The following is a 57,671-nucleotide window of genomic DNA, read 5'->3' as shown; positions in this document are numbered from 1 at the left end:
CAACTTCAATGTATTAGACCCGTATATTGTTCGACCGGTCGCTGTCGCCTGGCGTGATTATGTTCCGCAACCGGCGCGTAACGGTTTGAGCAACTTTACTGGCAACCTTGAAGAACCTGCGGTGATGGTTAACTACTTCTTGCAGGGCGACCCTTATCAGGGGATGGTCCACTTTACCCGCTTTTTCCTGAACACCATTTTGGGGATGGGCGGCTTTATTGATGTTGCAGGGATGGCGAACCCGAAACTGCAACGGACTGAACCTCACCGCTTCGGTAGTACGCTTGGTCATTATGGTGTGGGTTATGGGCCATACGTTCAGTTACCGTTCTACGGTAGCTTCACGCTGCGTGATGACGGTGGTGATATGGCGGATGGTCTTTACCCGGTTCTTTCCTGGCTGACCTGGCCGATGTCTGTGGGTAAATGGACGCTTGAAGGGATCGAAACCCGCGCACAGCTGCTGGATTCCGATGGTCTGCTGCGTCAGTCGTCCGATCCTTATATTATGGTGCGCGAAGCGTACTTCCAGCGTCATGATTTCATCGCTAATGGCGGCGAACTCAAACCGCAGGAAAATCCGAACGCGCAAGCGATTCAGGATGATTTAAAAGATATCGATTCTGAATAAGAAACAAATAAAAAAGGTGAGTCACAAAACTCACCTTTTTTGTTGTTATCCCTCAATTACCCCAAGTAAAAGAAGATAAACCGACAATGACCTGAACATAATTATGTAAAAATACTGATGTTCGTCACTGACTATTTCCGATATTCAGGCGTTGAAAAATCAAAAAAACTGGACAATTTTAATTATCATCAAAATTAACACCCAATGCAGATAGTTGATTAATTTCATTTTGATATTTAGCCTGGCGATTTTGAAGCCTTTTTTCAACTTTATCTTCGATTTCCTTAAAGTGGTCATATTTATTTTGAGAACGGTCAACTTCGTTATCGACTAAAGTAGAAATTATTTCTTTTACATTATCGCGTCTAAATTTTGCATCGTCTACTTGAAAATTATATCTTATTGCTCGACCTAAACGTTTAAAAACTTCGTTTGGCTCTCTCAGTCTTTCCCCGTTGAGCTCGTTTACAACCTGATGATCGGAACCTGTTGCAAATGATTCTGCCATGATAGCTTTACTGCTTTCAAACCACGCTGAAGCATTCCTGGCTTTTTCACTACAATATTGGGTGAGACTATCACCATTAATACGAATTCCTCTTTGAATGTGGTAGTCGTCCTGATCATAGTAACCGAGAGATAAGTAATCATTTCCGTTTTTATTTTTAATTACAATAGCGAGAGAATCGCCTTTTTTATCTTTACCGTACCAGGTAAATAAGTCCGTTGGTTCGCTTTTCCCATTCTCATCAAATTCCGTTATCGTATGTCTGAGTTTTTGTGATATCTTATCGAAGATAAAACCAGGATCTCCATCATATATTTCTTTTAATGCGCTGAAGATCATTTCCTTGTTATTGATATCATGAGTATTCTCTACTACATTTTCATGGATGATGGTTTGGCCGACTTTTTTGTTTTCATCGTTCGTAGGTGATTTTATTGGTTCTTGATTATAGATACCACTAGTAATATCGGCTGTATCATTGGAGTCAATAGCACCCTTATTACCACTAACAACGATACTACCATCAGTAAAGTCAGCATTATTTATATCATCATGAGTCTTCTCAACTATGTTGTCATTAATGATAGCACGGACGAGTTCTTTGTCTTTATAGCTCGCAAGTAATTTTATTGTTTCTTGGTTATCGATACCAATAGTAATGTGGTCTGTATCATTGGAGCCAATATCAATATAAGTAACTGAGGAATTATTAATATTAAATCTATCAGGATTGTCGTTTCCTCGTATGGCGTTTTTTATAAGCGCAAGTAGATGTTTAACACAGGTGCTTATTCCTTGCTTACCATTAAAAAGGTTTTTGAGCTCTTGTACTAATCTATTAACTTCATCATTGTTATTTTCATTGATGGATTCTGTGTAAGCTGCGCTGGTATTGTTGATTGAAATAGATGGTAGCATGATTTTATTCCATGTTGATTGATTTGTTACAAATATATATTACCTAATAAAATAGACTATCAAAAAACGCTCATTTATTTAGACCCTATCTTTAATTTGAGTGTATGAGCGCACAATAGCCAGGGTGGTTTGAGTATCCTGGAAATTCAGAAAAGTAAACTCTTTGAGAAAGACGAGCAGAACGCCTGAAAATATGCCTTTCCCTTCAGGTTTGTCTGTGGATACCACTTAATGATTTGAAAGGGCAAGCTACCATCAGGCTGTTTGCAAAACTCAGGAGGCAAGCAATGAGGAAACAACTTTCGTTGAAGTGTGGGAGTTAAAGTCACCTGCATAGCAGGTGACTTTATCCAGGCGAACGCGTTATCAGAACGCGTAGTTAAAGTTAGTACCGAACAGCCAGGCTTTACCTTCAGACTCGAACTGGTATGGGCCTTCGTTAATTTTCACGCTCTGACCGTGCATATAAGAAACACCAACATCGACTGAAGCATCTTTATTAAATGCGTAAGTCGTACCTGCACTCAGCCAGAAACGGTCCTGGTCCGGAATGGAGATAGAACGATTCTGTGCCGGAACTGGGCTGTCATCAAAGGCGATACCGGTACGGAAGGTCCAGTTATCATCGTAGTAATAAGTGGTACCCAACGCGATGCGGTAAGCATCTTTAAAGCCTTCATGTTTCTGGAACAGCGTGTCGCCACTCGTTGAGGTTGCTTTTAGCTGCTGGAACTGACTCCAACTGGTGTAAGCCAGGCTATAGTGAATTGCCCACTGCGGATCAACACGGTTATAACCCGACACTTCCCACATTTCAGGCAGGTTCAGCGTCAGATAACCCGATTGCGTTGCGCCACCTGTCGCGGTAGGTATTGGTAAACCGTAGTTATTAAACGCACGATTAAGATCGCTGCTGTAGTTACCTTTGAAGTCAATTTTCACTTCAGAACGGTAGGTCAGTGCATAGCGGTTATTTTTATCCAGTTCATACAGGATACCGGCGTTCCAGCCAAAGCCCCACTGGTTACCGTTCAGATGAGCGATTTTGGTATTACTGTCGATACCGTTGGCGGTAGCTGCCAACGCTTGCCCTTGAGGAGTCTGCCCGGCAGGAGATTGCATGATCTGACCGGCAACCAGCTGCCCCAGATCGCCTGCGAAACGTTCAATCTTCGCGCGAGCGTAGACGGCGTTGAAACCAAGACCAAAGCTCCATGCATTATTTAAGCGATACGCACCGCTTAAGTTCAGGTTCATGGTTTCAAGGTCGGTTGTACCCCCGACAGAGCCGCCTGCATAAGTATCGTTAAACTCTGTTGCCAGGCCATAGTTAGAGGTAATAGAAGCGCCCCAACCAAATTGGTCGTTAATCGGTGCAACAAAGTGCATGTTCGGAACCCATGCCGTAGGCGCGATGTTATCGGCTTTCAGGCTACGACCAGATGGAGACGTTCCGCTGATATTTACATCCGGGTCAATATAAACCGCACCCGCAGAAAATGTCGGGCGGTCAAACATGGTAATCAATGCGGGGTTACGGCTAACGTTACCTGCATCATCGGCAATTGCACCTTCCCCTGAATAAGCCCGGCCCAGGCCAGAGGAAGAAAATTCGTTTAACTGAAAGCCTGCCGACCAGGCCTGGGTGGAGATAAGTGCCACTGCGACTGCGAGAGCAGACTTTGTAAACAGGGTTTTCTGGCTCATGACCATAACCTCAATGATTTATTTTTATACAAACTATGTTACGTGCTGTAACAGGAGCGCGAAGTGTAGGGTCTGAGGTACATCTTAGAAATCAGACCAGTGGCGAGAGTATAGGTCGGACCAGCTGGAATGTTGCAAGTATGTTTCTATCTTTTTTCAAATATGATCTAAGAAACGCGATCCAGCTGGCAAAATTTGGAGGTGGCGCACTCATGGATTCGGGTGAATTTTGTTTTAGATCATTTTTAAGTGTGATTTCGGTCACTTATCCGATTTTGCAGAATTAACAACTGGAGCAGCACTTTCCGGAAGCGTAAAATATCCACAACGTTTATCTGGCACCTTGGGTGCACATACAGAGGAAATCAACGATGAGTAAATGTAGTGCTGATGAAACCCCGGTTTGCTGCTGTATGGATGTTGGCACCATTATGGACAACTCCGACTGCACCGCGTCTTACAGCCGCGTGTTTGCAAACCGCGCAGAAGCAGAACAAACGCTGGCGGCGCTGACTGAAAAAGCCCGTAGCGTGGAATCCGAACCGTGCAAAATCACCCCGACTTTCACTGAAGAGTCTGACGGTGTGCGCCTGGATATCGATTTCACTTTTGCCTGCGAAGCTGAAATGCTGATCTTCCAGCTGGGTCTGCGTTAATTCCTCTCGGGTACGTACGCCCCTGTCAGTTGTTGGCGGGGGCGTTTTATTTTCTCTTCTACTTTTCTCTCTGTGTCATAGCTCCCACTTTCCTTTTTCTCCGCTTGGCTAAATGTAAAAAAATGGTTAAGACTATGATCAGGTCAGACCACTTTATATCTTTTTTTACAGGGGAGTGTTATGGGTCAGGTTTTACCGCTGGTTACCCGCCAGGGCGATCGTATCGCCATTGTTAGCGGTTTACGTACGCCTTTTGCCCGCCAGGCGACGGCTTTTCATGGCATTCCCGCGGTTGATTTAGGGAAGATGGTGGTAGGCGAATTGCTGGCACGCAGCGAGATCCCCGCCGAAGTGATTGAACAACTGGTCTTTGGTCAGGTCGTACAAATGCCGGAAGCCCCCAACATTGCGCGTGAAATTGTTCTCGGCACCGGAATGAATGTGCATACCGATGCTTACAGCGTCAGCCGCGCTTGCGCTACCAGTTTCCAGGCGATTGCAAACGTCGCAGAAAGCCTGATGGCGGGAACTATTCGCGCGGGGATTGCCGGTGGGGCCGATTCCTCTTCCGTATTGCCAATTGGCGTCAGTAAAAAACTGGCGCGCGTGCTGGTTGATGTCAACAAAGCTCGAACCATGAGCCAGCGCCTGAAACTCTTCTCTCGCCTGCGTTTGCGCGACTTAATGCCGGTGCCTCCGGCAGTGGCGGAATACTCTACTGGCTTGCGGATGGGCGACACCGCTGAACAAATGGCGAAAACCTACGGTATTACTCGCGAACAGCAAGATGCATTAGCGCACCGTTCGCATCAGCGAGCCGCTCAGGCGTGGTCAGATGGTAAACTCAAAGAAGAGGTGATGACTGCCTTTATCCCTCCTTATAAACAACCGCTTGCCGAAGACAACAATATTCGCGGTAATTCCTCGCTTGCTGATTACGCAAAGTTGCGTCCGGCGTTTGATCGTAAACACGGGACGGTAACGGCGGCAAACAGTACGCCGCTGACCGATGGCGCGGCAGCGGTGATCCTGATGACTGAATCCCGGGCGAAAGAATTAGGGCTGGTACCGCTGGGGTATCTGCGCAGTTACGCATTTACTGCGATAGATGTCTGGCAGGACATGTTGCTCGGTCCGGCCTGGTCAACGCCGCTGGCGCTGGAACGTGCCGGTTTGACAATGAGCGATCTGACATTGATCGATATGCACGAAGCCTTTGCAGCTCAGACACTGGCGAATATTCAGTTGCTGGGTAGCGAACGTTTTGCTCGTGATGTACTGGGGCGTGCACATGCCACTGGCGAAGTGGACGATAGCAAATTTAACGTGCTTGGCGGTTCGATTGCTTACGGGCATCCCTTCGCGGCGACCGGCGCGCGGATGATTACCCAGACATTGCATGAACTTCGGCGTCGCGGCGGTGGATTTGGATTAGTGACCGCCTGTGCTGCGGGTGGGCTTGGCGCGGCAATGGTTGTGGAGGCGGAATAATGGAAATGGCATCAGCGTTTACCCTTAATGTCCGTCTGGACAACATTGCTGTTATCACCATCGACGTACCGGGTGAGAAAATGAATACCCTGAAGGCGGAGTTTGCCTCGCAGGTGCGCGCCATTATTAAGCAACTCCGTGAAAACAAAGAGTTGAGAGGCGTGGTGTTTGTCTCCGCTAAACCGGACAACTTCATTGCTGGCGCAGACATCAACATGATCGGCAACTGCAAAACGGCGCAAGAAGCGGAAGCACTGGCGCGGCAGGGTCAACAGTTAATGGCGGAGATTCATGCTTTGCCCGTTCCGGTTATCGCGGCTATTCATGGCGCTTGCCTGGGCGGTGGGCTGGAGTTGGCGCTGGCGTGCCACGGTCGCATGTGTACTGACGATCCTAAAACGGTGCTCGGTTTGCCTGAAGTACAACTTGGATTATTACCCGGTTCAGGCGGCACCCAGCGTTTACCGCGCCTGATAGGTGTCAGCACAGCATTGGAGATGATCCTCACTGGAAAACAACTTCGGGCGAAACAGGCATTAAAGCTGGGGCTGGTGGATGACGTCGTTCCGCAATCCATTTTACTGGAAGCCGCTGTTGAGCTGGCAAAGCAGGATCGCCCATCTTCCCGCCCTCTACCTGTACGCGAGCGTATTCTGGCGGGGCCGTTAGGTCGTGCGCTGCTGTTCAAAATGGTCGGCAAGAAAACAGAACACAAAACTCAAGGCAATTATCCGGCGACAGAACGCATCCTGGAGGTTGTCGAAACGGGATTAGCGCAGGGCACCAGTAGCGGCTATGACGCTGAAGCCCGTGCTTTTGGCGAACTGGCGATGACGCCGCAATCGCAGGCGCTGCGTAGTATCTTTTTTGCCAGTACGGAAGTGAAGAAAGATCCTGGCAGTGATGCGCCGCCTGCGCCATTAAACAGCGTGGGAATTTTAGGTGGTGGCTTGATGGGCGGCGGTATTGCTTACGTCACTGCTTGTAAAGCGGGGCTTCCGGTCAGAATTAAAGATATCAACCCGCAGGGCATAAATCATGCGCTGAAGTACAGTTGGGATCAGCTGGAGGGCAAAGTTCGCCGTCGTCATCTCAAAGCCAGCGAACGTGACAGACAGCTGGCATTAATCTCCGGAACGACGGACTATCGCGGCTTTGCCCATCGCGATCTGATTATTGAAGCGGTGTTTGAAAATCTCGAATTAAAACAACAAATGGTGGCGGAAGTTGAGCAAAATTGCGCCGCTCATACCATCTTTGCTTCGAATACGTCATCTTTACCGATTGGTGATATCGCCGCTCACGCTACGCGACCTGAGCAAGTTATTGGCCTGCATTTCTTCAGTCCGGTGGAAAAAATGCCGCTGGTGGAGATTATTCCTCATGCGGGGACATCGGCGCAAACCATCGCTACCACAGTAAAACTGGCGAAAAAACAGGGTAAAACGCCCATTGTCGTGCGTGACAAAGCCGGGTTTTACGTCAATCGCATTTTAGCGCCTTACATTAATGAAGCTATCCGCATGTTGACCGAAGGTGAACGGGTAGAGCACATTGATGCCGCGCTGGTGAAATTTGGTTTTCCGGTAGGCCCAATCCAACTTTTGGATGAGGTAGGAATCGACACCGGGACTAAAATTATTCCTGTACTGGAAGCCGCTTATGGAGAACGTTTTAGCGCGCCTGCAAATGTTGTTTCTTCAATTTTGAACGACGATCGCAAAGGCAGAAAAAATGGCCGGGGTTTCTATCTTTATGGTCAGAAAGGGCGTAAAAGCAAAAAACAGGTCGATCCCGCCATTTACCCGCTGATTGGCACACAAGGGCAGGGGCGACTCTCCGCACCGCAGGTAGCTGAACGGTGTGTGATGTTGATGCTGAATGAAGCAGTACGTTGTCTGGACGAGCAGGTTATCCGTAGCGTGCGTGACGGAGATATTGGCGCGGTATTTGGCATTGGTTTTCCGCCATTTCTCGGTGGTCCGTTCCGCTACATCGATTCTCTCGGTGCGGGTGAAGTGGTTGCAATAATGCAACGACTGGCCACGCAGTATGGTTCCCGTTTTACCCCTTGCGAGCGTTTAGTCGAGATGAGCAAGCGTGGGGAAAGTTTTTGGAAAACAACTGCAACTGACCTGCAATAAGAAGGTCAAAGCTATATGAATCCGCGCTGAATGGCGGAGTGTTGCTCAAAATGTAAACGCATATTGACTATACTTACGCCATTGAGGTAAAAAACAGCGTTTCATTCGGTGAATGGATAAGGCACAATGCCGGCCACCGTTTTCTTTCTCTGGTTTCAGATGAAAGAAAACGGGCGAATCTGGTTAACAAAAGCGGTGCAATATGCAAGTTTTTATCATGCGTCACGGCGACGCAGCCCTCGATGCCGCCAGTGATTCGGTTCGTCCTCTGACTACTAACGGTTGTGACGAATCTCGCCTGATGGCGAACTGGCTGAAAGGTCAAAAAGTGGAAATCGAACGCGTTCTGGTGAGCCCGTTCCTGCGAGCCGAGCAAACACTGGAAGAAGTAGGGGATTGTCTGAACCTGCCTTCCAGTGCAGAAGTTCTGCCGGAGTTAACGCCCTGCGGCGATGTTGGTCTGGTCAGTGCCTATTTACAGGCGTTGACCAATGAAGGTGTTGCTTCGGTACTGGTGATCTCCCACTTACCCTTAGTCGGGTATCTGGTTGCTGAGTTATGTCCGGGCGAAACGCCGCCTATGTTTACCACCTCGGCCATTGCCAGCGTAACGCTTGATGAAAGCGGAAACGGCACATTCAACTGGCAGATGAGCCCGTGTAATCTGAAGATGGCAAAAGCGATTTAATACGCATGCACAAGGCCCGCTGGTGTAATCTATCGGGCCTTTATTTTTTTCTGGCAATGTTGAATTTATGCAATCTTATTGTACTAACAATGATCCGCTTGTGATCGAATGGTCTTTATTTTATACGGCATGACGCTTTTATTTGTAAAAATTTACATATTGAAAGAGAATTTACTTTTATTCATAAATTATTTTTCTGGAAGCATTTTTAGGTAAATAATGACTAAAGTGAAAAATATTATTGGGTCTTGATTTTATATTAATTATAGTGTTTTAATATTATATCGTTGCGAAATTAATATCACAAGATAGTCATCGCCATGTGATTGTTTTTGACTTTAATTTATTCACTGGATTTTTGCATTTGCCGTTTTTTTGAACTTATTCTTCATTATTGAGATGAAAAGTTTCAGTAATTATTATCCCCGCCTATTAATTAAGTTTTTCTAACTTTGAATGTTAGAAAATCTAAATTGCATCAGTCATATTAAAATATCAACATGTTCGGCGCGCCAAAGAATATTATATCAAGGAACCTGTTTTTTCAGGAGCTGACAATCTGTTCATTGGCTGCTTAAAAGTCGCTGTAAAAATTGAAGAAGCTCTGTGTCAATATTTCAGTTGGCTTATATTCTAATTATTTATGATTTAAGGACAAATAATGAGTAAGTTTGTAAAAGCAGCAGTTGCCACGGCAATGCTCATGGGGGCGCTGACTTCAGCATCAGTCGTTGCCGCAGGGAACAACGGTACAGTGAGATTTTACGGCACAATTGAAGACTCCCCGTGCTCAATTGTTCCTGACGATCATAAACTGGAAGTGGATATGGGCAGCATCGGTACGGGTTCTTTAACCGGCGGCAAAACAACCACACCAAAAGATTTCCAGATTCGTTTACAGGACTGTAATTTCAATACAGAAACGACAATGGCTACCACATTCACCGGTAATCCGTACTCCACTAACGCAGATAACTATTCTCTGTCTAACATGGATAATGGAACTGAAATTCCAAACGTTAGCCTGGTTATCGGTGACCAGCACGGTACAGGTTATGCACTGGGAGCAGAGATTAAGCAACCTATCGTGAAGGACAGTTCAACGGGAAAAGGCAAGCCTAAACAAACTCTGAACTTTAAAGCATGGTTAGTGGGTGAAACGGATGCTGTAACACCAACACCGGCACCGTTTGAAACGCTGACGACGTTCCAGATCACGTATCTCTAATGTATTTCCCCCATAGCTGCAAAGTTATGGGGTTTATAACTACCAAATAACTAAATTATAAAAAATCATGGATGGATACGCCGATGCCAGAACATTCTTTTCTCCGTTTACGGGGGCTTTCGTGGTGGATTGCTCTGGCAATTTCTGGAAGTCCATTTAATGCCCTGGCAGACGATACCATTCAGTTTGATGGCCGATTTCTTGATTTAAAAGGCAATACCAAAATTGATTTGGGCCGTTTTTCGCAAAAAGGCTATGTAGAACCGGGAAAATATAACTTACGCGTTCATGTAAATAATCAGCCGTTACCTGACGACTACGATATCTACTGGTACGCAACTGAAAACGATCCGAATAAATCATATGCCTGCTTATCGCCAGAGCTGGTTGCCCAGTTTGGTCTGAAGGAAGATATTGCGAAGAATTTGCAATGGATCCGCGATGGTCAGTGTCTGAATACGGCACTTTTAGCAGGTACAGAAATTAGCGGCGATTTAGGCCAGTCTGCACTCCTTGTTTCTGTACCGCAGGCTTATCTGGAATATACCGACAGCGAGTGGGACCCGCCTTCGCGCTGGGATGACGGTATCCCTGGGCTTATTGCCGATTACAGTATCAACGCGCAAACCCGACATGAAAATGGGGGTGATGACACTAACGACATCAGCGGTAATGGTACGGTCGGCGTTAACGTTGGGCCGTGGCGCTTACGAGCTGACTGGCAGAGCGATTATCAGCATACCCGCAGTAACGATGACGGCGACACTGACGATAGCGGTACGCAAAAAAACTGGGAGTGGAGTCGTTACTACGCCTGGCGCGCCTTGCCGTCATTAAAAGCCAAACTTTCGCTGGGCGAAGATTATCTCAACTCCGATATTTTTGATGGCTTCAGTTACATTGGCGGCAGCATCAGTACCGATGATCAAATGTTACCGCCAAACCTGCGCGGCTACGCCCCCGATATTTCAGGTGTTGCACACACTACCGCTAAAGTGACTGTAACCCAAATGGGCCGTGTCATTTACGAAACCCAGGTGCCCGCAGGGCCATTCCGCATTCAGGATATTGGCGATTCCGTCTCTGGCACGCTGCATGTCCGCATTGAAGAACAAAACGGCCAGGTACAAGAATACGACGTCAGCACGGCGTCCATGCCGTTCCTGACTCGCCCCGGCCAGGTGCGTTATAAAGTGACAATGGGGCGTCCACAAAACTGGGACCATCAGGTTGCAGGTAGCTTCTTCTCGGGCGGCGAGGCATCGTGGGGGATTGCCAATGGCTGGTCGCTCTACGGCGGTGCGTTAGCCGATGAAAACTACCAGTCGGCGGCGCTGGGCCTCGGTCGTGACCTGGCGCTGCTAGGCGCGTTAGCGTTTGATGTCACTCACTCTCGTGTTCAACTCGACGATAACAGCGTGTATGGCAACAAAACGCTGGACGGCAACTCTTATCGCGTCAGCTATGCCAAAGATTTTGATGAACTCAACAGTCGGGTGACGTTTGCTGGATACCGCTTCTCTGAAAAAAACTACATGACCATGAGCGAGTATCTGGATGCGAACGACGACGACCGGGCGCGCACCGGTAACGACAAAGAGATGTATACGGTCACCTATAACCAGAACTTCACGGATGCGCGCGTTTCGGTCTATCTCAACTATTCCCACCATACCTACTGGGATCGCCAGGATCAGACCAACTACAACATGATGCTTTCTCATTATTTCAATTTAGGAAGCCTTCGCAACTTGAGCGTTTCTCTGACCGGTTATCGCTACGAATACGATAAAAGTGCTGACAAGGGGGTTTATCTGTCCTTAAGTTTGCCGTGGGGCGACAACAGCACCATCAGTTACAACGGCAACTATGGCAGCGGTGCCGACAGCAATCAGGTGAGCCTGTACCACCGCATTGATGACGCCAGCCACTACACGGTAAGCGCCGGAACCAGCGAAAACCACAGCAGCGTGGATGGCTACTACAGCCACGATGGTACTCTGGCAAAAGTTGATCTCAGTGCCAACTACCATGAAGGGCAATACACCTCAGCAGGGATCTCTTTACAGGGCGGGGCAACGTTGACTGCTCACGGCGGGGCGCTGCATCGTACACAAAACATGGGCGGTACACGTCTGTTAATCGACGCTGATGGCGTTGCTAATGTGCCGGTTGAAGGTAATGGTTCCGCCGTTTATACCAACATGTTCGGCAAAGCGGTGGTGGCAGATGTTAATGATTACTACCGCAACCAGGCTTATATCGATTTGAACAAACTGCCGGAAAACGCCGAAGCCACGAAATCAGTGGTTCAGGCAACGCTGACGGAAGGCGCTATTGGCTACCGTAAATTTGCGGTGATCAGTGGTGAGAAGGCGATGGCAGTGCTGCGCTTGCAGGATGGCAGCCATCCGCCATTTGGGGCGGAAGTGAAAAACGATAATCAACAACAAGTTGGATTGGTTGATGACGAAGGTAATGTTTATCTGGCAGGCGTTAAACCGGGTGAACATATGACCGTTTTCTGGGAGGGTGAATCTCACTGCGATATCAGCCTGCCAGACCCGTTACCGAATGACCTGTTCAATGGCTTGTTGTTGCCATGCCAGCAAAAGGGGGGAAGTTCTCCCGTCATACCGCATGATATTCAACCCGTCATTCAGGAGCAGACACAACAGGTGACACCAATGGAACCGCCGATGTCTGTTTCATCGAACCAATAACGTGATTAAGGAATGATCCATGACTAAATATCTCTCTGCCAAAACATTGACAACGGTACTGTCGTTACTGGCAGCAACGGTAAGTTTTTCTACCCAGGCGTCAGTAACGCCCGATCGTACTCGCCTGATTTTTAATGAAAGCGATAAATCTATCAGCGTGACGCTGCGTAATAACGACCCCAAACTGCCTTATCTGGCGCAAAGCTGGATTGAAGATGAAAAGGGCGTCAAGATCAGCTCGCCGCTGGCGGTATTGCCGCCTGTACAGCGCATTGAAGCAATGATGAATGGCCAGGTTAAAATTCAGGGCCTGCCGGATATTCATAAATTACCTGCCGATCGGGAATCGATGTTCTATTTCAACGTGCGCGAAATTCCGCCGAAATCGAACAAATCCAACACGCTACAAATCGCTCTTCAGACGCGTATCAAACTTTTCTGGCGACCGAAAGCTCTGGAAAAAAACACCACGCAAAACCCATGGCAGCATAAAGTGACCTTAACCCGCAACGGTCAGGAATTTACTGTCAATAACCCGACGCCGTATTACGTCATTTTCAGTAATGCCAGCGCACAGAAAAATGGCAATCCGGCAGCCGGTTTCTCGCCAATAGTGATGTCGCCGAAAACCTCTGCACCGCTGAATGTGAAGATGGGTAGCGTGCCGGTACTGACCTATGTCAACGACTATGGCGCTCGGATGCCGCTCTTTTTCACCTGCAACGGTAACAGTTGCCAGGTTGATGAAGAGCAGAGCCGCAAAGGCTAATGACGGGAGAGCCAGTATGAAAGGATCTTGTTCTGTCTGGGCGGTAACTGGGTTACTGATATGTTGTGTTGGTAGCGGCTTTGCAGTTGCAGCGAGTAAGTCAGTAAGTATGAATTTACGGGTGCTTGTTGATGCCCCTCCTCCTTGTACGGTAAATGGTGCGGCAGTTGAGTTTGGTAATGTATTCATTAATAAGATCGATGGGGTGAGTTATAACCGTCCCATTGACTACTCGCTTGTTTGCAACAATTTGGCAATGGATGACTTGCGTTTACAGATGCAGGCGACAACGGTCGTGATTAACGGTGAAACAGTTATCAGCACAGGTATTCCAGGGTTTGGTATTCGGGTTCAAAAAAGTAGTGATCACTCAATACTCGACTTAACGTCTGGTTCATGGTTGCCGTTTAATTTTTCCTCGGGCATCCCTGCACTTGAAGCCGTGCCGGTGAAACAGAGTGGTACAACCTTAGCGGCAGCGGAATTTAACGCCAGCGCCACAATTGTGGTGGATTATCAATGAAACGGATCTCACTTCTTGTGCTGTGGGGCTTTTGCTCGATGGCACTCTCAAATGTCTCTTTTCACGGCTATTTAGTGCAGCCGCCTAACTGCACTATTAGCAACGCTCAAACCATTGAAATCACCTTTCAGGATGTGTTTGTTGATGACATTAATGGCAGTAATTATGAGCAAACGGTGCCGTATTCCATTACCTGTGATACGGCGGTTCGCGACCCATCAATGGAAATGACCTTGAGCTGGAGTGGCACACAAAGCGATTTTGATGATGCCGCAGTAAGCAGCAATATCACTGGATTAGGTATTCAGCTTAAACAGGCTGGGCAGCGTTTTAGGATCAATACGCCACTCGTGGTGAATGAAACCGATTTACCGGTGTTAACGGCTGTGCCAGTAAAAAAGAGTGGTGTTGATCTGCCTGAGGCGGACTTTGAAGCCTGGGCCACGTTACAGGTGGATTATCAATGAAGAAAAAGTGTGCGTTGATTTTTATCAATAGCCTGCTGTTGCTGAACAGCGGCACCACAACAGCGGTAGATAATCTGCACTTTACCGGCAATTTAATCAGTAAATCGTGTACACCAGTGATCAACGGTAGCCAGTTGGCAGAGGTACATTTTCCTGCCATTGCCGCCAGCGATTTAATGAACATTGGGCAGTCAGAGCGAGTGCCGTTGGTCATTCAATTGAAGGATTGTCAAAGTTCTACATCGCTGAGTGTCAGAGTCACGTTAACGGGAACAGAAGATAGTGAACTGCCCGGATTTCTGGCTTTTGACGCCTCGTCTTCTGCGTCCGGCGCTGGGATTGGAATTGAAACAGCGGCAGGTATACCAGTGCCAGTCAACAATACAACAGGCGTCACGCTCCCGCTGAATCAGGGAAATAACAGCCTAAATTTTAATGCCTGGTTACAGGCGAAGAGCGGGCGAAATGTAACGTCCGGTGACTTTAACGCCACTGTGACGGCAACCTTTGAGTATTTATAACATGAAAAAATGGACCCTATTTTTCGCGAGCCTGATGCTGCTTGTCCTGAATGTTGTCGGCACACCCAGGAGCTATGCTGGGGATAAACTTATGAGTTCAAGTTTCGACAGTGTGAGAATTTATTATGCGATGGACACGATAACAGGGATAGCTTCGTCTATTGTTCTCAATGTTACGGTGGTAACACCAGGGGAGGTTGCATATGGAAAATATAGTTTTCTTGCGCGTAAGGGGGATACGCTTCCGCGTATTTCCTGGACGGGGTCGGGTCCGGCACCAACTCTGGTTATAACGGATTATGATACGATTAATAATTCACATTGCCCCGGTATTGATACGGATATTTTCCGTTGTGCATATATGACCTTAAAGATCACCGTTGCATCTGATAATTATGGTTGCCCGTGGATCGCGTCCTTTTATTCATATACAAACTTATCTGGATTTGGAAGCTACACGAGCCCGACTGTGCATAACTCAATATGCCCAACGATACCGGTCGCCTCCTATGATATCTCCTGGAGTGAAAATTATGTCAGTCATAATAAAGCGCTACAGCTACAGTCCACGGGGTCGACAATTACCACTACGCTTTCGACCTACCTGATGGAAAACGGCAAACTCTGTGACGGCAGCGTTTTTGATAGTAGAGGTGCATACTGCCGTGCGGTATCAGAACTGTTAACCTTTACCTCTTATGGCTGCGACAAATCAACGGTAACGGTGACCCCCACACGTCATCCGGTAACCGATAAAGAGTTACATGATATCGTGGTGAAGGTGAATACCAGCAGTCGGCAACCGATTGATTCTACGTGTCGTTTTCAGTATGTATTGAATGAGTTGTAGCTCGTCGTTGTGCACTGATGCCTGATGTGACGCCGACGCGTCTTATCAGGCCTACGAAATGAATCACAATTTATTGAATTATCATATTTTTATCGGCCGGATAAGGCATTCACGCCGCATCCGGCATTCGATGCCAGCATTCACGGTAATTCCGGCGGCAACCACTCATCCACTTCAATCAACACCAGCAATGCCGCATCACCACCGTACTCTTTTGGTGCCTGGTGAAATGCCATCACATGCGGATGTTGCGCCAGCCACAGCGGCGTTTGCTGCTTCAAAATATGCTTCCCATGACCATGCATCACGCAGGCACAAAACACATGTTCGCGGCGACAGGCGGCAATCAATGCGCCTAACTCCTGCTTGGCTTGCAGCTGCGTCAAACCGTGCAAATCCAAAAACAGCTCCGGTGAATAATCGCCACGGCGTAACTTCTTCGCCTCAAAATGGCTGACATCCGGGCGAACATATTTCACCGGACCTTCGGTATTCAATAACGGCTGAAATTCATCGGAAAAATAATGGCTGGCATCGGCCTGCTCCTGAATCAACCGTTTCACCGGCACTTCGCTGATTTTCTTACGCTGCGGTCGGTGGACAATCGTGTCCTGCTTAATCTTGCGAGTCCCCGCCATCAACTGTCGAAACAGCGCCTGGTCCTCCTCGCTAAGTGTTGTTTTCTTTTTCATTTATCTGTCTCTATTTCTAATTTTCCTACAGTTTACCCGACTCGTAGCGCAATCGATCGTTTTAAACGTATTTTTCCGCACTCACCGCGCGTGAATGCTGATTTATCGTCATCTTCATGGCAAACTAGCCGCCGAAATTATTGCGATCATGCCCTGGAGGAATACGTGGATAAAATTTTCGTTGATGAAGCAGTAAATGAGCTGCAAACCATTCAGGACATGTTGCGCTGGTCGGTGAGCCGCTTCAGCGCGGCGAATATCTGGTACGGCCACGGCACTGACAACCCGTGGGATGAAGCCGTGCAACTGGTGTTGCCTTCACTCTACCTGCCGCTGGATATCCCGGAAGATATGCGCACCGCGCGTCTGACCTCCAGCGAAAAACACCGTATTGTTGAGCGCGTGATCCGCCGCGTCAATGAACGCATTCCGGTGGCTTACCTGACTAACAAAGCGTGGTTCTGCGGTCATGAATTTTACGTCGATGAACGCGTGCTGGTGCCGCGCTCGCCGATTGGTGAACTGATCAACAATAAATTTGCCGGACTTATCAGCAAGCAACCGCAGCATATTTTAGATATGTGTACCGGTAGCGGCTGCATCGCCATTGCCTGTGCTTATGCCTTCCCGGATGCGGAAGTTGACGCGGTGGATATCTCTCCCGACGCGCTGGCGGTTGCTGAACAGAACATCGAAGAACACGGTCTGATCCACAACGTCATCCCGATTCGCTCCGATCTGTTCCGTGATTTGCCGAAAGTACAGTACGACCTGATCGTCACTAACCCGCCGTACGTCGATGCGGAAGATATGTCCGACCTGCCAAATGAATACCGCCACGAGCCGGAACTGGGCCTGGCATCTGGCACCGACGGCCTGAAACTGACGCGTCGCATTCTCGGTAACGCGGCAGATTACCTCGCTGATGATGGCGTGCTGATTTGTGAAGTCGGCAACAGCATGGTACATCTTATGGAACAATATCCGGATGTTCCGTTCACCTGGCTGGAGTTTGATAACGGCGGCGATGGTGTGTTTATGCTCACCAAAGAGCAGCTGCTGGCGGCCCGTGAACATTTCGCGATTTATAAAGATTAAGTAAACACGCAAACACAACAATAACGGAGCCGTGATGGCTGGAAACACAATTGGACAACTCTTTCGCGTAACCACCTTCGGCGAATCGCACGGGCTGGCGCTCGGCTGCATCGTCGATGGTGTTCCGCCAGGCATTCCGCTGACGGAAGCGGACCTGCAACATGACCTTGATCGTCGTCGCCCTGGGACATCGCGCTATACCACCCAGCGCCGCGAGCCGGATCAGGTCAAAATACTCTCCGGTGTTTTTGAAGGTGTTACTACTGGCACCAGCATTGGCTTGTTGATCGAAAATACCGACCAGCGTTCTCAGGATTACAGCGCCATTAAAGACGTTTTCCGTCCAGGCCATGCCGATTACACCTACGAACAAAAATACGGTCTGCGCGATTATCGCGGCGGCGGGCGCTCTTCCGCCCGCGAAACCGCCATGCGCGTGGCGGCAGGGGCGATTGCAAAAAAATATCTCGCCGAGAAATTTGGCATTGAGATTCGCGGCTGCCTGACCCAGATGGGTGACATTCCGCTGGAAATCAAAGACTGGTCGCAGGTCGAGCAAAATCCGTTTTTCTGCCCGGACCCGGACAAAATCGACGCGTTAGATGAACTGATGCGCGCGCTGAAAAAAGAGGGCGACTCCATCGGCGCGAAAGTCACCGTTGTTGCCAGTGGCGTCCCCGCCGGACTTGGCGAGCCGGTCTTTGACCGCCTGGATGCCGACATCGCCCATGCGCTGATGAGCATCAACGCGGTGAAAGGCGTAGAAATTGGTGATGGTTTTGACGTGGTGGCGCTGCGTGGCAGCCAGAACCGCGACGAAATCACCAAAGACGGTTTCCAGAGCAACCATGCGGGCGGCATTCTTGGCGGTATCAGCAGCGGGCAGCAAATCATTGCCCATATGGCGCTGAAGCCAACCTCCAGCATTACCGTGCCAGGGCGTACCATTAACCGCTTTGGCGAAGAAGTTGAGATGATCACCAAAGGCCGTCACGATCCTTGTGTCGGGATCCGTGCGGTGCCGATCGCAGAAGCGATGCTGGCGATCGTTTTAATGGATCACCTGTTACGGCAGCGGGCGCAAAATGCCGATGTGAAGACTGATATTCCACGCTGGTAAAAAATGAACAAAACCGCGATTGCGCTGCTGGCCCTGCTTGCCAGTAGCGCCAGCCTGGCAGCGACGCCGTGGCAAAAAATAACCCAACCTGTGCCGGGTAGCGCACAATCGATAGGCAGTTTTTCTAATGGCTGTATCGTCGGCGCTGACACGCTGCCGATACAGTCCGAACATTATCAGGTCATGCGTACCGATCAGCGTCGCTATTTCGGACACCCGGATCTGGTGATGTTTATCCAGCGTCTGAGTAGCCAGGTGAGCAATCTGAGCTTGGGCACGGTGCTGATTGGCGATATGGGGATGCCTGCTGGTGGTCGTTTCAACGGCGGTCACGCCAGCCACCAGACCGGACTGGATGTGGACATCTTCCTGCAACTGCCAAAAACACGCTGGACCTCCGCGCAGCTCTTGCGCCCGCAAGCGTTAGATTTAGTTTCCCGCGACGGTAAACACGTTGTTCCGACGCTGTGGAAGCCAGAAATTTTCAGCTTGATCAAACTCGCCGCCCAGGACAAAGACGTCACGCGCATTTTTGTTAATCCGGCGATTAAACAACAACTTTGCCTTGATGCGGGCACCGATCGCGACTGGTTGCGCAAAGTGCGACCCTGGTTCCAGCATCGCGCGCATATGCATGTACGATTACGTTGTCCTGCCGATAGTCTGGAGTGTGAAGATCAACCTTTACCGCCACCAGGCGATGGTTGCGGGGCAGAACTGCAAAGCTGGTTTGAACCTCCAAAACCGGGAACAACAAAGCCTGAGAAGAAGACACCGCCTCCGTTGCCGCCTTCCTGCCAGGCGCTACTGGATGAGCACGTGATCTAATGGAAACGTTTAATAGCCTGTTTATGGTTTCCCCGCTGTTGCTGGGAGTTCTCTTTTTTGTCGCCATGCTGGCGGGATTTATCGACTCGATTGCCGGTGGCGGTGGGTTACTCACCATTCCGGCATTGATGGCGGCGGGGATGTCTCCCGCTAACGCGCTGGCAACCAATAAACTGCAAGCCTGCGGTGGCTCTATTTCCGCCACTATCTACTTTATTCGCCGCAAAGTGGTTAGTTTAAGCGATCAGAAACTCAATATCGCCATGACCTTTGTCGGCTCAATGAGCGGCGCATTGCTGGTGCAGTATGTTCAGGCTGATGTCTTACGGCAGATTTTGCCCATTCTGGTGATTTGTATCGGCCTCTATTTCTTGCTGATGCCAAAGCTGGGTGAAGAAGATCGCCAGCGCCGGATGTACGGTTTACCCTTCGCGTTAATTGCCGGTGGCTGCGTCGGTTTTTATGACGGCTTCTTTGGTCCGGCAGCGGGATCGTTTTACGCGCTGGCCTTTGTTACGCTGTGCGGATTCAACCTCGCCAAAGCCACGGCTCACGCCAAATTACTCAACGCAACGTCAAATATCGGCGGTTTACTGCTGTTTATTCTCGGTGGCAAAGTGATTTGGGCGACAGGATTCGTGATGCTGGTGGGGCAGTTCCTCGGCGCGCGCATGGGTTCACGACTGGTGTTGAGCAAAGGACAAAAGCTGATCCGCCCGATGATTGTTATTGTCTCAGCGGTGATGAGTGCCAAATTACTTTACGATAGCCACGGACAGGAGATCCTCCACTGGTTGGGGATGAACTAATGAACAGTACACACCACTATGAGCAGTTGATTGAAATTTTTAATAGCTGCTTTGCCGATGATTTTAATACCCGTCTGATTAAAGGCGACGACGAACCGATCTATCTTCCTGCTGATGCGGAAGTACCGTATAACCGAATCGTCTTTGCTCATGGCTTTTATGCCAGCGCCATCCACGAGATTTCGCACTGGTGTATTGCCGGGAAAGCGCGCCGTGAGCTGGTTGATTTCGGCTACTGGTATTGCCCGGACGGACGCGATGCCCAAACGCAAAGCCAGTTTGAAGATGTTGAAGTGAAGCCGCAGGCGCTGGACTGGTTGTTCTGTGTGGCGGCGGGATATCCGTTTAACGTCAGTTGCGACAATCTGGAAGGCGACTTCGAACCGGATCGTGTGGTGTTTCAACGGCGGGTACATGCACAGGTGATGGATTATCTGGAAAACGGCATTCCTGAACGCCCGGCACGCTTCATTAAAGCATTACAAAATTATTATCACACGCCGGAACTTACGGCGGAACAGTTCCCGTGGCCGGAAGCGCTCAACTAAAGCCAGCGCCACGTTTTACAATGAGGAAAGAAGATGATCGCGGAGTTTGAATCACGCATTCTGGCATTAATCGACGGTATGGTTGACCATGCCAGTGATGATGAGTTGTTTGCCAGTGGGTATTTGCGTGGCCACCTGACATTAGCCATCGCAGAACTGGAAAGTGGTGATGACCACTCCGCCCAGGCGGTACATACGACCGTTAGCCAGAGTCTGGAAAAAGCCATTGGTGCCGGTGAATTGTCGCCGCGTGACCAGGCGCTGGTGACCGATATGTGGGAAAACCTGTTTCAGCAGGCGTCACAGCAGTAAGTTGCGGCGTCTGGAGCACCATGCCTGATGCGACGCTTATCGCGTCTTATCAGGCCTACACGTCACACGTAGGTCGGATAAGGCGTTCACGCCGCATCCGACAAACACTGCCAAAGCTGGTTACCCAGCCTTAACTGCTTTACCCTTCAACAATTTCCGCACCCATAACCTATTCGGATTTAACGCCGCCAGCGTACTGGCATCCATCGGAATCGGTTCTTCACTCATCTGCGCCGCCAGAATCTCGGCACACAGCGGGGCAGAGCACAAACCGCGAGAACCCAAAGCAGCAACCATAAAGAGATCGTCATAAACCGGTGCGCTTACCGCCTCATCTTTCTGCTCCGCCAGCGACGCATATTCCACGAGTGTAGCGTCATAATCGGGAACATTACCTACCATTGGCAGATGATCGCGAGTGGCACAACGCACACCGCAGCGCGCCTCTTTATCACTGACATCAACCTCTTTTGCCCACTGCGCCTGCGGGAAACAATCAATCAACCGCTGGCGATTCTGCTGCTGATCGTCCTCACTGTACGCCGTATCTTCGCTGCCGCGATGATAACTGGCACCAATACAATGATGTTGATTCGCCGGATTTTGTGGCGTGAGATAACCGTCATAGCACAGCACCTGCTTCAGTTTTGCCAGTTCCGGCGTTGTCGGAATATGGCTGACCTGTCCGGCAACCGAATACACTGGCAGAGTCGATGTTTGGCTGAAACCGCTGATTTGATGCCCGTTCGCCAGTACCACTACATTGTGTGTTGCTTGCTGATCTCCTGCAAAATTCAGCAACCAACAGTCATCCTTACGGGATAAATCCTGCAACTGATATTGATAATGAATCTGTAAACCTTGCTGTTGCGCCAGTTCCAGCACATTACGGGTTAGTTCTGCCGGACACAGCCAGCCACCTTCCGAATAAGTAATACCGCTGCAATTTGTCGTAACGCCCGTAATTTGTTCAACCGCATTTGCCTCAACGGCTACAGCCAGTTCTTCGGGTAAATCCATTGACAGCATCTGTGCGATTTTATGCTGGCTTTTCTCATCCCAGCCTAACTGCGTGACGCCGCACCAGTCATGATCAAATTTAACGGGTAATTGGTCGTAAAACTGACGAGCAAAAGTAAACGCATTAGAGAAAAAGCGGTTCAGCGCCTCATCGTGTTTACTTAAGAGCGGATACAGCGCCCCCTGGCGATTGCCGGAAGCACCCAGTGCGGGGGCCTCATCCGCGCAATAAAGTGTTACCTGCCAGCCGCGACGCAATAGCGCCAGCGACAACAACGCGCTGGCAATACCACCGCCGATAATCGCCGCTTCCCGTTTGCTGCTGCCCGTGCGGTTAAACCACGGCGTGGAGCAGGGGAGGGGTAATGCTTGCTCCATCACCCCACAAAGCATTTCCCGTTTGCGCCCAAAGCCCTTACGTTTTTGCATCGTGAATCCGGCTTCCTGTAAACCACGGCGGACAAAACCGGCAGACGTAAATGTCGCCAGCGTGCCGCCCGGACGCGCCAACCTTGCCATGGCGTTAAACAGATTTTGCGTCCACATATCCGGGTTTTTCGCTGGCGCAAAGCCGTCCAGAAACCAGGCATCTACTTTTTGATTTAGCGAATCGTCCAGTTGGCTGGTCAGTTCATTAATATCGCCAAACCATAAATCCAGCGTCACGCGGCCTTCATCGAGCAATAAACGATGGCAACCGGGCAAGGGCAAAGGCCACTGCGCCTGAAGTTTTTCTGCCCACGGTGCCAGTTCCGGCCAGTGTTGATGCGCTAAGGCTAAATCCGCACGGGTGAGGGGAAATTTCTCAAAACTGATGAAATGTAAGCGTTGTAATTGCGCTTGCGGATGTGCTTCGCGAAACTGAACAAATGCCTGCCATAGCGTCAGGAAGTTTAATCCGGTGCCGAAGCCGCTCTCTGCTACCACAAACAGAGGATGTGGATGCTCAGGAAAGCGTGCCTCTAATTGGTTACCTCCGAGAAAAACATAGCGTGTCTCTTCCAGTCCGTTATCGTTGGAAAAATAGACATCGTCAAAATCTCGGGAAACAGGTGTACCCTCAGCATTAAATTCGAGGTTGGCAGGTTGTATGGCGTTGTGTTTCACGTAAGCTACTCGTCTTACAGGCGGTGCCTCGATCTTAGCGATGTGTGTCAGGCTGCGCAAATTTCTCTATTAATTGGCTGATCGGACTTGTTCGGCGTACAAGTGTACGCTATTGTGCATTCGAAACTTACTCTATGTGCGACTTACAGAGGTATTGAATGAAACGTGCAGTGATTACTGGCCTGGGCATTGTTTCCAGCATCGGTAATAACCAGCAGGAAGTCCTGGCATCTCTGCGTGAAGGACGTTCAGGGATCACTTTCTCTCAGGAGCTGAAGGATTCCGGCATGCGTAGCCACGTCTGGGGCAACGTAAAACTGGATACCACTGGCCTCATTGACCGCAAAGTTGTGCGCTTTATGAGCGACGCATCCATTTATGCATTCCTTTCTATGGAGCAGGCAATTGCAGATGCTGGCCTCTCCCCGGAAGCTTACCAGAATAACCCGCGCGTTGGCCTGATTGCAGGTTCCGGCGGCGGTTCCCCGCGTTTTCAGGTGTTCGGCGCTGACGCAATGCGCGGCCCGCGCGGCCTGAAAGCGGTAGGCCCGTATGTGGTCACCAAAGCGATGGCATCCGGCGTTTCTGCCTGCCTCGCCACGCCGTTTAAGATTCACGGCGTTAACTACTCCATCAGCTCCGCATGTGCGACTTCCGCGCACTGTATCGGTAACGCAGTAGAGCAGATCCAACTGGGCAAACAGGATATCGTGTTTGCTGGCGGCGGCGAAGAGCTGTGCTGGGAAATGGCCTGCGAATTCGACGCAATGGGCGCGCTGTCTACCAAATACAACGACACCCCGGAAAAAGCCTCCCGTACTTATGACGCTCACCGTGACGGTTTCGTTATCGCTGGCGGCGGCGGTATGGTGGTGGTCGAAGAACTGGAACACGCGTTGGCACGTGGTGCTCATATCTACGCTGAAATCGTTGGCTACGGCGCAACGTCTGATGGCGCAGACATGGTTGCTCCGTCTGGCGAAGGCGCAGTGCGTTGCATGAAGATGGCGATGCACGGTGTTGATACCCCAATCGACTACCTGAACTCCCACGGTACTTCGACTCCGGTTGGCGACGTGAAAGAGCTGGCGGCTATCCGTGAAGTGTTCGGCGATAAGAGCCCGGCGATTTCTGCAACCAAAGCAATGACCGGTCACTCTCTGGGCGCTGCTGGCGTACAGGAAGCTATCTACTCTCTGCTGATGCTGGAACACGGCTTTATCGCCCCGAGCATCAACATTGAAGAGCTGGACGAACAGGCTGCGGGTCTGAACATCGTGACCGAAACGACCGATCGCGAACTGACCACCGTGATGTCTAACAGCTTCGGCTTCGGCGGCACCAACGCCACGCTGGTAATGCGTAAGCTGAAAGATTAATTCGCAGTAGGTCGGAGTAGCTCGGAGTAGGTCGGATAAGACGCGCCAGCGTCGCATCCGACGATATGCACCAATACCGCCTCCGGCACTAATGCAAAAGGGAACCCGATGGTTCCCTTTTTCACATCATTGACAATCGCCGCCTGTTCCAGGCAAACTTCCCGCTTTGTCGATTTCCTTCTGAAAAGACGTACGCGTTAAATCCTGCCAACGCACCGTAACCCTGAAACCAGAGAGATGAGACGGGGATACTCCTCGCCTTGCGCTGCATTCTGGAGTAATGCATGACTGCTGTAAGCCAAACCGAAACACGATCTTCTGCCAATTTTTCACTCTTCCGCATCGCTTTTGCGGTTTTTCTCACCTACATGACCGTAGGGCTGCCGTTGCCGGTTATCCCGCTGTTTGTTCATCATGAACTGGGCTATGGCAACACCATGGTCGGTATTGCCGTCGGCATTCAGTTTCTGGCTACGGTGCTGACGCGTGGTTACGCCGGGCGACTGGCCGATCAATATGGCGCAAAACGTTCGGCGCTTCAGGGGATGTTAGCTTGTGGTCTGGCTGGCGGCGCGCTGCTGTTGGCGGCGATTTTGCCCGTCTCCGCACCGTTCAAATTTGCCCTGTTGGTCGTCGGGCGTTTGATTCTTGGCTTTGGTGAAAGCCAGTTACTGACGGGCGCTCTGACCTGGGGATTAGGCATCGTTGGGCCAAAACATTCCGGCAAAGTGATGTCATGGAACGGAATGGCGATTTACGGTGCCCTCGCTGTTGGTGCGCCGCTTGGCCTGTTGATTCATAGCCATTACGGTTTTGCCGCACTGGCGCTCACCACAATGGCATTACCCTTACTGGCGTGGGCCTGTAACGGCACAGTGCGCAAAGTACCGGCCCTGGCGGGAGAACGTCCATCGCTGTGGAGTGTTGTCGGGCTTATCTGGAAACCTGGGTTAGGTCTGGCACTACAAGGCGTTGGTTTTGCGGTTATCGGGACTTTCGTTTCGCTCTACTTTGCCAGCAAAGGATGGGCGATGGCGGGCTTTACTCTTACCGCGTTTGGCGGCGCATTTGTCGTGATGCGCGTCATGTTTGGCTGGATGCCGGACCGTTTTGGCGGCGTGAAAGTGGCGATTGTCTCTCTGCTTGTAGAAACGGTGGGCTTGTTGCTGCTCTGGCAAGCCCCAGGTGCGTGGGTCGCATTAGCGGGCGCGGCGTTAACCGGAGCCGGATGTTCGCTTATCTTTCCTGCGCTGGGCGTGGAGGTGGTTAAACGCGTACCGTCACAAGTTCGCGGCACCGCACTGGGCGGTTACGCCGCGTTTCAGGATATCGCCCTCGGCGTCTCCGGGCCGCTGGCGGGAATGCTGGCGACCACGTTTGGTTACTCTTCGGTATTTCTTGCCGGGGCGATCTCTGCGGTGCTGGGAATTATTGTCACGATACTGTCATTTCGTCGGGGTTAACGAACCAGCCAGACCAGCGTCAGGATAATCGCGACTAACAGTATCCACAGCGCGGGACGCGTTGCCATATTTTGCAACGTGTCCATCATCGGTGGAAAAGGATTAAGCAGCGGTTGCATATCACGCGGATCAATCCCTTTAACCCGCCGTTGATAAAGCTGATTAAGAATATCCTCGGCCTGGGCTGAAGAAAGCGATGATTGCGCAGAAAGACCATATTTTTGCTGGATATATGCCGATAACGCCGCCAGTTCACTGGCATCTAAAGGTTGTTTCAGCGCCATCTGTAGTGATTCAAGCGTCGGCGTATTTTGCTGGCTTAGCGTCTGACGCGCCTGTAGCCAGGTCACCAGATGGTTAAACAGTTTCGCTGGAATTAACTCGCCATCTTTCACCCCGGAAAGTTCCAGCATCGATTGCCAGATCTGCTTGCTGGGTTCTCCCGTTGCCGCCGCAAGTTTGGTCACCAGCTGTTTGAGCGCATTGTGCTCCGCCGGTAATAACGGACGGTCGGTCGCCTCGCGCTGCTGAGGTTGCGGAATAACCATCTTCCCTTCCTGCAACAGGGTGAGAATGGTCTTTAATTGCTCCGGAGAGAGCTGATTCAGCGGCGTCTGACCAAAGTTATGACGGATATAATCCGTGACCGCCTGACGATTATTCCCCAGACGTAGATACTCCCCTAATTGCGCTAAAAGCTGGCGGGCAGAATGGCTTTTTTGCGCGGCCAGCAGACGTTGCGCCAGATTATGCTCAGCGGCAGGGAAGTGACGCGAAAGCAGCGGTGAATCTCCCGACAGACCAATATCGTGCCTGATACCCGCCCACAGTTCTGCTCTTTGCTGTTGCGTCAGTGAGGTCACTTTCGTCATTAAGCTTTCCAGCGAAGTACGTTGCTGACTGGATAAAGGCTGATTGCCCGCGCCAGACGGCAGGTTATCTCCCTGACCTGGTGGTTGCCCAGGAGGAGGGCCGGAAATAGGTTGTATCATTACGTATCCTTATACCTGAAATCTTCGCAAGTATGCCTGGCCGCGAGATTATGGCACACTTGTCCGGTTAACTCTCGTCTCATACAGGTAACACAAACGTGAAAATCCTTGTTGATGAAAATATGCCTTATGCCCGCGACTTATTTAGCCGTTTGGGTGAGGTGACCGCGGTTCCCGGGCGTCCAATCCCCGTGGCTCAACTGGCAGACGCGGATGCGCTGATGGTGCGTTCGGTCACGAAAGTGAATGAATCTTTGCTGGGAGGAAAACCCATTAAATTTGTTGGCACTGCCACCGCGGGGACCGACCATGTCGATGAAGCGTGGTTAAAGCAGGCGGGAATTGGTTTTTCCGCGGCACCAGGCTGTAATGCGATTGCGGTGGTGGAATATGTTTTCTCCTCACTGCTGATGCTTGCCGAACGCGATGGATTTTCACTGCACGACCGTACAGTGGGGATCGTGGGCGTTGGTAACGTTGGTCGCCGTTTACAGGCGCGACTGGAAGCGTTAGGGATTACAACCTTGCTTTGCGATCCGCCTCGCGCCGACCGTGGGGATGAGGGGGATTTCCGCTCGCTGGATGAATTAGTTCAGCATGCGGATATTCTGACTTTCCATACGCCACTCTTCAAAGACGGGCCGTACAAAACGCTGCATCTGGCGGATGAAAAACTGATCCGTAGCCTGAAACCAGGAGCGATTCTGATTAACGCCTGCCGTGGCGCAGTCGTCGATAATACTGCCCTATTGACCTGTCTGAACGAAGGCCAGAAGTTAAGCGTAGTGCTGGATGTCTGGGAAGGCGAACCGGAACTCAACGTGGAATTGCTGAAAAAAGTGGATATCGGCACGCCGCATATCGCAGGCTATACCCTGGAAGGTAAAGCACGCGGTACTACGCAAGTGTTTGAAGCTTATAGCAAGTTTATTGGGCATGAACAACACGTTGCGCTGGATACGTTGCTGCCCGCGCCAGAGTTTGGCCGCATTACGCTGCATGGCCCGCTCGATCAACCGACGCTGAAAAGGCTGGTGCATTTGGTGTATGATGTGCGCCGCGATGACGCACCGCTGCGTAAAGTCGCCGGAATACCGGGTGAGTTCGATAAGCTGCGCAAAAACTATCTTGAGCGCCGTGAATGGTCATCTCTGTATGTAATTTGTGATGACGCCAGCGCGGCATCATTGCTGTGTAAACTGGGTTTTAACGCCGTTCATCATCCGGCACGTTAATCTCTTCTTCATGCTCTCTGCTGTAATATTGGCAGGGAGCTTTGCTATTTCTGGAGTAAACCACCATGTCTGAAGGCTGGAACATTGCCGTCCTGGGCGCAACTGGCGCTGTGGGCGAAGCCCTGCTTGAAACGCTGGCTGAACGTCAGTTCCCGGTTGGGGAAATTTATGCACTGGCACGTAACGAAAGCGCAGGCGAACAACTGCGCTTTGGTGGTAAGACAATCACCGTGCAGGATGCCGCTGAATTCGACTGGACGCAGGCGCAGCTGGCGTTTTTTGTCGCAGGCAAAGAAGCTACCGGTGCCTGGGTTGAAGAAGCGACCAACTCAGGTTGCCTGGTGATCGATAGCAGCGGATTGTTTGCTCTCGAACCTGACGTACCGCTGGTGGTGCCGGAAGTAAACCCGTTTGTACTGACCGATTACCGCAACCGGAATGTCATCGCCGTACCGGACAGTCTGACCAGCCAACTGCTGGCGGCACTGAAACCGTTAATCGATCAGGGCGGTTTGTCGCGTATCAGCGTTACCAGCCTGATTTCAGCCTCCGCCCAGGGCAAAAAAGCGGTCGATGCGTTAGCGGGGCAGAGTGCGAAATTGCTCAACGGCATTCCGATTGATGAAGAAGATTTCTTCGGGCGTCAGCTGGCGTTCAACATGCTGCCGTTACTGCCGGATAGCGAAGGTAGCGTGCGTGAAGAACGTCGTATCGTTGACGAAGTACGCAAAATCCTGCAGGACGAAGGGCTGATGATTTCGGCAAGCGTCGTCCAGGCACCGGTATTCTACGGTCATGCCCAGATGGTCAACTTTGAAGCTCTGCGTCCGCTGGCGGCAGAAGAAGCGCGTGATGCGTTTGCTCAGGGCGAAGATATTGTGCTCTCTGAAGAGAACGAATTCCCGACTCAGGTGGGGGATGCTTCTGGTACGCCGCATCTTTCCGTTGGCTGCGTACGTAATGACTACGGTATGCCGGAGCAAGTTCAGTTCTGGTCGGTGGCCGATAACGTTCGCTTTGGCGGCGCGCTGATGGCAGTAAAAATCGCCGAGAAACTGGTGCAGGAGTATCTGTACTAATGTCCGACCAGCAACAACCGCCAGTTTATAAAATTGCGCTGGGCATTGAGTACGACGGCAGTAAGTATTACGGCTGGCAACGGCAGAACGAAGTCCGCAGTGTGCAGGAGAAGCTGGAAAAGGCGCTCTCCCAGGTGGCGAACGAACCGATCACCGTCTTCTGCGCCGGGCGTACTGACGCAGGTGTACACGGCACCGGGCAGGTTGTGCATTTCGAAACGACCGCGCAGCGCAAAGACGCTGCGTGGACGTTGGGCGTAAATGCGAATTTACCTGGTGACATCGCCGTGCGTTGGGTTAAAGCTGTACCTGATGATTTTCATGCCCGATTTAGCGCCACGGCTCGCCGTTATCGCTACATCATCTACAATCATCGGCTGCGCCCGGCGGTACTGAGTAAAGGGGTAACCCATTTTTACGAACCGCTGGACGCTGAACGGATGCATCGGGCTGCGCAATGCTTGCTGGGCGAGAATGATTTCACCTCGTTCCGTGCGGTGCAGTGCCAGTCCCGAACCCCGTGGCGCAACGTTATGCATATTAATGTCACGCGTCACGGTCCTTATGTGGTGGTAGATATCAAAGCGAATGCCTTTGTACATCATATGGTCAGGAATATTGTCGGCAGCCTGATGGAAGTCGGTGCCCACAACCAGCCGGAGAGCTGGATAGCAGAGTTGCTGGCGGCAAAGGACAGAACGCTGGCGGCAGCAACGGCAAAAGCGGAAGGGCTGTATCTGGTCGCGGTGGATTACCCTGACCGGTATGATCTTCCAAAACCGCCAATGGGCCCGCTATTTCTGGCGGACTAACAAGAATAATGCTCGGAACATTTCAGGCTGTAGCCAACGTAGTTACAGCCTGAAAGATGACGAGTACAAGGCATAGGCTAATATGGACCTGATTTATTTCCTCATCGATTTTATCCTGCACATTGACGTGCATCTGGCAGAACTGGTCGCGGAGTATGGCGTCTGGGTTTATGCCATTTTGTTCTTAATTTTGTTCTGTGAAACCGGTCTGGTGGTAACGCCGTTTTTACCGGGTGATTCATTGCTGTTTGTTGCCGGTGCGTTGGCATCACTGGAAACCAACGATCTCAACGTCCATATGATGGTGGTGCTGATGCTGATCGCCGCGATTGTGGGTGACGCGGTGAACTACACCATTGGACGGTTATTTGGTGACAAACTGTTCAGTAATCCGGATTCGAAAATCTTTCGTCGCAGTTATCTTGATAAGACTCATCAGTTTTATGAGAAACATGGCGGCAAAACGATTATTCTCGCCCGTTTTGTGCCGATCGTCAGAACGTTCGCGCCGTTCGTTGCGGGAATGGGCCACATGTCGTATCGTCATTTCGCCGCTTTTAACGTCATCGGCGCGTTGCTATGGGTACTGATTTTTACCTACGCGGGTTATTTCTTCGGAACGCTCCCCTTCATTCAGAGCAACCTTAAACTGATGATTGTTGGCATTATTTTTGTTTCAATATTGCCAGGTGTTTTCGAATTTATTCGCCACAAACGCGCTGCGGCACGCGCCGCAAAATAAAAAGTAACTCCGCGGTTCGACCACTTTTTTATCCAAAGTTTCGGGCTGTTATGTTTTAATGTGCAACATTCATGGTCTGTTGGGGGCAAAAATGGCATTATGCGTCCCCAAAGATAAAACTGGCATCGAACCAGGTTCAGACAGAAAGGTCCCTAATGAGCTGGATTGAACGAATTAAAAGCAACATTACTCCCACCCGCAAGGCGAGCATTCCTGAAGGGGTGTGGACTAAGTGTGATAGCTGCGGTCAGGTTTTATACCGCGCTGAGCTGGAACGTAATCTTGAGGTCTGTCCGAAGTGTGACCATCACATGCGTATGACAGCGCGTAATCGCCTGCATAGCCTGTTAGATGAAGGAAGCCTTGTGGAGCTGGGTAGCGAGCTTGAGCCGAAAGATGTGCTGAAGTTTCGTGACTCCAAGAAGTATAAAGACCGTCTGGCATCTGCGCAGAAAGAAACCGGCGAAAAAGATGCGCTGGTGGTGATGAAAGGCACCCTGTATGGAATGCCAGTTGTCGCTGCGGCATTCGAATTCGCCTTTATGGGCGGTTCCATGGGGTCTGTGGTAGGTGCACGTTTCGTGCGTGCCGTTGAGCAGGCGCTGGAAGATAACTGCCCACTGATCTGCTTCTCCGCCTCTGGTGGCGCACGTATGCAGGAAGCACTGATGTCGCTGATGCAGATGGCGAAAACCTCTGCGGCGCTGGCAAAAATGCAGGAGCGCGGCTTGCCGTACATCTCCGTGCTGACCGACCCGACCATGGGTGGTGTTTCTGCAAGTTTCGCCATGCTGGGCGATCTCAACATCGCTGAACCGAAAGCGTTAATCGGCTTTGCCGGTCCGCGTGTTATCGAACAGACCGTTCGCGAAAAACTTCCGCCAGGATTCCAGCGCAGTGAATTCCTGATCGAGAAAGGCGCGATCGACATGATCGTCCGTCGTCCGGAAATGCGCCTGAAACTGGCGAGCATTCTGGCGAAGTTGATGAATCTGCCAGCGCCGAATCCTGAAGCGCCGCGTGAAGGCGTAGTGGTGCCACCGGTACCAGATCAGGAACCTGAGGCCTGATAACTGATAAGGGCAGGGCCACTGGCTCTGCCCTTTTGCTATTCTCACCGTAACGAATCAGCGGATACCATGATTATCAAACGCACTCCTCAAGCCGCGTCGCCTCTGGCTTCGTGGCTTTCTTATCTGGAAAACCTGCACAGTAAAACTATCGATCTCGGCCTTGAGCGCGTGAGCCAGGTCGCGGCGCGTCTTGGCGTTCTGAAACCAGCGCCATTTGTGTTTACCGTTGCGGGTACGAATGGCAAAGGCACCACCTGCCGTACGCTGGAGTCGATTCTGATGGCGGCAGGGTACAAAGTGGGCGTCTACAGTTCACCGCATCTGGTGCGTTATACCGAGCGCGTACGTGTGCAGGAGCAGGAATTGCCGGAATCGGCCCACACCGCCTCTTTTGCGGAGATTGAATCGGCACGCGGTGATATTTCCCTGACCTATTTCGAGTACGGTACGCTGTCGGCGTTGTGGCTGTTCAAACAGGCACAACTTGACGTGGTGATTCTGGAAGTAGGGCTGGGCGGTCGTCTGGACGCAACCAATATTGTCGATGCCGATGTTGCGGTAGTAACCAGCATTGCGCTGGATCATACCGACTGGCTGGGGCCAGATCGCGAAAGCATTGGTCGCGAGAAAGCAGGCATCTTCCGCAGCGAAAAACCGGCAATTGTCGGTGAGCCGGAAATGCCTTCTACCATTGCTGATGTGGCGCAGGAAAAAAGTGCACTGTTACAACGTCGGGGCGTTGAGTGGAACTATTCCGTCACCGATCATGACTGGGCGTTTAGCGATGCTCACGGCACGCTGGAAAATCTGCCGTTGCCGCTTGTCCCGCAACCGAATGCCGCAACGGCGCTGGCGGCACTGCGTGCCAGCGGGCTGGAGGTCAGTGAAAATGCCATTCGCGACGGGATTGCCAGCGCAATTTTGCCGGGACGTTTCCAGATTGTGAGCGAGTCGCCACGCGTTATTTTTGATGTCGCGCATAATCCACATGCGGCGGAATATCTCACCGGGCGTATGAAAGCGCTACCGAAAAACGGGCGCGTGCTGGCGGTTATCGGTATGCTACATGATAAAGATATTGCCGGAACTCTGGCCTGGTTGAAAAGCGTGGTTGATGACTGGTATTGTGCGCCACTGGAAGGGCCGCGCGGTGCCACGGCAGAACAACTGCTTGAGCATTTGGGTAACGGCAAATCATTTGATAGCGTGGCGCAGGCATGGGATGCCGCAATGGCGGACGCTAAAGCGGAAGATACCGTGCTGGTGTGTGGTTCGTTCCACACGGTCGCACATGTCATGGAAGTGATTGACGCGAGGAGAAGCGGTGGCAAGTAAGTTTCAGAATCGGTTAGTGGGCACGATCGTGCTGGTGGCGCTGGGGGTGATTGTACTTCCAGGGCTGCTGGACGGGCAGAAAAAACATTATCAGGATGAGTTTGCGGCTATCCCGCTGGTGCCAAAAGCGGGCGATCGCGATGAGCCTGATATGATGCCAGCCGCCACCCAGGCGTTGCCGACGCAGCCGCCGGAAGGCGCAGCGGAAGAGGTACGGGCAGGTGATGCCGCAGCACCGTCGCTCGATCCGGCCACTATTGCAGCCAATAACACCGAGTTTGAACCGGAACCTGCACCGGTCGCCCCACCGAAGCGGAAACCGGTGGAGCCGCTTAAGCCAAAGGTTGAAGCACCACCTGCGCCGAAGCCAGAACCGAAGCCGGTCGTGGAAGAAAAAGCAGCGCCAACGGGTAAAGCCTATGTTGTGCAACTGGGCGCGCTGAAAAATGCCGATAAAGTGAATGAGATTGTCGGTAAGCTGCGCGGTGCCGGTTATCGGGTTTATACGTCGCCATCCACGCCAGTGCAGGGTAAAATTACCCGTATTCTGGTTGGGCCAGATGCCTCGAAAGATAAGCTGAAAGGTTCGCTGGGTGAGTTGAAGCAACTTTCTGGCTTAAGTGGCGTGGTAATGGGCTATACGCCGAATTAATACGGTCTTGCCTGATGCGACGCTGGCGCGTCTTATCAGGCCTGCGCAGGGGTAGAACCGTAGGTCGAATAAGGCGTTCACGCCGCATCCGACACGCATTGTCCGATGCCGCAAAGGCATAAAAAGTCGATGGCGTTGAATATTTTTTCAGCGCCATTTTTATTGATGCGTGGGAAGGAAATCCCTACGCAAACGTTTTCTTTTTCTGTTAGAATGCGCCCCGAACAGGATGACAGGGCGTAAAATCGTGGGACACATATGGTCTGGATTGATTACGCCATAATCGCGGTGATTGCTTTTTCCTCTCTGGTTAGCCTGATCCGCGGCTTTGTTCGTGAAGCGTTATCGCTGGTGACATGGGGTTGTGCTTTCTTTGTTGCCAGTCATTACTACACTTACCTGTCAGTCTGGTTTACGGGCTTTGAAGACGAACTGGTTCGAAATGGGATTGCCATCGCGGTACTGTTTATCGCTACCCTGATCGTTGGTGCTATCGTGAACTTCGTGATAGGCCAGTTGGTGGAGAAAACGGGGTTGTCAGGCACCGATCGGGTGCTGGGCGTCTGTTTCGGTGCGTTGCGCGGTGTGTTGATTGTTGCCGCCATTCTCTTCTTTCTCGACTCCTTTACCGGGGTGTCGAAAAGCGAAGACTGGAGCAAATCACAGCTGATCCCGCAGTTCAGTTTTATCATCAGATGGTTTTTTGATTATCTGCAAAGCTCGTCAAGTTTCTTGCCCAGAGCGTAAGTGCTCTGAGATGTGGCTTAACGAGGAAAAAGACGTATGTGCGGTATTGTCGGTATCGCCGGTGTTATGCCGGTTAACCAGTCGATTTATGATGCCTTAACGGTGCTTCAGCATCGCGGTCAGGATGCCGCCGGCATCATCACCATAGATGCCAATAACTGCTTCCGTTTGCGTAAAGCGAACGGGCTGGTGAGCGATGTATTTGAAGCTCGCCATATGCAGCGTTTGCAGGGCAATATGGGCATTGGTCATGTGCGTTACCCTACGGCTGGCAGCTCCAGCGCCTCTGAAGCGCAGCCGTTTTACGTTAACTCCCCGTATGGCATTACGCTTGCCCACAACGGCAATCTGACCAACGCTCACGAGTTGCGTAAAAAACTGTTTGAAGAAAAACGCCGCCACATCAACACCACTTCCGACTCGGAAATTCTGCTTAATATCTTTGCCAGCGAACTGGACAATTTCCGCCACTACCCGCTGGAAGCCGACAATATTTTCGCTGCCATTGCTGCCACAAACCGCTTAATCCGCGGCGCGTATGCCTGCGTGGCGATGATTATCGGCCATGGTATGGTTGCTTTCCGCGATCCAAACGGGATTCGTCCGCTCGTACTGGGAAAACGTGATATTGACGAGAACCGCACAGAATATATGGTCGCTTCCGAAAGCGTTGCGCTCGATACGCTGGGCTTTGATTTCCTGCGTGACGTCGCGCCGGGCGAAGCGATTTACATCACTGAAGAAGGGCAGTTGTTTACCCGTCAATGTGCTGACAATCCGGTCAGCAATCCGTGCCTGTTTGAGTATGTATACTTTGCTCGCCCGGACTCGTTCATCGACAAAATTTCCGTTTACAGCGCCCGCGTGAATATGGGCACGAAACTGGGCGAGAAAATTGCCCGCGAATGGGAAGATCTGGATATCGACGTGGTGATCCCGATCCCGGAAACCTCTTGTGATATCGCGCTGGAAATCGCGCGTATTCTGGGCAAACCGTACCGTCAGGGCTTCGTTAAAAACCGCTATGTAGGCCGTACCTTCATCATGCCGGGTCAGCAGCTGCGTCGTAAGTCCGTGCGCCGTAAACTGAACGCCAACCGCGCCGAGTTCCGCGATAAAAACGTCCTGCTGGTCGACGACTCCATCGTCCGTGGCACCACTTCTGAGCAGATTATCGAGATGGCACGCGAAGCCGGAGCGAAGAAAGTGTATCTCGCTTCTGCGGCACCGGAAATTCGCTTCCCGAACGTTTATGGTATTGATATGCCGAGCGCCACGGAACTGATCGCTCACGGTCGCGAAGTAGATGAAATTCGCCAGATCATCGGTGCTGACGGGTTGATTTTCCAGGATCTGAACGATCTGATCGAAGCCGTTCGCGCTGAAAACCCGGATATCCAGCAGTTTGAATGCTCGGTGTTCAACGGCGTCTACGTCACCAAAGATGTTGATCAGGGCTACCTCGATTTCCTTGATACTTTACGTAATGATGACGCCAAAGCCGTGCAACGTCAGAACGAAGTGGAAAATCTCGAAATGCATAACGAAGGATGATGCCTTCGCTCAGGGTGCCGGTCTGGCACCCTGACTTGCAACTCCTGCTGAAATCCTGCAAAGTCTGCCTGCAAGTCTGACAGGGCAACTATTTATGAAACGACTCATTGTAGGCATCAGCGGTGCCAGCGGCGCGATTTATGGCGTGCGCTTATTACAGGTTCTGCGCGATGTCGCAGATGTTGAAACGCATCTGGTGATGAGCCAGGCCGCGCGCCAGACCTTATCCCTCGAAACGGATTTTTCCCTGCGCGAAGTGCAGGCATTAGCCGATGTGACGCACGATGCGCGCGATATTGCTGCCAGCATTTCTTCCGGTTCTTTCCAGACACTGGGGATGGTGATTTTACCCTGTTCAATCAAAACCCTGTCCGGCATTGTCCATAGCTATACTGATGGCTTACTGACCCGTGCGGCAGATGTTGTGCTGAAAGAGCGTCGCCCGTTGGTGCTCTGCGTACGTGAAACACCATTGCACTTAGGCCATCTGCGTTTAATGACGCAGGCAGCAGAAATCGGTGCGGTGATTATGCCTCCCGTTCCGGCGTTTTATCATCGCCCGCAATCCCTTGATGATGTGATAAATCAGACGGTTAACCGTGTACTCGATCAATTCGCCATAACGCTTCCTGAAGATCTCTTTGCCCGCTGGCAGGGCGCATAACCTCATTGTTGCCCTGTTTCAGGGCAATTTTGCAACCGCGATCAAATCCTCGACATTTTGTTTCTGCCATTCAATCGAAACGCTGCGATTCAACCGCTATACCTGCTATCTTCAACTTTAGGACAATAATGCAACGTCTTGTTAACATATTTAACGTTGAATGTTACTGTTGTCGTAAAGATGGCATAAGACCTGCATGAAAGAGCCTGCAAACACACAACACAATACACAACATAAAAAAGCCATTTTCACTTGAGGGTTATGTATGAAGAAGTCGATTCTCGCTCTGTCTTTGTTAGTCGGTCTCTCCGCAGCGGCTTCCTGCTATGCGGCGCTACCGGAGACGGTACGTATCGGAACCGATACCACCTATGCGCCGTTCTCATCGAAAGATGCCAAAGGTGACTTTGTTGGCTTTGATATCGATCTCGGTAACGAGATGTGCAAACGGATGCAGGTGAAATGTACCTGGGTTGCCAGTGACTTTGACGCGCTGATCCCCTCACTGAAAGCGAAAAAAATCGACGCCATTATTTCGTCGCTCTCCATTACCGATAAACGTCAGCAGGAGATTGCTTTCTCCGACAAGTTGTACGCCGCAGATTCTCGTTTGATTGCCGCCAAAGGTTCACCGATTCAGCCAACGGTGGATTCACTGAAAGGTAAACATGTTGGTGTGCTGCAGGGATCAACCCAGGAAGCATACGCTAACGAGACCTGGCGTAGCAAAGGCGTGGATGTGGTGGCCTATGCCAACCAGGATTTGGTTTATTCCGATCTGGCTGCAGGACGTCTGGATGCTGCGTTACAAGATGAAGTTGCTGCCAGTGAAGGATTCCTCAAGCAACCTGCTGGTAAAGATTTCGCCTTTGCTGGCTCATCAGTGAAAGACAAAAAATACTTCGGTGACGGCACCGGTGTAGGGCTACGTAAAGATGATGCTGAACTGACGGCTGCCTTCAATAAGGCGCTTGGTGAGCTGCGTCAGGACGGCACCTACGACAAGATGGCGAAAAAGTATTTTGACTTTAATGTCTACGGTGACTGATACGTCGCAGGGAAGCTGTACCTGATGGAATGATCATCATGGTGCACGCCAGGTTTGTTGCACTATCGTGGTGCATTGAAATGCATACTTAAGCATTTTTAATGAAAAATAATACGTCTAACGGGGCGGGATATTTTGCCTTGATGGTCAATTTTATGGCACGATAAGTGTAACAAACCTGTAAATATTCCCTATAAAAAGACTGTCAGTTGAGGACATTATGAAAAAACTGGTGCTATCGCTCTCTCTGGTTCTGGCCTTCTCCAGCGCAACTGTGGCGTTTGCTGCGATTCCGCAAAACATCCGCATCGGTACCGACCCGACCTATGCGCCATTTGAATCAAAAAATTCACAAGGCGAACTGGTTGGCTTCGATATCGATCTGGCGAAGGAGTTGTGCAAACGCATCAATACGCAATGTACGTTTGTCGAAAACCCACTGGATGCGTTAATCCCGTCCTTAAAAGCGAAGAAGATTGACGCCATCATGTCATCGCTTTCCATTACGGAAAAACGTCAGCAAGAAATAGCCTTCACCGACAAACTGTACGCTGCCGATTCTCGTCTGGTGGTGGCGAAAAATTCTGACATTCAGCCGACAGTCGAGTCGCTGAAAGGCAAGCGGGTAGGCGTATTGCAGGGCACCACCCAGGAGACGTTCGGTAACGAACACTGGGCACCAAAAGGCATTGAAATCGTCTCGTATCAGGGGCAGGACAACATTTATTCTGACCTGACTGCCGGACGTATTGATGCCGCGTTCCAGGATGAGGTCGCTGCCAGCGAAGGTTTCCTCAAACAACCCGTCGGTAAAGATTACAAATTCGGTGGTCCGTCTGTTAAAGATGAAAAACTGTTTGGCGTAGGGACCGGCATGGGCCTGCGTAAAGAAGATAACGAACTGCGCGAGGCACTGAACAAAGCCTTTGCCGAAATGCGCGCTGACGGTACTTACGAGAAATTAGCGAAAAAGTACTTCGATTTTGATGTTTATGGTGGTTAATCGCCATCGGTGAAAGAAAGCCCGCTCCCTTCGGGTAACCGGAGGGAGACAAGAGGCGGTAATTCACCACACACGACAGGACAGGCAGCATGTTGTATGGGTTTTCAGGTGTTATTTTACAGGGTGCGCTCGTCACGCTGGAGCTGGCGATCAGCTCTGTAGTGCTCGCTGTAATCATCGGTTTAATTGGCGCTGGCGGTAAGCTCTCGCAAAATCGGCTTTCGGGGCTGATTTTCGAAGGGTACACCACGCTGATTCGAGGCGTGCCGGACTTGGTGTTGATGCTGCTAATTTTCTACGGTTTGCAGATTGCACTAAACACGGTGACGGAGGCGATGGGCGTCGGGCAGATTGATATCGATCCGATGGTCGCTGGTATTATTACTCTCGGTTTTATCTACGGTGCTTATTTTACCGAAACGTTCCGTGGCGCTTTTATGGCAGTGCCGAAAGGACATATAGAGGCGGCGACGGCGTTCGGTTTCACTCGTGGGCAAGTGTTTCGGCGGATCATGTTTCCGGCGATGATGCGTTACGCCCTGCCAGGCATTGGCAACAACTGGCAGGTGATCCTCAAATCTACCGCACTCGTTTCGTTACTTGGCCTGGAAGATGTGGTCAAAGCCACGCAGCTGGCAGGCAAAAGTACCTGGGAACCGTTCTATTTCGCCATCGTTTGTGGCGTGATTTACCTGGTTTTCACCACCGTTTCCAATGGTGTGCTGCTGTTCCTTGAGCGCCGCTACTCCGTGGGTGTGAAGAGGGCTGACCTGTGATCGAAATCTTACATGAATACTGGAAACCGCTGCTGTGGACTGACGGTTATCGCTTTACTGGCGTGGCGATCACCTTGTGGCTGCTGATTTTGTCGGTAGTGATAGGCGGAGTCATGGCGCTGTTTCTGGCGATTGGTCGCGTCTCAAGTAATAAATACATCCAGTTTCCAATCTGGTTATTTACCTATATTTTTCGCGGTACGCCGCTGTATGTTCAGTTGCTGGTGTTCTATTCCGGCATGTACACGCTGGAAATTGTTAAGGGAACCGAGTTCCTTAACGCCTTTTTTCGCAGTGGCCTGAACTGTACCGTGCTGGCGCTGACGCTCAACACCTGCGCTTACACTACCGAGATTTTTGCCGGAGCGATCCGTTCAGTGCCGCATGGGGAAATCGAAGCCGCCAGAGCCTATGGCTTCTCGACCTTTAAAATGTATCGCTGCATTATTTTGCCATCGGCGCTGCGTATTGCGTTACCGGCCTACAGCAACGAAGTGATCCTGATGCTGCACTCTACTGCGCTGGCTTTCACCGCTACTGTGCCGGATCTGCTGAAAATAGCCCGCGATATTAACGCCGCCACGTATCAACCTTTTACCGCCTTCGGCATTGCCGCGGTGCTCTATTTAATCATCTCTTATGTCCTGATCAGCCTCTTTCGCAGAGCGGAAAAACGCTGGTTGCAGCATGTGAAACCTTCTTCAACGCACTGAGAATACGATGTCCGAGAATAAATTAAACGTTATCGATTTGCACAAACGCTACGGCGAACACGAAGTGCTGAAAGGGGTCTCACTGCAAGCGAATGCCGGAGATGTCATAAGCATCATCGGATCGTCGGGATCGGGGAAAAGTACCTTTCTGCGCTGCATTAACTTCCTCGAAAAACCGAGCGAAGGATCGATCGTGGTTAACGGCCAGACGATCAATCTGGTGCGCGACAAAGACGGTCAACTCAAAGTCGCCGATAAAAATCAGCTGCGCTTACTGCGCACACGCCTGACGATGGTATTCCAGCACTTCAATCTCTGGAGCCATATGACGGTGCTGGAAAACGTCATGGAAGCGCCGATTCAGGTGTTGGGCCTGAGCAAGCAGGAAGCGCGCGAGCGGGCGGTGAAGTATCTGGCAAAAGTTGGGATAGACGAACGTGCGCAGGGGAAATATCCGGTGCATCTTTCCGGCGGTCAGCAACAGCGTGTTTCCATCGCAAGGGCGCTGGCAATGGAACCGGAAGTTTTACTATTTGATGAACCTACCTCTGCGCTCGATCCTGAACTGGTAGGCGAAGTGTTACGTATTATGCAGCAATTGGCAGAAGAGGGGAAAACCATGGTGGTAGTGACTCACGAAATGGGCTTTGCTCGCCATGTTTCTACTCACGTCATTTTCCTCCATCAGGGGAAAATAGAAGAAGAGGGCGCGCCAGAACAGTTATTTGGTAACCCGCAAAGCCCTCGTCTGCAACAGTTCCTTAAAGGTTCGCTGAAATAATTTCCTCTCCGGTGGCTAACGCTGCCGGAGTATTTCATGGGGAATTTGCGAGTCCGCTTCCGCTGAAATGTAAAAGTTGCAGTCCGCTAAAAATACTTCTGAATTCGCTGTCCAAAGATAAAAACTGCCTGCTGCATTGGGTGTAAATCGTGGTTATTGTCGCGTCATCTTAAATTTGAGGGGTGACGGAACGCCATGACAATATCGACAACTTCCACGCCGCATGATGCGGTATTTAAATCTTTTTTACGCCATCCAGACACCGCGCGGGATTTTATTGATATTCATCTTCCCGCGCCGCTGCGCAAACTGTGTGATTTAACGACGCTTAAACTGGAACCAAACAGTTTTATTGATGACGACCTGCGGCAATATTATTCCGACCTCTTGTGGTCTGTGAAAACGCAGGAGGGAGTGGGTTATATTTATGTAGTGATAGAGCACCAAAGTAAGCCGGAAGAATTAATGGCTTTTCGCATGATGCGTTATTCCATTGCGGCAATGCAAAACCATCTTGATGCGGGCTATAAAGAGCTTCCATTGGTGATCCCGATGCTGTTTTATCATGGTTGCAGAAGTCCTTATCCTTATTCACTCTGCTGGCTTGATGAATTTGCCGAGCCTGCTATAGCCCGCAAAATATATTCATCAGCGTTTCCGTTGGTGGATATTACCGTGGTGCCGGATGACGAGATTATGCAACACCGCAAAATGGCGCTGTTGGAGTTAATTCAGAAACATATTCGTCAGCGCGATCTGTTGGGATTAGTCGACCAAATTGTTTCGCTGCTAGTTACAGGGAACACTAATGACAGACAGCTAAAAGCCCTGTTTAATTACGTATTACAAACAGGGGATGCCCAGCGTTTTCGTGCATTTATTGGTGAGATAGCGGAACGCGCACCACAAGAAAAGGAGAAACTGATGACCATTGCTGACAGATTACGTGAAGAAGGCGCAATGCAGGGCAAACACGAAGAAGCCCTGCGTATTGCTCAGGAGATGCTGGATAGAGGTTTAGACAGAGAGTTAGTTATGATGGTGACCCGACTTTCACCAGACGATCTTATCGCGCAAAGCCACTAATCCTGTAACACCGGGAGTTAACTGGCGGATGTTTGCTGTAAACCACATCAGCGAACGACATCCGCCAGCGCCTCTTCTAAATCGTACCAGCGAAACGCAAAACCCGCTTCTTCCAGCCGTTTAGGCAGCGCGCGTTGTCCACCTAATACCAGTACTGAAGATTCGCCCATTAACAGTCGAATGACGGTCGCGGGGACGCGCAAAATGGCCGGGCGATGCAGCGCATGACCGAGCGCATGGGCAAATTGTTCATTGCGTACCGGGTAGGGCGAAACCATATTAAATGGCCCGCGCAGCTCGTTATCCAGCAGCCAGAGAATACCGTTGACCATATCATCAATATGAATCCAGGCCAGATACTGCCGACTAGAGCCAATCGGCCCGCCCAGGCCAAGACGAAACGGCGGCAGCATTTTACCGAGAATACCGCCATCCGGTGCCAGCACTACACCGGTACGCAGCAGGCACACTCGCGTTTTGTCACTTTGCGCCCGGCAGGCAATTTCTTCCCAGCGGGCGCAGAGTTTATGGGTAAATTCGTTATGCGGCGGTTCCTCTTCGGTAACCACCACTTCACCTAAGTCGCCATAATAGCCTGTTGCCGAGCCGGAAATGAGTACCGACGGTGGCGTGTCGCTGGCATTAATCAAATCGACCAGTTTTTGCGTGATATTCCAGCGGCTTTGGCAGAGACGCTCTTTTTGCTCGTGAGTCCAGCGTTTATCAGCAATCGGTTCTCCGGCCAGGTTGATTACCGCATCAACGCCGTTGAGGTTGCTTTGATCGGCAAGCCCTTGCCATAGTGTCACCCGAGGGCCGAGAACAGAACTGGCTTTCTGCGGGTTACGCGTCATTACCGTGATTTGATGGCCCAGCTCCAGCAAACGTGGAATCAAATGGCGACCAATTAATCCCGTCCCTCCGGTGATCACTATGTTCATGCAGCCTCCCGATATGGCGGTTAACGCTGCCAGCTTAAGGTCATGGATACCGAATCAGCGTAGCGCAGCGCGTGCAGTTTATCGATCTCCACTTCAGCATACGTCACCCAGTGATGTTCACGTGCGATATCGAGCACATCCTGAGTTAATTTTTCCAGCAAAGAGAAACGGTTATTCTCTACATGCTGAATAATGTTTTTCGTTACGGTGCGATAATTCAGCGCATCGTTGATATCTTCGCTAGTGCGCGCTTTATCGGCGGGGTAGTGGATCGTCACATTGATAACAATATCCTGACGGTTGTTAATTTCTTCTTCCTTAATTCCGATAAACGTACGTAAACGAAGGTTCTTTATACGAATAATAGCGGCAGGTTGTGCCATTGCAGGTTCTCCGTTGTTTTACTTAGAATGAAATAATACACGAGAACCTGTTTCTGTTAACTATCCGAACGCTCATCACCGAGTTGTGCTTTTAGCAGTGCCTGACCGGTGGCAGGGCGCGAACGGATCCGCTCATGCCAGTTCTTGACTGCCGGATACATTGCAAGGTCAATTCGCTGGCGAGTCCAGGCATTAACCCACGGCCAGCAGGCAATATCCGCAATGCTGTAGTTCTCACCTCCCAGCCAGGGCGAGTATTCCAGCCGCTTGTTCAGTACATGGTACAGACGCTGAGTTTCAACCTGATAACGTTCAATAGCGTAAGGAATGGTTTGGGGGGCAGCGTGATTAAAATGATGATTCTGCCCAAGCATCGGCCCCAGTCCGCCTACCTGCCAGAATAACCACTGTAATGTGGCGGCGCGCTCACGCGTTTCATGACTCAAAAAGAGTCCTGTTTTCTCAGCCAGATACAACAAAATGGCACCAGACTCAAAGAGGCTTAGCGGTTCGCCGCCATCGGCTGGAGAATGATCAACAATTGCCGGAATTTTGTTGTTAGGCGAAATGTGCAAAAATTCCGGGCGAAACTGACCGCCTTTCCCCAGGTCTACCTTAATCAAGCGATAATCCAGCCCTGCTTCTTCGAGAAACAGCGTAATTTTGTGACCATTTGGTGTCGGGGCGAAATAGAGATCGATCATTGCAGCTCCGGTTGTCTAATCATCTGAACACCACAAGTATAGAAAGCGCGGCGACTTGCGTGAGTATTCGTCACGTGACAGTGACAAAAAGGCTCTATAGTTTGATAGCCAGCCCCCTTTATTGCCGAGGACATAATGAGTAAACCCGCTATCACGTTTTGGTCAGATGCCCATTTTTTCTCCCCTTATGTGTTATCCGCCTGGGTGGCGTTGCAGGAAAAAGGCCTGTCGTTTCATATCAAGACCATCGACCTCGACAGCGGTGAACATTTGCAGCCGACGTGGCAAGGTTACGGTCAGACACGCCGTGTGCCGTTATTACAAATTGATGATTTTGAGTTGAGTGAATCTTCTGCCATTGCGGAGTATCTGGAAGATCGATTTGCGCCACCGACCTGGGAACGCATTTATCCGCTTGATTTAGAAAATCGTGCGCGTGCACGACAGATTCAGGCCTGGCTGCGTAGCGATCTGATGCCCATCCGCGAAGAACGTCCAACGGATGTTGTCTTTGCGGGTGCGAAAAAAGCGCCATTAACGGCGGAGGGAAAAGCCAGTGCAGAGAAACTGTTCGCGATGGCAGAACATTTGTTAGCACTGGGTCAGCCGAATTTATTTGGTGAATGGTGCATTGCTGATACTGATCTGGCGCTAATGATTAACCGCCTGGTACTACATGGCGATGAGGTGCCGGAACGCCTGGTGGATTATGCGACATTCCAGTGGCAGCGAGCGTCTGTCCAGCGTTTTATTGCACTTTCGGCGAAGCAATCTGGCTGATAGCAACGACAGAATCCAGTATCATAGCTTACGTTTTTTCGACGAGGAGTGAGTGATGAAACTGATGTTTGCATCGGACATTCATGGGTCGTTACCGGCGACGGAACGTGTTCTGGAGTTGTTTGCCCAAAGCGGTGCCCAGTGGCTGGTGATCCTTGGCGACGTGTTGAATCACGGCCCGCGTAATGCTTTACCGGAGGGTTACGCGCCAGCCAAAGTCGCTGAACGGCTTAATGAAGTGGCACATAAGGTTATCGCTGTGCGCGGCAACTGCGACAGCGAAGTGGATCAAATGCTTTTGCATTTCCCGATAACCGCGCCGTGGCAACAGGTATTACTGGAAAAACAACGTCTGTTTTTGACGCATGGTCATCTTTTTGGCCCGGAAAACCTACCTGCTTTAAACCAGAACGATGTGCTGGTGTACGGTCATACCCATCTGCCAGTGGCAGAACAGCGGGGGGAGATTTTCCACTTCAACCCCGGCTCGGTGAGTATTCCTAAAGGCGGTAATCCGGCGAGTTATGGCATGCTGGATAATGACGTACTTAGTGTAATCGCACTCAATGATCAAAGTATCATTGCGCAGGTCGCGATTAATCCGTAATTTACCCACAACTCAAAATGCGCCGTAAGAGCGCCAGAAAAAGAAGGTTTCCTGATAATGGAACAGCGTCGTTTGGCAAGTACTGAATGGGTGGATATTGTCAATGAAGAGAACGAAGTCATTGCACAAGCCAGCCGGGAACAAATGCGGGCACAGTGTCTGCGTCATCGTGCAACTTACATCGTCGTGCATGATGGCATGGGCAAAATTCTGGTCCAGCGTCGTACCGAGACAAAAGACTTTTTACCCGGCATGTTAGATGCGACCGCAGGCGGTGTGGTCCAGGCCGATGAGCAACTGCTGGAATCCGCGCGTCGCGAAGCGGAAGAAGAGTTGGGCATTGCCGGTGTCCCCTTTGCCGAGCACGGGCAGTTCTATTTCGAAGATAAAAATTGCCGTGTCTGGGGCGCGTTGTTCAGTTGCGTCTCTCACGGTCCCTTCGCCCTACAGGAAGATGAAGTCAGTGAAGTTTGCTGGCTGACGCCGGAAGAAATCACCGCACGCTGCGATGAGTTCACTCCAGACTCGCTGAAAGCGCTGGCGTTGTGGATGAAGCGCAATGCCAAAAATGAAGCCGTAGAGACTGAAACGGCAGAATGAAAAAAGAGCCGCAATTGCGGCTCTTAACATTTTTAGTGGTAGCCCATCAACTGAGCGCCGATCACTACGACGCTGGACATAATAAACAGCAGTCCAAGCAGGGTCGCGCCCACCTTCAGCCAGTTACGGAAGTCCACCCGGCACACACCGAGCGTCGCCATTAACGAAGCTGAGGTCGGGTAAATGATGTGGCTGAAGCCATCACCAAACTGGAACGCCAGCACGGTAACCTGACGGTTAACACCGACCAGATCGCCAAGCGGTGCCAGTAACGGCATGGTTAACGCCGCCTGACCAGAACCGGACGTCACGAAGAAATTAAATACTGCCTGGAAGAGCAACATAAACCAGGCCGCGACCGCATTGTCCAGACCGCTAATGGCATTGGCAATGCTGTTGAGGATGGTATTTAACACGCTGGCATCACCCGCTTCACCATTACCGACCAGCAGCAAAATCCCTTTGGCGAAACCCACCAGCAGGGCAGGGGCGATCATCATTCGCGCCCCTTCGGTAAAGGATGAAGCCATGGTATTAACCGTCATGCCGTTAAGGCGGAAAACAACGCCGATGATGCCAATCACCAGACCCATGGTGAAGAACTGGCTGGCAATTTCTGGAATAAACCAGGCATTAACGATCACGCCCCAAATCACCCAGACCATTACGGCGGTCAGGACAATCAATACCAGCCAGTCACCAAAGGTAAACGGACGTTGTTCAACATCCGCCTGCTTTTCACGAAAGAAGCGGTCGGACTCATGCACGCGTGACAGAAGAGGATTCTTTTTCACTCGTGAGGCGTACACCATGGTAAAGATCAGGCCAATCAGAGTGGCGATAACCCACACCACGATGCGCAATCCGGAGCCAGAAAGCACCGGAACGCCGGCAATCCCCTGAGCAACGACCACACAAAACGGGTTCATCCACGAACTGGCAAAACCGATTTGCGTGGCAATATAGGTCACCAGGACGGTGGTAATACTGTCATAGCCCAGCCGGACCATTAGCGGTGCGATGATAATGGCAAAGGCGACGGCCTCTTCTCCCATACCAAATACCGCGCCGCCAAGTGAAAACAGAATAAACAGCGCAGGAATAAAGAGAATTTCATTTCCGCGGGTATGGCGAATAAGCGCCAGAATACCGTTATCAATGGTTCCTGTTCGCATCACAATGCCAAACGCGCCGCCAATCACCAGCATAAACATGATGATGCCAACGGCTGTCCCGTATTTCGATCCTGAGGTTAACCCTTCAAACGGGAAGTTCATCAGGCCCGGGCGTTCATCGCCCGTCGTAAACAGCTGTACGCGGTGATACTCAGGTTCGCCTGCTTCGTTAGTCAGAATGCGAAATGAGTGTGGATCTACGACTTTTCGTGTTTTTGTTTGACCATCAACCTGATACTGCACTTCCTGACTGTCAAACATGCCCACCGGAACTACCCAGGTGGCAAGACTGGTTAAAATGGCAACAAAAAAGATAATCACCAACGTATCGGGCATTGCCCATCTTCTGGTTGGTTTGGATTCAGTGATTGCGGACATAGCGCAAATATTCCCTTGCACAAAACAAAGTGGTAAGTATGCAAAGTGAGATGGCGCAATTCATTGATGCAGCGCAGTTAAGCAAGATAATCAGAAAGGATTAATGCAAATTAAGAGAATAAAAAACCGGAAATAGTCACTATTTCCGGTTCCGATATCCGCAGCGCAAAGCTGCGGATGATGACGAGATTACTGCTGCTGTGCAGACTGAATCGCAGTCAGCGCGATGGTGTAGACGATATCGTCAACCAGTGCGCCACGGGACAGGTCGTTAACCGGCTTGCGCATACCCTGCAGCATCGGCCCGATGGAGATCAGGTCGGCAGAACGCTGTACCGCTTTGTAGGTGGTGTTACCGGTGTTCAGATCCGGGAAGATGAACACGGTAGCGCGACCTGCAACCGGAGAGTTCGGCGCTTTGGATTTCGCAACGTCAGCCATTACCGCAGCGTCGTACTGCAGCGGACCGTCGATCATCAGGTCAGGACGTTTTTCCTGCGCCAGACGAGTTGCTTCGCGAACTTTTTCTACGTCGCTACCAGCACCAGAAGTCCCGGTGGAGTAGGAGAGCATAGCAACGCGCGGTTCGATACCGAAGGCCGCAGCGGAATCTGCGGACTGAATCGCGATTTCTGCCAGCTGTTCTGCGGTCGGATCCGGGTTGATCGCACAGTCACCGTAAACGTAAACCTGTTCCGGCAGCAGCATGAAGAACACGGAAGATACCAGGGAGCTGCCCGGAGCCGTTTTGATCAGCTGCAGCGGCGGACGGATGGTGTTTGCGGTGGTGTGAACAGCACCGGAAACCAGACCATCAACTTCATCCTGTTCCAGCATCAGCGTACCGAGAACCACGTTGTCTTCCAGCTGTTCGCGGGCAACGGTTTCGGTCATGCCTTTGTTCTTACGCAGTTCGACCAGACGACCAACATAGCTTTCGCGAACCACTTCTGGATCAACGATTTCAATGCCTGCACCCAGTTCTACACCCTGAGACGCTGCAACACGGTTGATCTCTGCCGGATTACCCAGCAGTACGCAAGTTGCGATACCACGTTCAGCACAGATAGCGGCTGCTTTAACGGTACGCGGTTCGTCACCTTCCGGCAGAACGATACGTTTGCCCGCTTTGCGCGCAAGTTCAGTCAGCTGATAACGGAACGCTGGCGGAGACAGACGACGGCTGCGCTCAGAAGTGGCAGTCAGAGAATCGATCCAGTCAGCGTTGATGTAGTTAGCAACGTATTCCTGAACTTTCTCGATACGCTCGTGATCGTCAACCGGAACTTCCAGGTTGAAGCTCTGCAGGCTCAGAGAAGTCTGCCAGGTGTTGGTGTTCACCATAAATACCGGCAGGCCGGTAGCGAAAGCACGTTCGCACAGTTTAGAAATGCGCGCGTCCATTTCGTAGCCGCCAGTCAGCAGCAGGGCACCGATTTCTACGCCGTTCATGGCAGCCAGGCAAGCGGCAACCAGCACGTCAGGACGGTCTGCGGAAGTCACCAGCAGAGAACCGGCACGGAAGTGCTCCAGCATGTGCGGAATGCTGCGTGCGCAGAAAGTGACGGATTTAACGCGGCGAGTATTGATGTCGCCTTCGTTGATGATGGTCGCATTCAGGTGGCGAGCCATATCGATCGCACGAGTCGCGATCAGGTCAAAGCTCCACGGCACCGCGCCGAGAACCGGCAGCGGGCTGGATTCTTGCAGCTTCGCCGGATCAACATTGTTTACTTTAGCTTTGGAAGAGTCGTCGAAAATCTCGGACAGATCCGGGCGAGTACGACCCTGTTCATCAACCGGTGCGTTCAGTTTGTTAACGATAACGCCGGTGATGTTGGTGTTTTTGGCACCGCCGAAGCTGTTGCGGGTCAGTTCGATACGCTCTTTCAGCTGTTCCGGGGTGTCAGTGCCCTGAGACATAACGAAGACGATTTCCGCATTCAGCGTTTTAGCGATTTCGTAGTTCAGAGACTGGGCAAACTGGTGTTTACGTGTCGGGACCAGACCTTCAACCAGAACGACTTCAGCGTCTTTGGTGTTAGCGTGGTAGTTCGCGACGATCTCTTCCATCAGCACATCTTTCTGATTGCTGGAAAGCAGACCTTCAACGTAGCTCATTTTCAGCGGTTCAGCGGCCGTCGTGGTGGAAGAGTTCGCACGCACGATAGTCGTAGTCTGATCGGGCGCATCGCCACCGGTACGCGGCTGAGCGATAGGTTTGAAAACGCTCAGACGAACGCCTTTGCGTTCCATTGCACGGATCACGCCAAGGCTGACGCTAGTCAGACCGACGCTGGTTCCGGTAGGGATCAGCATAATAATACGGGACACGGTTTATCCTCTTTCGTTACCGCCGATTTGGCGGGTTACAAAACAGCACCGCCAGCTGAGCTGGCGGTGTGAAATCAGGCAGTCAGGCGGCTCGCGTCTTGCGCGATAACCAGTTCTTCGTTGGTTGGGATAACCACCGCAGGACGGGTACCTTCTTTGTTGATGAAACCAGATTTGCCGAAACGTGCAGCCAGGTTGCGTTCATGATCAACTTCAAAGCCCAGCACGCCCAGTTTGCCCAGAGACAGCTCACGAACCATCGCGGCATTTTCACCGATACCACCGGTGAATACAACAGCGTCCAGACGACCATCCATCAGCGCAGTGTAGGCACCGATGTATTTCGCCAGGCGGTGGCAGTAAACGTCCATTGCGCGCTTCGCGTCTTCTTTCGTCGCGTAGTTGTCTTCAACATAGCGGCAGTCGCTGGTCACTTCGGTCAGACCCAGCAGGCCAGACTCTTTGGTCAGCAGTTTGTTGATTGCGTCAACGCTCATGCCCAGGGTGTCGTGCAGGTGGAAGATGATCGCCGGATCGATATCACCAGAACGGGTACCCATGACCAGACCTTCCAGCGGGGTCAGGCCCATAGAGGTGTCAACGCATTTACCGTTGCGGATAGCAGAAACGGAACCACCGTTGCCCAGGTGGCAGGTGATGATGTTCAGTTCTTCTACCGGTTTGTTCAGCATTTTTGCCGCTTCCTGGGTTACATAGAAGTGGCTGGTGCCGTGCGCGCCGTAACGACGGATGCCGTGCTCTTTGTACAGGTTGTACGGCAGGGCGTAGAGGTAAGACTCTTCCGGCATAGTCTGGTGGAACGCGGTGTCAAATACAGCAACGTTTTTGTCTTTCAGCTGTGGGAAAGATTTCAGAGCTTCTTCGATACCGATCAGGTGAGCCGGGTTGTGCAGCGGTGCAAAAGAAGCTGCATCTTTGATACCCTGAATAACAGACTCATCGATCACTACGGAGCTGGTATACTTTTCGCCGCCGTGTACGATACGGTGACCGATAGCAGTCAGCTGCGCAGACAGTTCTGGTTTTTGTGCCAGAATAGTATTAACGATAAAGTTGAGCGCTTCGCTGTGAGCGGCGCCTGCACCTAAAGCCGCTTCCTGTTTATTGCCGTCCATTTTCCATTTGATACGTGCTTCGGGCAGGTGGAAACATTCGGCTAAACCAGAAAGGTACTCTTCACCATTTACTGCATCGATGATGGCAAATTTCAGTGAAGAACTACCGCAGTTCAGAACCAGTACTAACTTACTCGACATGGAAGTACCTATAATTGATACGTGGCTAAAAAAACGTCAGGGAGCCATAGAGCGTAGCGCATGATGACACCGACATTTATGATTAACATCATGCACTGCAAATTTTTTTTGCATGATGGAAGAAATATCTTGAGTCTATGCCATTTTGCGTAATTTTCAGCCAATGGCATAATGTATATGAATTTGACGACTCAATGAATATGTACTACTTAGGCCTTCAGGCTGCTAAAGGATACCTGATAGTGGGTATGGAAGACAAAATGTTTTGAACGTTGTCCCGCTGAGTTGTGAATTTGCACAAATTTTTGAATCTTTATATGTGAAGTTGAGGTGAAGCATGTCAACGCCGGATAATCGTTCTGTTAATTTTTTTAGCTTGTTTCGCCGGGGACAGCATTACTCAAAGACGTGGCCGCTGGAAAAACGCCTTGCCCCGGTCTTTGTCGAAAATCGCGTTATCAAGATGACGCGTTATGCGATCCGTTTTATGCCGCCGATCGCCGTATTTACTCTCTGCTGGCAGATTGCCCTGGGCGGTCAGCTTGGGCCGGCAGTTGCCACTGCGCTGTTCGCCTTAAGTTTACCCATGCAGGGATTGTGGTGGCTGGGCAAACGTTCTGTAACGCCATTACCCCCTGCTATCCTCAACTGGTTTTATGAAGTTCGCGGTAAATTGCAGGAGTCTGGACAGGTGTTGGCACCCGTTGAAGGCAAGCCTGATTACCAGGCATTAGCTGACACGCTTAAGCGCGCCTTCAAACAACTGGATAAAACTTTCCTTGATGATTTGTAATTGACCCCTGATTACGCATATAAAAGAAGGCATACTCAGCCTTCTTTTTTTTCACCGTAGTAGAGTGATACAGGAGTCAACAATGGAAATGACCAACGCGCAACGTCTTATTTTGTCTAACCAGTACAAGATGATGACTATGCTCGATCCGGCAAATGCTGAACGTTACCGTCGCCTGCAAACAATCATTGAGCGTGGTTATGGATTACAGATGCGTGAACTGGATCGCGAGTTTGGCGAGCTGAAAGAAGAAACCTGCCGCACTATCATCGACATTATGGAGATGTATCATGCGTTGCATGTTTCCTGGTCTAATTTGCAGGACCAGCAATCCATCGATGAACGTCGTGTCACCTTCCTCGGCTTTGACGCCGCCACTGAAGCACGTTACCTCGGTTATGTCCGCTTTATGGTTAATGTGGAAGGGCGCTATACCCATTTTGACGCCGGAACTCACGGTTTTAACGCCCAGACGCCAATGTGGGAAAAATATCAGCGCATGCTTAATGTGTGGCATGCCTGCCCGCGTCAGTACCATTTGAGCGCCAACGAAATTAATCAAATTATCAACGCCTGAGGAGGCCCGCGTGCGGTGCAAAGGTTTTCTGTTTGATCTTGATGGAACGCTGGTGGATTCCCTGCCTGCGGTAGAACGGGCGTGGAGCAACTGGGCCAGACGTCATGGGTTAGCGCCGGAAGAGGTGCTGGCTTTTATTCACGGTAAACAGGCGATCACCTCTCTGCGCCATTTTATGGCGGGCAAATCCGAGGCTGATATTGCCGCCGAGTTTACGCGTCTGGAGCAAATCGAGGCCACGGAAACCGAGGGTATTACCGCGCTTCCGGGGGCAATCGCCTTACTCAATCATTTGAATAAAGCAGGTATTCCGTGGGCCATTGTGACTTCTGGCTCCATGCCGGTAGCGCGAGCGCGCCATAAAGTAGCTGGGCTTCCCGCACCAGAGGTGTTTGTAACCGCTGAGCGAGTGAAGCGCGGAAAACCAGAACCTGATGCGTATCTGTTAGGCGCGCAGCTGCTGGGGCTTGCGCCGCAGGAGTGTGTGGTGGTGGAAGATGCTCCCGCTGGCGTGCTTTCTGGCCTGGCGGCGGGTTGTCATGTCATTGCGGTTAACGCTCCGGCAGATACCCCGCGCCTGAATGAGGTCGATTTGGTCCTCCACAGTCTGGAGCAAATTACTGTGACCAAACAGCCAAATGGCGATGTTATTATTCAGTGAAACACCTGATCATGATTTAGCCCCGTCTCGTCGGGGCTTTTTTATGGCAGAATCAAGTCATCCCCCTCAATTAACAAGGATAAGTTGTGAACGGTGAATTGATTTGGGTTCTTTCATTACTGGCCGTTGCCATCGTCTTGTTTGCGACGGGCAGAGTGCGTATGGATGCGGTCGCTTTGTTTGTTATTGTCGCGTTTGCATTAAGCGGAACGCTGACGGTCCCCGAAGTATTTTCCGGCTTTTCCGATCCTAACGTTGTCCTGATTGCCGCCTTGTTTATTATTGGCGATGGTTTGGTCCGTACCGGTGTTGCCACTGTAATGGGGACATGGCTGGTCAAAGTGGCGGGCAACAGTGAAATCAAAATGTTGGTTTTGTTGATGCTGACCGTCGCGGGGCTTGGCGCGTTTATGAGTTCAACCGGCGTTGTCGCTATCTTTATTCCCGTGGTGTTAAGCGTTGCCATGCGTATGCAAACGTCGCCGTCGCGCCTGATGATGCCGTTAAGTTTTGCCGGGCTGATAAGCGGCATGATGACGCTGGTGGCGACGCCGCCGAACCTGGTAGTCAACAGTGAATTGCTGCGTGAAGGCTATCACGGCTTCAGTTTCTTTAGCGTAACACCTATTGGCCTGGTCGTGCTGGTGCTGGGTATTTTGTATATGTTAGTGATGCGTTTCATGCTGAAAGGGGATACCCAGACCCCGCAGCGCGAAGGCTGGACGCGTCGAACCTTTCGCGATCTTATCCGTGAATATCGACTGACCGGGCGTGCGCGACGTCTGGCTATTCGCCCCGGATCGCCAATGATTGGTCAACGGCTGGACGATCTCAAATTACGTGAGCGTTATGGCGCTAACGTCATCGGTGTTGAACGCTGGCGGCGTTTTCGTCGTGTTATCGTGAACGTTAATGGGGTTTCTGAATTTCGCGCGCGTGACGTTTTGCTTATTGATATGTCTGCGGCTGATGTCGATCTCCGGCAATTTTGTAGTGAGCAGTTGCTGGAGCCGATGGTACTACGCGGCGAGTATTTTTCTGACCAGGCACTTGATGTGGGCATGGCAGAGATTTCATTAATTCCTGAGTCTGAACTTATTGGTAAATCGGTGCGCGAAATTGGTTTTCGTACCCGCTACGGACTGAATGTGGTGGGGCTAAAGCGCAATGGCGAGGCGATGGAAGGTTCGCTGGCGGATGAGCCTCTGCTGCTGGGCGATATCATCCTGGTTGTGGGTAACTGGAAACTGATCGGTATGCTGGCAAAACAGGGGCGTGACTTTGTGGCGCTGAACTTACCAGAAGAAGTGAGTGAAGCATCGCCCGCGCACAGCCAGGCACCCCATGCGATTTTCTGTCTGGTGCTAATGGTGGCGTTAATGCTGACCGATGAAATTCCTAATCCTGTTGCCGCTATCATCGCCTGCCTGCTGATGGGGAAATTCCGTTGTATCGATGCTGAAAGCGCCTATAAATCCATTCACTGGCCGAGCATTATTTTGATCGTTGGGATGATGCCGTTTGCTGTGGCATTACAGAAAACGGGAGGTGTCGCGCTGGCGGTGAAAGGGCTGATGGACATTGGCGGCGGTTACGGGCCACATATGATGCTGGGTTGTTTGTTTGTCTTGTCGGCGGTTATTGGGCTATTTATCTCTAATACCGCAACGGCGGTGTTGATGGCTCCGATTGCGCTGGCTGCTGCCAAAACGATGGGTGTGTCGCCTTATCCATTTGCGATGGTCGTGGCGATGGCAGCATCCGCCGCCTTTATGACGCCGGTTTCTTCACCTGTTAACACACTGGTTTTAGGTCCGGGAAATTACAGCTTCAGTGACTTTGTGAAGTTGGGGGTACCGTTCACCATTATCGTGATGGCGGTTTGTGTGGTGATGATCCCGATGCTGTTTCCGTTTTGACAAGAGCCTGATGTCGCATCCGGCGCTTATTGCCTGATGCGACGCAGACTCCGGCTGCTTACAGCGGTGAATCCTGGCTAATCTCATCGAGCGAAAGATGGAAGCTGGGAACAAAGACTTCCATGAAGTAGTCCATCTCCTGGCTGCGGCGCGCTTCAAGCGTCGCTTCCAGTCGCGTTTTTGCCAGCAAGAATTCATTATTTCCCGCCGCGAGTTCTTCCAGACATTTCAGATATGCACACAGTGCATCTGCCTGTTTCACCAGCGATTTTTCTTCATCGCTATATGCATGCTCGTCAATTAACGGCGCAAAGATATCCCGCAGCTCTTCCGGAACCATATCGACCAGTTTTTGCTGAGCGATTTTTTCAATCGCCTTGTACTCCTGAGCGATTTGCGAATTGAAGTATTTCACCGGAGTAGGGAGATCGCCGGTGAGCACTTCTGAGGCATCGTGGTACATCGCCAGTAAAGCGATACGTTCGGCGTTGACATTACCGCCAAATTTCCGATTTTTGATAGCTGCCAGCGCATGGGCGACCATCGCTACCTGCAAACTGTGTTCGGACACATTTTCCGTCCGCACGTTGCGCATCAGCGGCCAGCGGTTAATGAGTTTCAGGCGGGAGAGATGGGCAAAAAAATGGCTCTGTTTCATAGTGACCTTACGTATGATGACATCATCAGGTCATTGTGGCGGGATAACACTGCCGGATGCAATCTCCGGCAGTGAAATTAAGATTACAGCTGATGATAACCAGAAAGGAAACGCGCGAACTTGCTCAAAGACAGCTCGATATCATCGACACGCGGTAGCGTGACAATGCGGAAGTGATCCGGCCACGGCCAGTTGAATGCCGTCCCTTGCACCAACAGAACTTTTTCCTGCAACAGGAAATCCAGCACCATTTTCTGATCGTCGTGAATATTAAAGCGTTTGGCGTCGATTTTCGGGAACATGTACAGCGCACCGCGCGGTTTCACGCAGGAAACGCCCGGAATATCATTGATCAATTCCCATGCGCGGTTACGCTGCTCATAAAGACGACCGCCAGGGGTAATAAATTCACTGATGCTCTGATAACCGCCCAGCGCGGTCTGAATGGCGTGTTGCGCAGGAACGTTAGCACACAGGCGCATTGAGGCCAGCATTTCCAGACCTTCGATGTAACCTTTGGCGTGTTTTTTCGGCCCGTTCAACACCATCCACCCCTGACGGAAGCCAGCAACGCGGTACGTTTTCGACAGTCCGTTAAAGGTAATAGTCAGCAGATCAGGTGCCAGCGGCGCAATTGAGTGATGCTCAGCGTCGTCGTAGAGAATTTTGTCATAAATTTCATCGGCGAAGATAATGAGATTATGCTGACGTGCAATCTCCACTATCTCCATTAAAAGCTCTTTGGAATATACCGCGCCAGTTGGGTTATTTGGGTTGATAATAACGATCCCACGCGTACGAGGCGTAATTTTAGCGCGAATATCATCAAGGTCCGGGAACCAGTCAGAGGATTCATCGCAAAGATAATGCACCGCTTTACCGCTGGAGAGCGAAACCGCCGCGGTCCATAGTGGGTAATCAGGTGCAGGAACCAACATTTCGTCGCCGCTGTTCAGCAATGCCTGCATTGCCTGAACGATAAGCTCCGATACACCATTGCCGATGTAAATATCTTCCACGGTAACATCACGCATGCCACGAGCCTGGTAGTGCTGCATGATGGCTTTACGCGCGGAGTAAAGCCCTTTGGAATCGCAATACCCTTGAGCGGTAGGCAGGTTGCGAATCACGTCAACGAGGATTTCATCTGGCGCGTCAAAACCGAACGGGGCAGGGTTGCCGATGTTCAGTTTCAGTACCTTGTTACCTTCTTCTTCCAGGCGTTTTGCTTCTTTCAGCACCGGACCACGGATGTCGTAACAGACATTCTCTAATTTGCTGGATTTTTCAATGGGGGACATGAATCTTGACCTTTTTTGCTGTTATCGCCACTCCCTGCCGTGGAAGTCAGCTTAGAACAATGTACTCCCCCAGGACGGCGTTTTGAAGGTC

Annotated in this window: 56 protein-coding genes (1 of these 56 cut by a window edge); 43 read left to right on the top strand and 13 right to left on the bottom strand. The window is 51.0% G+C overall.

Features of this window, described 5'->3' with window-relative positions:
* A protein-coding gene (gene mlaA / locus G434_RS16700; protein ID WP_000776768.1) for a phospholipid-binding lipoprotein MlaA crosses the window boundary here: on the top strand, positions 1–631 show its 3' portion. The gene continues 125 nt to the left of window position 1, outside the view; the window shows 631 of its 756 coding nt (coding positions 126–756); its start codon lies beyond the left edge, outside the window; its stop codon occupies positions 629–631.
* A 178-nt stretch (positions 632–809) separates the two neighbouring features.
* Here the strand turns inward: mlaA and G434_RS31095 are convergent, their stop codons facing one another.
* Positions 810–2,057 (bottom strand): hypothetical protein, encoded by a 1,248-nt coding sequence (locus G434_RS31095; protein WP_000937812.1) that lies wholly within the window; start codon positions 2,055–2,057, stop codon positions 810–812.
* Between the two features lie 366 nt (positions 2,058–2,423).
* Positions 2,424–3,764 carry a long-chain fatty acid transporter FadL gene (gene fadL, locus G434_RS16710; RefSeq protein WP_001296861.1) on the bottom strand — a complete coding sequence of 447 codons (1,341 nt, stop codon included), beginning with the start codon at positions 3,762–3,764 and terminating at the stop codon, positions 2,424–2,426.
* Positions 3,765–4,135: 371 nt separating this feature from the next.
* On the opposite strand from fadL, the gene G434_RS16715 reads away from it, so the two are divergent.
* From G434_RS16715 to G434_RS16765, 11 genes are all read left to right on the top strand, one after another.
* The gene (locus G434_RS16715; protein WP_001296261.1) at positions 4,136–4,420 is read left to right on the top strand and encodes a YfcZ/YiiS family protein; all 285 of its coding nucleotides are present in this window, start codon (positions 4,136–4,138) and stop codon (positions 4,418–4,420) included.
* Between the two features lie 180 nt (positions 4,421–4,600).
* On the top strand, positions 4,601–5,911 hold the full coding sequence (gene fadI, locus G434_RS16720; RefSeq protein ID WP_000531919.1) for an acetyl-CoA C-acyltransferase FadI: 1,311 nt from the start codon (positions 4,601–4,603) through the stop codon (positions 5,909–5,911).
* Entirely contained in the window at positions 5,911–8,055 is a 2,145-nt protein-coding gene (gene fadJ, locus G434_RS16725; protein ID WP_000425046.1) for a fatty acid oxidation complex subunit alpha FadJ, read from the top strand. The genes fadI and fadJ overlap by 1 nt, the downstream gene beginning before the upstream one ends.
* Positions 8,056–8,257: 202 nt before the next feature.
* Positions 8,258–8,743 carry a phosphohistidine phosphatase SixA gene (gene sixA, locus G434_RS16730; RefSeq protein ID WP_001195819.1) on the top strand — a complete coding sequence of 162 codons (486 nt, stop codon included), beginning with the start codon at positions 8,258–8,260 and terminating at the stop codon, positions 8,741–8,743.
* Positions 8,744–9,404: 661 nt separating this feature from the next.
* The gene (locus G434_RS16735; RefSeq protein ID WP_000033306.1) at positions 9,405–9,971 is read left to right on the top strand and encodes a fimbrial protein; all 567 of its coding nucleotides are present in this window, start codon (positions 9,405–9,407) and stop codon (positions 9,969–9,971) included.
* Positions 9,972–10,054: 83 nt separating this feature from the next.
* Positions 10,055–12,694 carry a fimbrial biogenesis outer membrane usher protein gene (locus G434_RS16740; RefSeq protein ID WP_001114068.1) on the top strand — a complete coding sequence of 880 codons (2,640 nt, stop codon included), beginning with the start codon at positions 10,055–10,057 and terminating at the stop codon, positions 12,692–12,694.
* Between the two features lie 19 nt (positions 12,695–12,713).
* Entirely contained in the window at positions 12,714–13,463 is a 750-nt protein-coding gene (locus G434_RS16745) for a fimbria/pilus periplasmic chaperone (protein ID WP_000170521.1), read from the top strand.
* Complete coding sequence (locus G434_RS16750; RefSeq protein ID WP_023156814.1) at positions 13,438–13,986, top strand: fimbrial protein; 549 nt, start codon at positions 13,438–13,440, stop codon at positions 13,984–13,986. The genes G434_RS16745 and G434_RS16750 overlap by 26 nt, the downstream gene beginning before the upstream one ends.
* Positions 13,983–14,453 (top strand): fimbrial protein, encoded by a 471-nt coding sequence (locus G434_RS16755; RefSeq protein ID WP_000822673.1) that lies wholly within the window; start codon positions 13,983–13,985, stop codon positions 14,451–14,453. The genes G434_RS16750 and G434_RS16755 overlap by 4 nt, the downstream gene beginning before the upstream one ends.
* Positions 14,450–14,974 (top strand): fimbrial protein, encoded by a 525-nt coding sequence (locus G434_RS16760; protein ID WP_000725949.1) that lies wholly within the window; start codon positions 14,450–14,452, stop codon positions 14,972–14,974. The genes G434_RS16755 and G434_RS16760 overlap by 4 nt, the downstream gene beginning before the upstream one ends.
* Positions 14,961–15,824 carry a StfH/YfcO family fimbrial adhesin gene (locus G434_RS16765; RefSeq protein ID WP_012602831.1) on the top strand — a complete coding sequence of 288 codons (864 nt, stop codon included), beginning with the start codon at positions 14,961–14,963 and terminating at the stop codon, positions 15,822–15,824. The genes G434_RS16760 and G434_RS16765 overlap by 14 nt, the downstream gene beginning before the upstream one ends.
* A gap of 140 nt (positions 15,825–15,964) precedes the next feature.
* On the opposite strand, the gene smrB is transcribed toward G434_RS16765, so the two are convergent.
* The gene (gene smrB, locus G434_RS16770) at positions 15,965–16,516 is read right to left on the bottom strand and encodes an endonuclease SmrB (protein WP_000730805.1); all 552 of its coding nucleotides are present in this window, start codon (positions 16,514–16,516) and stop codon (positions 15,965–15,967) included.
* Positions 16,517–16,681: 165 nt separating this feature from the next.
* On the opposite strand from smrB, the gene prmB reads away from it, so the two are divergent.
* Genes prmB through G434_RS16800 form a run of 6 tightly spaced genes read left to right on the top strand, consistent with a single transcriptional unit; the run spans position 16,682 to position 21,231 of the window.
* The gene (prmB, locus tag G434_RS16775) at positions 16,682–17,614 is read left to right on the top strand and encodes a 50S ribosomal protein L3 N(5)-glutamine methyltransferase (RefSeq protein WP_001309606.1); all 933 of its coding nucleotides are present in this window, start codon (positions 16,682–16,684) and stop codon (positions 17,612–17,614) included.
* A gap of 34 nt (positions 17,615–17,648) precedes the next feature.
* Positions 17,649–18,734: a chorismate synthase gene (gene aroC, locus G434_RS16780; RefSeq protein WP_001297933.1), complete on the top strand. Its 1,086-nt coding sequence runs from the start codon at positions 17,649–17,651 to the stop codon at positions 18,732–18,734.
* A gap of 3 nt (positions 18,735–18,737) precedes the next feature.
* The gene (gene mepA, locus G434_RS16785) at positions 18,738–19,562 is read left to right on the top strand and encodes a penicillin-insensitive murein endopeptidase (protein WP_001043827.1); all 825 of its coding nucleotides are present in this window, start codon (positions 18,738–18,740) and stop codon (positions 19,560–19,562) included.
* Positions 19,562–20,371 (top strand): sulfite exporter TauE/SafE family protein, encoded by an 810-nt coding sequence (locus G434_RS16790; RefSeq protein WP_000447361.1) that lies wholly within the window; start codon positions 19,562–19,564, stop codon positions 20,369–20,371. Before mepA ends, G434_RS16790 begins: the two co-directional genes overlap by 1 nt.
* Positions 20,371–20,919 carry an elongation factor P hydroxylase gene (gene epmC / locus G434_RS16795; protein WP_001089220.1) on the top strand — a complete coding sequence of 183 codons (549 nt, stop codon included), beginning with the start codon at positions 20,371–20,373 and terminating at the stop codon, positions 20,917–20,919. Before G434_RS16790 ends, epmC begins: the two co-directional genes overlap by 1 nt.
* 33 nt (positions 20,920–20,952) lie before the next feature.
* Positions 20,953–21,231: a YfcL family protein gene (locus G434_RS16800; protein ID WP_000559764.1), complete on the top strand. Its 279-nt coding sequence runs from the start codon at positions 20,953–20,955 to the stop codon at positions 21,229–21,231.
* Positions 21,232–21,351: 120 nt separating this feature from the next.
* On the opposite strand, the gene mnmC is transcribed toward G434_RS16800, so the two are convergent.
* The gene (mnmC, locus tag G434_RS16805) at positions 21,352–23,358 is read right to left on the bottom strand and encodes a bifunctional tRNA (5-methylaminomethyl-2-thiouridine)(34)-methyltransferase MnmC2/FAD-dependent 5-carboxymethylaminomethyl-2-thiouridine(34) oxidoreductase MnmC1 (RefSeq protein WP_000682152.1); all 2,007 of its coding nucleotides are present in this window, start codon (positions 23,356–23,358) and stop codon (positions 21,352–21,354) included.
* A 158-nt stretch (positions 23,359–23,516) separates the two neighbouring features.
* On the opposite strand from mnmC, the gene fabB reads away from it, so the two are divergent.
* Positions 23,517–24,737 (top strand): beta-ketoacyl-ACP synthase I, encoded by a 1,221-nt coding sequence (gene fabB / locus G434_RS16810; RefSeq protein ID WP_000817178.1) that lies wholly within the window; start codon positions 23,517–23,519, stop codon positions 24,735–24,737.
* A 284-nt stretch (positions 24,738–25,021) separates the two neighbouring features.
* Complete coding sequence (locus tag G434_RS16815; RefSeq protein WP_000127789.1) at positions 25,022–26,200, top strand: arabinose transporter; 1,179 nt, start codon at positions 25,022–25,024, stop codon at positions 26,198–26,200.
* On the opposite strand, the gene flk is transcribed toward G434_RS16815, so the two are convergent.
* Positions 26,197–27,192, bottom strand: a complete 996-nt coding sequence (gene flk, locus G434_RS16820; protein ID WP_000615814.1) for a flagella biosynthesis regulator Flk — start codon at positions 27,190–27,192, stop codon at positions 26,197–26,199. The two genes, G434_RS16815 and flk, sit on opposite strands and share 4 nt — an antisense overlap.
* Before the next feature lie 98 nt (positions 27,193–27,290).
* On the opposite strand from flk, the gene pdxB reads away from it, so the two are divergent.
* The 16 genes from pdxB (at position 27,291) to rpnB (ending at position 42,492) form a co-directional block, all read left to right on the top strand.
* Positions 27,291–28,427 (top strand): 4-phosphoerythronate dehydrogenase PdxB, encoded by a 1,137-nt coding sequence (pdxB, locus tag G434_RS16825; RefSeq protein ID WP_000699155.1) that lies wholly within the window; start codon positions 27,291–27,293, stop codon positions 28,425–28,427.
* A gap of 65 nt (positions 28,428–28,492) precedes the next feature.
* A complete protein-coding gene (locus tag G434_RS16830; protein ID WP_001289182.1) occupies positions 28,493–29,506 on the top strand; it encodes an aspartate-semialdehyde dehydrogenase in 1,014 nt (337 codons plus the stop codon).
* On the top strand, positions 29,506–30,318 hold the full coding sequence (gene truA / locus G434_RS16835) for a tRNA pseudouridine(38-40) synthase TruA (RefSeq protein ID WP_001283590.1): 813 nt from the start codon (positions 29,506–29,508) through the stop codon (positions 30,316–30,318). Before G434_RS16830 ends, truA begins: the two co-directional genes overlap by 1 nt.
* An 82-nt stretch (positions 30,319–30,400) precedes the next feature.
* Positions 30,401–31,060 carry a DedA family protein gene (locus G434_RS16840; protein WP_000364327.1) on the top strand — a complete coding sequence of 220 codons (660 nt, stop codon included), beginning with the start codon at positions 30,401–30,403 and terminating at the stop codon, positions 31,058–31,060.
* A 155-nt stretch (positions 31,061–31,215) separates the two neighbouring features.
* A complete protein-coding gene (gene accD / locus G434_RS16845; RefSeq protein ID WP_000118404.1) occupies positions 31,216–32,130 on the top strand; it encodes an acetyl-CoA carboxylase, carboxyltransferase subunit beta in 915 nt (304 codons plus the stop codon).
* A 69-nt stretch (positions 32,131–32,199) separates the two neighbouring features.
* Positions 32,200–33,468: a bifunctional tetrahydrofolate synthase/dihydrofolate synthase gene (folC, locus tag G434_RS16850; protein ID WP_000584554.1), complete on the top strand. Its 1,269-nt coding sequence runs from the start codon at positions 32,200–32,202 to the stop codon at positions 33,466–33,468.
* Entirely contained in the window at positions 33,458–34,120 is a 663-nt protein-coding gene (gene dedD / locus G434_RS16855; protein ID WP_000157001.1) for a cell division protein DedD, read from the top strand. Before folC ends, dedD begins: the two co-directional genes overlap by 11 nt.
* A gap of 258 nt (positions 34,121–34,378) precedes the next feature.
* A complete protein-coding gene (cvpA, locus tag G434_RS16860) occupies positions 34,379–34,867 on the top strand; it encodes a colicin V production protein (RefSeq protein WP_000262113.1) in 489 nt (162 codons plus the stop codon).
* Between the two features lie 36 nt (positions 34,868–34,903).
* Positions 34,904–36,421, top strand: a complete 1,518-nt coding sequence (gene purF / locus G434_RS16865; protein ID WP_000334221.1) for an amidophosphoribosyltransferase — start codon at positions 34,904–34,906, stop codon at positions 36,419–36,421.
* A gap of 94 nt (positions 36,422–36,515) precedes the next feature.
* Complete coding sequence (ubiX, locus tag G434_RS16870) at positions 36,516–37,085, top strand: flavin prenyltransferase UbiX (RefSeq protein WP_000825691.1); 570 nt, start codon at positions 36,516–36,518, stop codon at positions 37,083–37,085.
* Between the two features lie 265 nt (positions 37,086–37,350).
* Positions 37,351–38,133 carry a lysine/arginine/ornithine ABC transporter substrate-binding protein ArgT gene (gene argT, locus G434_RS16875; protein WP_000748241.1) on the top strand — a complete coding sequence of 261 codons (783 nt, stop codon included), beginning with the start codon at positions 37,351–37,353 and terminating at the stop codon, positions 38,131–38,133.
* Positions 38,134–38,353: 220 nt separating this feature from the next.
* Positions 38,354–39,136 carry a histidine ABC transporter substrate-binding protein HisJ gene (gene hisJ / locus G434_RS16880; protein WP_000737631.1) on the top strand — a complete coding sequence of 261 codons (783 nt, stop codon included), beginning with the start codon at positions 38,354–38,356 and terminating at the stop codon, positions 39,134–39,136.
* Between the two features lie 89 nt (positions 39,137–39,225).
* Positions 39,226–39,912 carry a histidine ABC transporter permease HisQ gene (hisQ, locus tag G434_RS16885; protein WP_000965518.1) on the top strand — a complete coding sequence of 229 codons (687 nt, stop codon included), beginning with the start codon at positions 39,226–39,228 and terminating at the stop codon, positions 39,910–39,912.
* A complete protein-coding gene (locus G434_RS16890; RefSeq protein ID WP_000569963.1) occupies positions 39,909–40,625 on the top strand; it encodes an ABC transporter permease in 717 nt (238 codons plus the stop codon). Before hisQ ends, G434_RS16890 begins: the two co-directional genes overlap by 4 nt.
* Positions 40,626–40,632: 7 nt before the next feature.
* Complete coding sequence (gene hisP, locus G434_RS16895) at positions 40,633–41,406, top strand: histidine ABC transporter ATP-binding protein HisP (RefSeq protein WP_001293612.1); 774 nt, start codon at positions 40,633–40,635, stop codon at positions 41,404–41,406.
* 195 nt (positions 41,407–41,601) lie between these two features.
* On the top strand, positions 41,602–42,492 hold the full coding sequence (gene rpnB / locus G434_RS16900; protein WP_000156111.1) for a recombination-promoting nuclease RpnB: 891 nt from the start codon (positions 41,602–41,604) through the stop codon (positions 42,490–42,492).
* 47 nt (positions 42,493–42,539) lie between these two features.
* Here rpnB and G434_RS16905 read toward each other — a convergent pair whose 3' ends face one another.
* The 3 genes from G434_RS16905 to yfcG are packed head-to-tail and all read right to left on the bottom strand — an operon-like array spanning position 42,540 to position 44,520.
* Positions 42,540–43,433 carry a TIGR01777 family oxidoreductase gene (locus G434_RS16905; protein WP_001028321.1) on the bottom strand — a complete coding sequence of 298 codons (894 nt, stop codon included), beginning with the start codon at positions 43,431–43,433 and terminating at the stop codon, positions 42,540–42,542.
* A 20-nt stretch (positions 43,434–43,453) separates the two neighbouring features.
* Positions 43,454–43,816 carry a dihydroneopterin triphosphate 2'-epimerase gene (folX, locus tag G434_RS16910; RefSeq protein ID WP_000068457.1) on the bottom strand — a complete coding sequence of 121 codons (363 nt, stop codon included), beginning with the start codon at positions 43,814–43,816 and terminating at the stop codon, positions 43,454–43,456.
* Between the two features lie 56 nt (positions 43,817–43,872).
* On the bottom strand, positions 43,873–44,520 hold the full coding sequence (gene yfcG / locus G434_RS16915; protein WP_000566486.1) for a GSH-dependent disulfide bond oxidoreductase: 648 nt from the start codon (positions 44,518–44,520) through the stop codon (positions 43,873–43,875).
* 135 nt (positions 44,521–44,655) lie between these two features.
* Here yfcG and yfcF point away from each other — a divergent pair, with 135 nt between their 5' ends.
* Genes yfcF through yfcD form a run of 3 tightly spaced genes read left to right on the top strand, consistent with a single transcriptional unit; the run spans position 44,656 to position 46,507 of the window.
* A complete protein-coding gene (gene yfcF / locus G434_RS16920) occupies positions 44,656–45,300 on the top strand; it encodes a glutathione transferase (RefSeq protein ID WP_000042409.1) in 645 nt (214 codons plus the stop codon).
* A gap of 55 nt (positions 45,301–45,355) precedes the next feature.
* Positions 45,356–45,907 carry a phosphodiesterase gene (gene yfcE / locus G434_RS16925; RefSeq protein ID WP_000772452.1) on the top strand — a complete coding sequence of 184 codons (552 nt, stop codon included), beginning with the start codon at positions 45,356–45,358 and terminating at the stop codon, positions 45,905–45,907.
* A 57-nt stretch (positions 45,908–45,964) separates the two neighbouring features.
* Entirely contained in the window at positions 45,965–46,507 is a 543-nt protein-coding gene (yfcD, locus tag G434_RS16930) for an NUDIX hydrolase YfcD (protein WP_000437935.1), read from the top strand.
* A gap of 32 nt (positions 46,508–46,539) precedes the next feature.
* Here the strand turns inward: yfcD and yfcC are convergent, their stop codons facing one another.
* From yfcC to ackA, 3 genes are all read right to left on the bottom strand, one after another.
* Positions 46,540–48,060, bottom strand: a complete 1,521-nt coding sequence (gene yfcC / locus G434_RS16935; RefSeq protein ID WP_001274493.1) for a putative basic amino acid antiporter YfcC — start codon at positions 48,058–48,060, stop codon at positions 46,540–46,542.
* 189 nt (positions 48,061–48,249) lie between these two features.
* Positions 48,250–50,394: a phosphate acetyltransferase gene (pta, locus tag G434_RS16940; protein ID WP_000086716.1), complete on the bottom strand. Its 2,145-nt coding sequence runs from the start codon at positions 50,392–50,394 to the stop codon at positions 48,250–48,252.
* Between the two features lie 74 nt (positions 50,395–50,468).
* The gene (ackA, locus tag G434_RS16945) at positions 50,469–51,671 is read right to left on the bottom strand and encodes an acetate kinase (RefSeq protein WP_000095707.1); all 1,203 of its coding nucleotides are present in this window, start codon (positions 51,669–51,671) and stop codon (positions 50,469–50,471) included.
* 337 nt (positions 51,672–52,008) lie between these two features.
* Here ackA and yfbV point away from each other — a divergent pair, with 337 nt between their 5' ends.
* The 4 genes from yfbV to G434_RS16965 all read left to right on the top strand — a co-directional run bounded on the left by yfbV (position 52,009) and on the right by G434_RS16965 (position 55,621).
* A complete protein-coding gene (yfbV, locus tag G434_RS16950) occupies positions 52,009–52,464 on the top strand; it encodes a terminus macrodomain insulation protein YfbV (RefSeq protein WP_000106627.1) in 456 nt (151 codons plus the stop codon).
* An 82-nt stretch (positions 52,465–52,546) separates the two neighbouring features.
* Positions 52,547–53,041, top strand: a complete 495-nt coding sequence (locus G434_RS16955) for a YfbU family protein (RefSeq protein ID WP_000426124.1) — start codon at positions 52,547–52,549, stop codon at positions 53,039–53,041.
* Between the two features lie 10 nt (positions 53,042–53,051).
* Positions 53,052–53,702, top strand: coding sequence for a hexitol phosphatase HxpA (hxpA, locus tag G434_RS16960; RefSeq protein ID WP_001203403.1), 651 nt, complete (start codon positions 53,052–53,054; stop codon positions 53,700–53,702).
* A gap of 86 nt (positions 53,703–53,788) precedes the next feature.
* Positions 53,789–55,621, top strand: coding sequence for an SLC13 family permease (locus G434_RS16965; protein WP_001012889.1), 1,833 nt, complete (start codon positions 53,789–53,791; stop codon positions 55,619–55,621).
* A 58-nt stretch (positions 55,622–55,679) separates the two neighbouring features.
* Here G434_RS16965 and yfbR read toward each other — a convergent pair whose 3' ends face one another.
* On the bottom strand, positions 55,680–56,279 hold the full coding sequence (gene yfbR / locus G434_RS16970; protein WP_000813860.1) for a 5'-deoxynucleotidase: 600 nt from the start codon (positions 56,277–56,279) through the stop codon (positions 55,680–55,682).
* An 83-nt stretch (positions 56,280–56,362) separates the two neighbouring features.
* Complete coding sequence (alaA, locus tag G434_RS16975) at positions 56,363–57,580, bottom strand: alanine transaminase AlaA (protein WP_000074527.1); 1,218 nt, start codon at positions 57,578–57,580, stop codon at positions 56,363–56,365.
* Between the last annotated feature and the right edge of the window lie 91 nt (positions 57,581–57,671).

This window comes from Escherichia sp. KTE172 (genome assembly GCF_000408845.1).
Taxonomy (GTDB): domain Bacteria; phylum Pseudomonadota; class Gammaproteobacteria; order Enterobacterales; family Enterobacteriaceae; genus Escherichia; species Escherichia coli.
Note: the sequence above shows the minus strand (reverse complement) of the source record. Positions and strands in the feature narration are given on the sequence as shown.

Coding starts and splice junctions, on each gene's coding strand:
- G434_RS31095 (WP_000937812.1), bottom strand. CDS start 2,057: ATGCTACCATCTATTTCAATCAACAATACCAGCGCAGCTTACACAGAA.
- fadL (WP_001296861.1), bottom strand. CDS start 3,764: ATGAGCCAGAAAACCCTGTTTACAAAGTCTGCTCTCGCAGTCGCAGTG.
- G434_RS16715 (WP_001296261.1), top strand. CDS start 4,136: ATGAGTAAATGTAGTGCTGATGAAACCCCGGTTTGCTGCTGTATGGAT.
- fadI (WP_000531919.1), top strand. CDS start 4,601: ATGGGTCAGGTTTTACCGCTGGTTACCCGCCAGGGCGATCGTATCGCC.
- fadJ (WP_000425046.1), top strand. CDS start 5,911: ATGGAAATGGCATCAGCGTTTACCCTTAATGTCCGTCTGGACAACATT.
- sixA (WP_001195819.1), top strand. CDS start 8,258: ATGCAAGTTTTTATCATGCGTCACGGCGACGCAGCCCTCGATGCCGCC.
- G434_RS16735 (WP_000033306.1), top strand. CDS start 9,405: ATGAGTAAGTTTGTAAAAGCAGCAGTTGCCACGGCAATGCTCATGGGG.
- G434_RS16740 (WP_001114068.1), top strand. CDS start 10,055: ATGCCAGAACATTCTTTTCTCCGTTTACGGGGGCTTTCGTGGTGGATT.
- G434_RS16745 (WP_000170521.1), top strand. CDS start 12,714: ATGACTAAATATCTCTCTGCCAAAACATTGACAACGGTACTGTCGTTA.
- G434_RS16750 (WP_023156814.1), top strand. CDS start 13,438: ATGAAGAGCAGAGCCGCAAAGGCTAATGACGGGAGAGCCAGTATGAAA.
- G434_RS16755 (WP_000822673.1), top strand. CDS start 13,983: ATGAAACGGATCTCACTTCTTGTGCTGTGGGGCTTTTGCTCGATGGCA.
- G434_RS16760 (WP_000725949.1), top strand. CDS start 14,450: ATGAAGAAAAAGTGTGCGTTGATTTTTATCAATAGCCTGCTGTTGCTG.
- smrB (WP_000730805.1), bottom strand. CDS start 16,516: ATGAAAAAGAAAACAACACTTAGCGAGGAGGACCAGGCGCTGTTTCGA.
- aroC (WP_001297933.1), top strand. CDS start 17,649: ATGGCTGGAAACACAATTGGACAACTCTTTCGCGTAACCACCTTCGGC.
- mepA (WP_001043827.1), top strand. CDS start 18,738: ATGAACAAAACCGCGATTGCGCTGCTGGCCCTGCTTGCCAGTAGCGCC.
- G434_RS16790 (WP_000447361.1), top strand. CDS start 19,562: ATGGAAACGTTTAATAGCCTGTTTATGGTTTCCCCGCTGTTGCTGGGA.
- epmC (WP_001089220.1), top strand. CDS start 20,371: ATGAACAGTACACACCACTATGAGCAGTTGATTGAAATTTTTAATAGC.
- G434_RS16800 (WP_000559764.1), top strand. CDS start 20,953: ATGATCGCGGAGTTTGAATCACGCATTCTGGCATTAATCGACGGTATG.
- fabB (WP_000817178.1), top strand. CDS start 23,517: ATGAAACGTGCAGTGATTACTGGCCTGGGCATTGTTTCCAGCATCGGT.
- G434_RS16815 (WP_000127789.1), top strand. CDS start 25,022: ATGACTGCTGTAAGCCAAACCGAAACACGATCTTCTGCCAATTTTTCA.
- flk (WP_000615814.1), bottom strand. CDS start 27,192: ATGATACAACCTATTTCCGGCCCTCCTCCTGGGCAACCACCAGGTCAG.
- G434_RS16830 (WP_001289182.1), top strand. CDS start 28,493: ATGTCTGAAGGCTGGAACATTGCCGTCCTGGGCGCAACTGGCGCTGTG.
- truA (WP_001283590.1), top strand. CDS start 29,506: ATGTCCGACCAGCAACAACCGCCAGTTTATAAAATTGCGCTGGGCATT.
- G434_RS16840 (WP_000364327.1), top strand. CDS start 30,401: ATGGACCTGATTTATTTCCTCATCGATTTTATCCTGCACATTGACGTG.
- accD (WP_000118404.1), top strand. CDS start 31,216: ATGAGCTGGATTGAACGAATTAAAAGCAACATTACTCCCACCCGCAAG.
- folC (WP_000584554.1), top strand. CDS start 32,200: ATGATTATCAAACGCACTCCTCAAGCCGCGTCGCCTCTGGCTTCGTGG.
- cvpA (WP_000262113.1), top strand. CDS start 34,379: ATGGTCTGGATTGATTACGCCATAATCGCGGTGATTGCTTTTTCCTCT.
- purF (WP_000334221.1), top strand. CDS start 34,904: ATGTGCGGTATTGTCGGTATCGCCGGTGTTATGCCGGTTAACCAGTCG.
- ubiX (WP_000825691.1), top strand. CDS start 36,516: ATGAAACGACTCATTGTAGGCATCAGCGGTGCCAGCGGCGCGATTTAT.
- argT (WP_000748241.1), top strand. CDS start 37,351: ATGAAGAAGTCGATTCTCGCTCTGTCTTTGTTAGTCGGTCTCTCCGCA.
- hisJ (WP_000737631.1), top strand. CDS start 38,354: ATGAAAAAACTGGTGCTATCGCTCTCTCTGGTTCTGGCCTTCTCCAGC.
- hisQ (WP_000965518.1), top strand. CDS start 39,226: ATGTTGTATGGGTTTTCAGGTGTTATTTTACAGGGTGCGCTCGTCACG.
- hisP (WP_001293612.1), top strand. CDS start 40,633: ATGTCCGAGAATAAATTAAACGTTATCGATTTGCACAAACGCTACGGC.
- rpnB (WP_000156111.1), top strand. CDS start 41,602: ATGACAATATCGACAACTTCCACGCCGCATGATGCGGTATTTAAATCT.
- G434_RS16905 (WP_001028321.1), bottom strand. CDS start 43,433: ATGAACATAGTGATCACCGGAGGGACGGGATTAATTGGTCGCCATTTG.
- folX (WP_000068457.1), bottom strand. CDS start 43,816: ATGGCACAACCTGCCGCTATTATTCGTATAAAGAACCTTCGTTTACGT.
- yfcG (WP_000566486.1), bottom strand. CDS start 44,520: ATGATCGATCTCTATTTCGCCCCGACACCAAATGGTCACAAAATTACG.
- yfcF (WP_000042409.1), top strand. CDS start 44,656: ATGAGTAAACCCGCTATCACGTTTTGGTCAGATGCCCATTTTTTCTCC.
- yfcE (WP_000772452.1), top strand. CDS start 45,356: ATGAAACTGATGTTTGCATCGGACATTCATGGGTCGTTACCGGCGACG.
- yfcD (WP_000437935.1), top strand. CDS start 45,965: ATGGAACAGCGTCGTTTGGCAAGTACTGAATGGGTGGATATTGTCAAT.
- yfcC (WP_001274493.1), bottom strand. CDS start 48,060: ATGTCCGCAATCACTGAATCCAAACCAACCAGAAGATGGGCAATGCCC.
- ackA (WP_000095707.1), bottom strand. CDS start 51,671: ATGTCGAGTAAGTTAGTACTGGTTCTGAACTGCGGTAGTTCTTCACTG.
- yfbV (WP_000106627.1), top strand. CDS start 52,009: ATGTCAACGCCGGATAATCGTTCTGTTAATTTTTTTAGCTTGTTTCGC.
- G434_RS16955 (WP_000426124.1), top strand. CDS start 52,547: ATGGAAATGACCAACGCGCAACGTCTTATTTTGTCTAACCAGTACAAG.
- yfbR (WP_000813860.1), bottom strand. CDS start 56,279: ATGAAACAGAGCCATTTTTTTGCCCATCTCTCCCGCCTGAAACTCATT.
- alaA (WP_000074527.1), bottom strand. CDS start 57,580: ATGTCCCCCATTGAAAAATCCAGCAAATTAGAGAATGTCTGTTACGAC.